The 53,953-nt window shown below is 66.4% G+C and carries 54 protein-coding genes; 18 read left to right on the top strand and 36 right to left on the bottom strand.

The annotated features are described in order from the left end of the window. From JO236_RS06825 to JO236_RS06815, 3 genes are all read left to right on the top strand, one after another. A partial coding sequence (locus JO236_RS06825; RefSeq protein ID WP_293326476.1) for a class I SAM-dependent methyltransferase occupies nucleotides 1–964 on the top strand: 964 nt, incomplete at its 5' end. Between the two features lie 61 nt (nucleotides 965–1,025). Then, the gene (locus JO236_RS06820; RefSeq protein ID WP_293326474.1) at nucleotides 1,026–1,865 is read left to right on the top strand and encodes a dienelactone hydrolase family protein; all 840 of its coding nucleotides are present in this window, start codon (nucleotides 1,026–1,028) and stop codon (nucleotides 1,863–1,865) included. Between the two features lie 123 nt (nucleotides 1,866–1,988). Continuing rightward, nucleotides 1,989–3,032 carry an LLM class F420-dependent oxidoreductase gene (locus JO236_RS06815; RefSeq protein WP_293326490.1) on the top strand — a complete coding sequence of 348 codons (1,044 nt, stop codon included), beginning with the start codon at nucleotides 1,989–1,991 and terminating at the stop codon, nucleotides 3,030–3,032. A 2-nt stretch (nucleotides 3,033–3,034) separates the two neighbouring features. On the opposite strand, the gene JO236_RS06810 is transcribed toward JO236_RS06815, so the two are convergent. The 9 genes from JO236_RS06810 to eccCa form a co-directional block, all read right to left on the bottom strand. After that, nucleotides 3,035–4,435 (bottom strand): hypothetical protein, encoded by a 1,401-nt coding sequence (locus JO236_RS06810; protein WP_293326471.1) that lies wholly within the window; start codon nucleotides 4,433–4,435, stop codon nucleotides 3,035–3,037. Between the two features lie 2 nt (nucleotides 4,436–4,437). Continuing rightward, nucleotides 4,438–4,758, bottom strand: a complete 321-nt coding sequence (locus JO236_RS06805; RefSeq protein WP_293326468.1) for a type VII secretion target — start codon at nucleotides 4,756–4,758, stop codon at nucleotides 4,438–4,440. A 43-nt stretch (nucleotides 4,759–4,801) separates the two neighbouring features. Then, entirely contained in the window at nucleotides 4,802–6,139 is a 1,338-nt protein-coding gene (glmM, locus tag JO236_RS06800; RefSeq protein WP_293326466.1) for a phosphoglucosamine mutase, read from the bottom strand. Nucleotides 6,140–6,288: 149 nt separating this feature from the next. Then, complete coding sequence (gene rpsI, locus JO236_RS06795) at nucleotides 6,289–6,738, bottom strand: 30S ribosomal protein S9 (protein WP_293326487.1); 450 nt, start codon at nucleotides 6,736–6,738, stop codon at nucleotides 6,289–6,291. Nucleotides 6,739–6,755: 17 nt separating this feature from the next. Next, on the bottom strand, nucleotides 6,756–7,199 hold the full coding sequence (gene rplM, locus JO236_RS06790; protein WP_293326463.1) for a 50S ribosomal protein L13: 444 nt from the start codon (nucleotides 7,197–7,199) through the stop codon (nucleotides 6,756–6,758). Between the two features lie 229 nt (nucleotides 7,200–7,428). After that, nucleotides 7,429–7,731 (bottom strand): WXG100 family type VII secretion target, encoded by a 303-nt coding sequence (locus JO236_RS06785; RefSeq protein ID WP_293326461.1) that lies wholly within the window; start codon nucleotides 7,729–7,731, stop codon nucleotides 7,429–7,431. 10 nt (nucleotides 7,732–7,741) lie between these two features. Then, nucleotides 7,742–8,068, bottom strand: a complete 327-nt coding sequence (locus JO236_RS06780) for a WXG100 family type VII secretion target (RefSeq protein ID WP_293326458.1) — start codon at nucleotides 8,066–8,068, stop codon at nucleotides 7,742–7,744. 81 nt (nucleotides 8,069–8,149) lie between these two features. Then, complete coding sequence (locus JO236_RS06775; protein ID WP_293326485.1) at nucleotides 8,150–9,388, bottom strand: type VII secretion-associated protein; 1,239 nt, start codon at nucleotides 9,386–9,388, stop codon at nucleotides 8,150–8,152. Then, the gene (gene eccCa / locus JO236_RS06770; protein WP_293326483.1) at nucleotides 9,385–13,008 is read right to left on the bottom strand and encodes a type VII secretion protein EccCa; all 3,624 of its coding nucleotides are present in this window, start codon (nucleotides 13,006–13,008) and stop codon (nucleotides 9,385–9,387) included. The genes JO236_RS06775 and eccCa overlap by 4 nt, the downstream gene beginning before the upstream one ends. A gap of 104 nt (nucleotides 13,009–13,112) precedes the next feature. Between eccCa and eccD the strand changes: the two genes are divergently transcribed. Beyond that, nucleotides 13,113–14,483, top strand: a complete 1,371-nt coding sequence (eccD, locus tag JO236_RS06765; protein ID WP_293326455.1) for a type VII secretion integral membrane protein EccD — start codon at nucleotides 13,113–13,115, stop codon at nucleotides 14,481–14,483. Beyond that, nucleotides 14,480–15,802: a type VII secretion-associated serine protease mycosin gene (mycP, locus tag JO236_RS06760; protein ID WP_293326453.1), complete on the top strand. Its 1,323-nt coding sequence runs from the start codon at nucleotides 14,480–14,482 to the stop codon at nucleotides 15,800–15,802. The genes eccD and mycP overlap by 4 nt, the downstream gene beginning before the upstream one ends. On the opposite strand, the gene eccB is transcribed toward mycP, so the two are convergent. Next, nucleotides 15,764–17,164 (bottom strand): type VII secretion protein EccB, encoded by a 1,401-nt coding sequence (gene eccB, locus JO236_RS06755; protein ID WP_293326450.1) that lies wholly within the window; start codon nucleotides 17,162–17,164, stop codon nucleotides 15,764–15,766. The genes mycP and eccB overlap by 39 nt on opposite strands. A 135-nt stretch (nucleotides 17,165–17,299) precedes the next feature. Between eccB and JO236_RS06750 the strand changes: the two genes are divergently transcribed. Further along, the gene (locus JO236_RS06750; protein WP_416362173.1) at nucleotides 17,300–18,094 is read left to right on the top strand and encodes a cutinase family protein; all 795 of its coding nucleotides are present in this window, start codon (nucleotides 17,300–17,302) and stop codon (nucleotides 18,092–18,094) included. Between the two features lie 209 nt (nucleotides 18,095–18,303). After that, on the top strand, nucleotides 18,304–18,918 hold the full coding sequence (locus JO236_RS06745) for a cutinase family protein (RefSeq protein ID WP_293326480.1): 615 nt from the start codon (nucleotides 18,304–18,306) through the stop codon (nucleotides 18,916–18,918). On the opposite strand, the gene truA is transcribed toward JO236_RS06745, so the two are convergent. From truA to infA, 8 genes are all read right to left on the bottom strand, one after another. Continuing rightward, nucleotides 18,915–19,772, bottom strand: coding sequence for a tRNA pseudouridine(38-40) synthase TruA (gene truA / locus JO236_RS06740; protein WP_293326445.1), 858 nt, complete (start codon nucleotides 19,770–19,772; stop codon nucleotides 18,915–18,917). The genes JO236_RS06745 and truA overlap by 4 nt on opposite strands. Then, entirely contained in the window at nucleotides 19,750–20,331 is a 582-nt protein-coding gene (rplQ, locus tag JO236_RS06735; RefSeq protein ID WP_293326442.1) for a 50S ribosomal protein L17, read from the bottom strand. The genes truA and rplQ overlap by 23 nt, the downstream gene beginning before the upstream one ends. Before the next feature lie 87 nt (nucleotides 20,332–20,418). Continuing rightward, nucleotides 20,419–21,462: a DNA-directed RNA polymerase subunit alpha gene (locus JO236_RS06730; protein WP_293326440.1), complete on the bottom strand. Its 1,044-nt coding sequence runs from the start codon at nucleotides 21,460–21,462 to the stop codon at nucleotides 20,419–20,421. A gap of 138 nt (nucleotides 21,463–21,600) precedes the next feature. Continuing rightward, entirely contained in the window at nucleotides 21,601–22,206 is a 606-nt protein-coding gene (rpsD, locus tag JO236_RS06725) for a 30S ribosomal protein S4 (RefSeq protein ID WP_293326437.1), read from the bottom strand. A 23-nt stretch (nucleotides 22,207–22,229) separates the two neighbouring features. Beyond that, nucleotides 22,230–22,652: a 30S ribosomal protein S11 gene (gene rpsK / locus JO236_RS06720; RefSeq protein ID WP_293326435.1), complete on the bottom strand. Its 423-nt coding sequence runs from the start codon at nucleotides 22,650–22,652 to the stop codon at nucleotides 22,230–22,232. A gap of 4 nt (nucleotides 22,653–22,656) precedes the next feature. Next, a complete protein-coding gene (rpsM, locus tag JO236_RS06715; RefSeq protein WP_293326433.1) occupies nucleotides 22,657–23,031 on the bottom strand; it encodes a 30S ribosomal protein S13 in 375 nt (124 codons plus the stop codon). A 182-nt stretch (nucleotides 23,032–23,213) separates the two neighbouring features. Next, nucleotides 23,214–23,327, bottom strand: coding sequence for a 50S ribosomal protein L36 (rpmJ, locus tag JO236_RS06710; protein WP_003879483.1), 114 nt, complete (start codon nucleotides 23,325–23,327; stop codon nucleotides 23,214–23,216). A 52-nt stretch (nucleotides 23,328–23,379) separates the two neighbouring features. Beyond that, nucleotides 23,380–23,601, bottom strand: coding sequence for a translation initiation factor IF-1 (gene infA, locus JO236_RS06705; protein WP_003418601.1), 222 nt, complete (start codon nucleotides 23,599–23,601; stop codon nucleotides 23,380–23,382). 320 nt (nucleotides 23,602–23,921) lie between these two features. Between infA and JO236_RS06700 the strand changes: the two genes are divergently transcribed. The 7 genes from JO236_RS06700 to JO236_RS06670 are packed head-to-tail and all read left to right on the top strand — an operon-like array spanning nucleotide 23,922 to nucleotide 30,996. Beyond that, on the top strand, nucleotides 23,922–25,598 hold the full coding sequence (locus JO236_RS06700; protein WP_293326431.1) for an FAD-dependent oxidoreductase: 1,677 nt from the start codon (nucleotides 23,922–23,924) through the stop codon (nucleotides 25,596–25,598). Nucleotides 25,599–25,602: 4 nt separating this feature from the next. Beyond that, the gene (locus JO236_RS06695; RefSeq protein ID WP_293326429.1) at nucleotides 25,603–27,090 is read left to right on the top strand and encodes an ATP-binding protein; all 1,488 of its coding nucleotides are present in this window, start codon (nucleotides 25,603–25,605) and stop codon (nucleotides 27,088–27,090) included. A gap of 29 nt (nucleotides 27,091–27,119) precedes the next feature. Continuing rightward, nucleotides 27,120–27,968 (top strand): LLM class F420-dependent oxidoreductase, encoded by an 849-nt coding sequence (locus tag JO236_RS06690; RefSeq protein WP_293326427.1) that lies wholly within the window; start codon nucleotides 27,120–27,122, stop codon nucleotides 27,966–27,968. 22 nt (nucleotides 27,969–27,990) lie between these two features. Continuing rightward, a complete protein-coding gene (locus JO236_RS06685) occupies nucleotides 27,991–28,845 on the top strand; it encodes an LLM class F420-dependent oxidoreductase (RefSeq protein WP_293326425.1) in 855 nt (284 codons plus the stop codon). A 10-nt stretch (nucleotides 28,846–28,855) separates the two neighbouring features. Then, nucleotides 28,856–29,851, top strand: a complete 996-nt coding sequence (rfbB, locus tag JO236_RS06680; protein ID WP_293326424.1) for a dTDP-glucose 4,6-dehydratase — start codon at nucleotides 28,856–28,858, stop codon at nucleotides 29,849–29,851. A gap of 1 nt (nucleotide 29,852) precedes the next feature. Continuing rightward, nucleotides 29,853–30,500, top strand: a complete 648-nt coding sequence (gene rfbC / locus JO236_RS06675; protein ID WP_293326423.1) for a dTDP-4-dehydrorhamnose 3,5-epimerase — start codon at nucleotides 29,853–29,855, stop codon at nucleotides 30,498–30,500. After that, complete coding sequence (locus JO236_RS06670) at nucleotides 30,490–30,996, top strand: lipoprotein LpqH (RefSeq protein WP_293326422.1); 507 nt, start codon at nucleotides 30,490–30,492, stop codon at nucleotides 30,994–30,996. The genes rfbC and JO236_RS06670 overlap by 11 nt, the downstream gene beginning before the upstream one ends. Before the next feature lie 7 nt (nucleotides 30,997–31,003). Here JO236_RS06670 and JO236_RS06665 read toward each other — a convergent pair whose 3' ends face one another. The 8 genes from JO236_RS06665 to JO236_RS06630 all read right to left on the bottom strand — a co-directional run bounded on the left by JO236_RS06665 (nucleotide 31,004) and on the right by JO236_RS06630 (nucleotide 39,576). Continuing rightward, nucleotides 31,004–32,965 carry an EAL domain-containing protein gene (locus JO236_RS06665; protein ID WP_293326420.1) on the bottom strand — a complete coding sequence of 654 codons (1,962 nt, stop codon included), beginning with the start codon at nucleotides 32,963–32,965 and terminating at the stop codon, nucleotides 31,004–31,006. A gap of 5 nt (nucleotides 32,966–32,970) precedes the next feature. Beyond that, on the bottom strand, nucleotides 32,971–35,076 hold the full coding sequence (locus tag JO236_RS06660; protein ID WP_293326418.1) for an Rv1355c family protein: 2,106 nt from the start codon (nucleotides 35,074–35,076) through the stop codon (nucleotides 32,971–32,973). Then, nucleotides 35,076–35,828 carry a hypothetical protein gene (locus JO236_RS06655; protein WP_323802148.1) on the bottom strand — a complete coding sequence of 251 codons (753 nt, stop codon included), beginning with the start codon at nucleotides 35,826–35,828 and terminating at the stop codon, nucleotides 35,076–35,078. The genes JO236_RS06660 and JO236_RS06655 overlap by 1 nt, the downstream gene beginning before the upstream one ends. 670 nt (nucleotides 35,829–36,498) lie before the next feature. Next, nucleotides 36,499–36,909 carry a hypothetical protein gene (locus JO236_RS06650; protein WP_293326414.1) on the bottom strand — a complete coding sequence of 137 codons (411 nt, stop codon included), beginning with the start codon at nucleotides 36,907–36,909 and terminating at the stop codon, nucleotides 36,499–36,501. Continuing rightward, nucleotides 36,906–37,835 carry a metallophosphoesterase family protein gene (locus JO236_RS06645; RefSeq protein ID WP_293326412.1) on the bottom strand — a complete coding sequence of 310 codons (930 nt, stop codon included), beginning with the start codon at nucleotides 37,833–37,835 and terminating at the stop codon, nucleotides 36,906–36,908. Before JO236_RS06645 ends, JO236_RS06650 begins: the two co-directional genes overlap by 4 nt. After that, nucleotides 37,832–38,149, bottom strand: coding sequence for a cupredoxin domain-containing protein (locus JO236_RS06640; protein ID WP_416362172.1), 318 nt, complete (start codon nucleotides 38,147–38,149; stop codon nucleotides 37,832–37,834). The genes JO236_RS06645 and JO236_RS06640 overlap by 4 nt, the downstream gene beginning before the upstream one ends. Before the next feature lie 171 nt (nucleotides 38,150–38,320). Then, nucleotides 38,321–39,028 carry a Rieske (2Fe-2S) protein gene (locus tag JO236_RS06635; protein WP_293326408.1) on the bottom strand — a complete coding sequence of 236 codons (708 nt, stop codon included), beginning with the start codon at nucleotides 39,026–39,028 and terminating at the stop codon, nucleotides 38,321–38,323. Continuing rightward, nucleotides 39,025–39,576 carry an RNA polymerase sigma factor gene (locus JO236_RS06630; RefSeq protein WP_293326406.1) on the bottom strand — a complete coding sequence of 184 codons (552 nt, stop codon included), beginning with the start codon at nucleotides 39,574–39,576 and terminating at the stop codon, nucleotides 39,025–39,027. The genes JO236_RS06635 and JO236_RS06630 overlap by 4 nt, the downstream gene beginning before the upstream one ends. 168 nt (nucleotides 39,577–39,744) lie before the next feature. Here JO236_RS06630 and JO236_RS06625 point away from each other — a divergent pair, with 168 nt between their 5' ends. Genes JO236_RS06625 through mmsB form a run of 3 tightly spaced genes read left to right on the top strand, consistent with a single transcriptional unit; the run spans nucleotide 39,745 to nucleotide 43,326 of the window. Then, nucleotides 39,745–41,265, top strand: a complete 1,521-nt coding sequence (locus JO236_RS06625) for a CoA-acylating methylmalonate-semialdehyde dehydrogenase (RefSeq protein WP_293326404.1) — start codon at nucleotides 39,745–39,747, stop codon at nucleotides 41,263–41,265. A 5-nt stretch (nucleotides 41,266–41,270) separates the two neighbouring features. After that, entirely contained in the window at nucleotides 41,271–42,440 is a 1,170-nt protein-coding gene (locus JO236_RS06620; RefSeq protein WP_293326402.1) for an acyl-CoA dehydrogenase family protein, read from the top strand. A 10-nt stretch (nucleotides 42,441–42,450) separates the two neighbouring features. Then, nucleotides 42,451–43,326 carry a 3-hydroxyisobutyrate dehydrogenase gene (gene mmsB / locus JO236_RS06615; RefSeq protein WP_293326400.1) on the top strand — a complete coding sequence of 292 codons (876 nt, stop codon included), beginning with the start codon at nucleotides 42,451–42,453 and terminating at the stop codon, nucleotides 43,324–43,326. 36 nt (nucleotides 43,327–43,362) lie between these two features. Here the strand turns inward: mmsB and JO236_RS06610 are convergent, their stop codons facing one another. The 10 genes from JO236_RS06610 to secY all read right to left on the bottom strand — a co-directional run bounded on the left by JO236_RS06610 (nucleotide 43,363) and on the right by secY (nucleotide 52,676). Continuing rightward, the gene (locus JO236_RS06610; protein WP_293326398.1) at nucleotides 43,363–43,863 is read right to left on the bottom strand and encodes a MarR family transcriptional regulator; all 501 of its coding nucleotides are present in this window, start codon (nucleotides 43,861–43,863) and stop codon (nucleotides 43,363–43,365) included. A 58-nt stretch (nucleotides 43,864–43,921) separates the two neighbouring features. Next, nucleotides 43,922–44,974, bottom strand: coding sequence for a pyridoxal phosphate-dependent aminotransferase (locus tag JO236_RS06605; protein ID WP_293326478.1), 1,053 nt, complete (start codon nucleotides 44,972–44,974; stop codon nucleotides 43,922–43,924). After that, complete coding sequence (locus tag JO236_RS06600) at nucleotides 44,974–45,993, bottom strand: 3-oxoacyl-ACP synthase III family protein (RefSeq protein WP_293326396.1); 1,020 nt, start codon at nucleotides 45,991–45,993, stop codon at nucleotides 44,974–44,976. The genes JO236_RS06605 and JO236_RS06600 overlap by 1 nt, the downstream gene beginning before the upstream one ends. Next, complete coding sequence (locus tag JO236_RS06595; RefSeq protein ID WP_293326394.1) at nucleotides 45,990–46,658, bottom strand: SRPBCC family protein; 669 nt, start codon at nucleotides 46,656–46,658, stop codon at nucleotides 45,990–45,992. The genes JO236_RS06600 and JO236_RS06595 overlap by 4 nt, the downstream gene beginning before the upstream one ends. Next, on the bottom strand, nucleotides 46,639–48,441 hold the full coding sequence (locus JO236_RS06590; protein WP_293326393.1) for a thiamine pyrophosphate-binding protein: 1,803 nt from the start codon (nucleotides 48,439–48,441) through the stop codon (nucleotides 46,639–46,641). Before JO236_RS06590 ends, JO236_RS06595 begins: the two co-directional genes overlap by 20 nt. 147 nt (nucleotides 48,442–48,588) lie before the next feature. Next, nucleotides 48,589–49,326, bottom strand: coding sequence for an anti-sigma factor family protein (locus tag JO236_RS06585; RefSeq protein WP_293326392.1), 738 nt, complete (start codon nucleotides 49,324–49,326; stop codon nucleotides 48,589–48,591). 76 nt (nucleotides 49,327–49,402) lie between these two features. Continuing rightward, on the bottom strand, nucleotides 49,403–49,948 hold the full coding sequence (locus JO236_RS06580) for a sigma-70 family RNA polymerase sigma factor (RefSeq protein WP_293326391.1): 546 nt from the start codon (nucleotides 49,946–49,948) through the stop codon (nucleotides 49,403–49,405). A gap of 45 nt (nucleotides 49,949–49,993) precedes the next feature. Beyond that, the gene (gene map / locus JO236_RS06575) at nucleotides 49,994–50,797 is read right to left on the bottom strand and encodes a type I methionyl aminopeptidase (protein ID WP_293326390.1); all 804 of its coding nucleotides are present in this window, start codon (nucleotides 50,795–50,797) and stop codon (nucleotides 49,994–49,996) included. A 5-nt stretch (nucleotides 50,798–50,802) separates the two neighbouring features. Further along, nucleotides 50,803–51,348, bottom strand: a complete 546-nt coding sequence (locus JO236_RS06570) for an adenylate kinase (protein WP_293326389.1) — start codon at nucleotides 51,346–51,348, stop codon at nucleotides 50,803–50,805. After that, nucleotides 51,345–52,676 (bottom strand): preprotein translocase subunit SecY, encoded by a 1,332-nt coding sequence (gene secY / locus JO236_RS06565; RefSeq protein ID WP_293326388.1) that lies wholly within the window; start codon nucleotides 52,674–52,676, stop codon nucleotides 51,345–51,347. Before secY ends, JO236_RS06570 begins: the two co-directional genes overlap by 4 nt. A gap of 342 nt (nucleotides 52,677–53,018) precedes the next feature. Between secY and JO236_RS06560 the strand changes: the two genes are divergently transcribed. Then, nucleotides 53,019–53,945, top strand: coding sequence for a class I SAM-dependent methyltransferase (locus JO236_RS06560; RefSeq protein WP_293326385.1), 927 nt, complete (start codon nucleotides 53,019–53,021; stop codon nucleotides 53,943–53,945). Nucleotides 53,946–53,953 lie beyond the last annotated feature (8 nt).

Raw genomic sequence — 53,953 nt, 5'->3', positions numbered from 1 at the left:
TGACCGACACCGTCGCGCAAGGCGCCGCCGCCGTGCCGTTGGCACCGCGTCGTCCGCTCCCGGCACGGGCGCGGCGACGTGCGAGAGGGTCGGTCTGATGGGGATTCGGCCGCTCTGGCGGGTGCCGGGAATCGTATTGCGGGAGCGGCTTCATCCGGAGGGTCGTGGCCGGATTCCCGAACCCATGGTGATGAACGATCCTGAGTCGGTCGCCCAGTTCCACGTCGGCGGCGCGTCGAACCCCGGGATGCAGGGCGTGTACGACCTGTGTGCCCGCGCCCTCGACGCGCTGCTGCCGCGGGGCGGGCGGCTGCTGGACCTGGGGGTCGGGTCGGGCCGTGCGCTCAGCGCCGCGCTGCGTCGACGGACCGATATTCACGCCACCGCGGTCGACCTGGCCCCCAACATGTTGTCCACGGCGCGCCAGCTCTTCGAGGCCGAGGGCCTGAACGGGCGCGTCGATCTAGTCCAGGCCGACATCACGGCGCTGCCAGAACAGCTTTCGACGGCGTCCTGGGACGCGATCTCCTGCATGTGGACTCTGCATCAGCTACCCGATTTCGACGTCCTGCGCGCCGCGCTAGCCCAGCTGGCTGCCGTGCAACGCAGCAGCGGGGCCGCGGTGTGGATTTCCGACTTCCAGCGCCTGCGCAACCCCTCGACCTGCCCCGAAATGTTGGTGTGCGTCGACCCGGCGTCGCCGGCGGTGCTGCGTCAGGATGCCATCGCGAGCGAAGCGGCGGCGTTCACCAGCGACGAGCTTTCTCGAGAGTTGTCTGCCGCCGGACTGCACGGGATGCGGTTCGGTCATTCGACACCGCTGCCTTACCTGCAGGCGCACTGGACGTTCGGGGCGCGCGGCAGGCCCGGCACCCCGAGCGACAAACCGCCCCCGCAGCTGACCGGTCTGGCTCGCCGCGAGGCTGCGCTGTTGCGCTGGGGTTTCACCTCCAAGCCGTTCTGATCCCGGCTGGGCCACGCGCACTCAGTGGACCAATCCCCCGGGTCACAGCTAACGTCGAAGCGTGGCCCGCACCCGCAAGCTTTTCGCCGCTCTCAGTCGCCGTGGCCCGCATCGCGTTCTGCGTGGTGACCTGGCCTTCGCCGGCATGCCCGGGGTGGTCTACACCCCGCAGGCGGGCCTGTCGCTTCCCGGTGTCGCGTTTGGGCATGACTGGCTGACCAGCGTCGGCCGCTATTCGGGCCTGCTTGAACATCTGGCGTCGTGGGGCATCGTGGCCGGAGCTCCGGACACGCAACGGGGGCTGGCGCCCTCGGTACTCAACCTGGCCTTTGACCTCGGTACCGCGCTGGACATCGTGGCCGGAGTGCGGCTGGGGCCCGGAAAGATCAGCGTGCACCCGGCCAAGCTGGGCGTGGTAGGGCACGGTTTCGGTGGTTCGGCAGCCGTCTTTGCAGCGGCCGGCATGCCCGGCAAGCTCGCAGCGGTCTCGGCGATCTTTCCGGCGGTGACCAATCCTCCGGCCGAGCTGCCGGCGGCTTCGTTGAAGGTGCCGGGTTTGATCCTCAGCGCACCCGGGGATCCGAAGGCGCTGAATTCGGATGCCCTGCAGCTTTCCCGGGTTTGGGAGGCCGCCGGGTTGCGCACCGTCAGCAAAGCCGAACCCGGAGGCCTGGTCGAGGGTCGACGACTGACGAAGGTCGTCGGCCTGGTGGGACCGCACCGCAAGACGCAGCGTTCGGTTCGGGCGCTGCTGACCGGATATCTGCTCTACACACTGACCGGTGACAAGGATTATCGCGACTTCGCCGACCCGGATGTTGAGCTGCCCCAGACGGATTCGCTGGATCCCGATGCGCTGGCCGTCACCCCGGAAGACAAGATCGTCGCGCTGCTGAAATAGTCCACCGAGCGTCCAGCGTCGCGTTCCCCGTCGAGGGTCGCGCTGGGATGTCCCCCGTGAGCCGCAGTCCTCCCCGCTCGATGTGTCTGCGACGCTCGGCGATCGTCGTGATAGATGTCGTGGATGCGAATCGGGATCGCGCTGGATTACTCCGGCGGTTTTCACGACGGCGTCGACCGCATTGTCGAACTGGAAAAGGCCGGCATCGAGGTGGCCGTGGTGGCCGAGGCGTATGCGTTTGACGGCGTCAGTCAACTCGGCTATCTGGCCGCCAAGACAACGACCGTGCAATTGGCTTCGGGTGTGTTCCCTATCTATACCCGCACGCCGTCGCTGCTGGCGATGACGGCTGCGGGACTGGACTTCGTGTCCGACGGCCGTTTCAACCTCGGGATCGGTACGTCCGGACCGCAGGTGATCGAAGGCTTTCACGGCGTCCCGTTCGACGCTCCGATCGGCCGTACCCGCGAGGTGGTGGAGATCTGCCGTCAGGTGTGGAGGCGGGAGCGGGTCCGCCACGACGGAAAGCATTACCAGGTTCCCTTGCCCGCGGACCGCGGCACCGGCTTGGGCAAAGCGCTTCAACTGATCAATCACCCTGTGCGAGAACATATTCCGATATCCATCGCGGCGCTGGGACCCAAAAACGTCGAACTTACGGCCGAGATCGCCGAAGGTTGGCAGCCGGCCTTCTACTATCCGGACCGGGCCGGGTCGGTCTGGGGTGACGCGTTGGCGGCGGGGACCGCCAGACGGGATCCCGCACTGGGCCCGTTGGACGTCATGGTGGGCACGTCTCTGGCGATCGGCGACAACGTCGATGACCGTCTGGCCTGGACCAAGCCGACGCTGGCCCTCTACATCGGGGGGATGGGCGCCAAGGGCCGCAACTTCTACCACAAACTGGCCACCCGGTACGGGTTCGGCGAGGACGCGGACCGGATCCAGGACCTCTACCTGGCCGGTCGCAAGCGCGAGGCCATCGACGCGGTGCCCGACGAATTGGCGCGCGGGATCTCGCTGATCGGCCCGCGCGGATTCGTCGCCGAACGGCTGAGGGTCTTCGCCGAAGCCGGCGTGACGACGCTTCTGGTGAGACCGGTGGCCGACGACCCGAAAGAGGCGCTGCGCTATGTCAAGGAGCTGCTGGCGCTGCGGGCTTCCTGATTTCACTGGCCCGCCTGGGGCAGCGCGTCCGCGGCGATCTCGCAGGGGGTTGATCCGCCGGGCGGTGGGTTGGCCGGTGGCGCGCTGACCGGGGGCGTGTCGTGCGGCGGGCCGGCTGCCGGTGGTGGCGGGTCAGGAGACTGCCCACCGTTCTCCGGTGGTGCCGCCTCGGCCGGAACAGCCGGTGCCGCCGCGTCGACGCCGTCGGCTAGGTCGCCCGGCTCGTCGGCGTCCTTGGCCTGCTCGGCCCGGGCAGCACGCGTGTCGTCTTCGACTTCGCCATGGCCGTCGTCGTGGTCGTCGTCGCCGCCGTCCTCTTCGTCTTCGTCAAAGGGGTCGTCAAAAAGATCGTCGCCGGGCGATGAGTCGTCGAGTCCCGGGAGACCGCTGAGCTGGTCGGCCGCCGAACCCAACAGGCCTCCCATGGCATCGACGATCCGGCCGGCGAGCCCGGAGAGGCCGCCCGCGCCGCCGGCGCCGCCGAGATCGCCCAAGCCGCCAGGACCGGTCGCGCCCATCGGCGATGCCGAAAGATCAGCTGGCGCGCTTGCCGTCCCCGGGGGCGTCTGGGCCGTCGGACTTTGCCCGATCGCGCTCGCCGCCGGTGCCGGATCCCGCGAAGGGGTCAGGAACGCGGCGGCCGCCGGCGTGATCGCTTCTGTCGCCGCCGGCGGGACGGCGGGGACTGGACGCAGCGACTCGCGACCCGATCCCAGCACATCGGGAATGTCGAAATAAGTTGGCGACGCGGCAGCCAGCTTGTCGTTGACCATGTCGTAGCAAGCTGCGACGCCGGCCCGCGTCGAACGCATAACTGCCACCCATTCTTCACGAATGTCGTTGTCCACGTAGGGTTTTATCTGCTGGCGAACTAGCTCGTCGGCCGTGGGTCGGTCGCCCACGCCGGTCGTCACGGTGTCGGCTGCGGCCAACCACGTCGGCCGGTGCGCGAGCGCTCGATCGTCGATGTCGATGACCGTCGCGACCTTGACGTCCACCAGGTGCCACAGGTTGTCGCGCAGCGACTCACAGCGCTGGGCGGCCGCACGAACTTCGGCGGCCACCGCGCTTCCGGAGTCGCAGTGGCGTTGCAGGAAGTCAACCGCGGACTCACCGCCCGGGCCCACCCACGCCGACACCAATTGGGTGATCTGGTCGCGCTCCGTGCGCAGCGCCTCGGTGAGCGCGGCAACCGCGGCCCGCAGTTCCGAGCAGTCCTTGTCGAGTGCGCGCAGATCCAGGCTGCCTTCGCTGTCGTACCAGTCGCGGACCTGGGCCGGCTGGGACGTCAGATCCGGGTGTTGGTAACCGAGGGCCTGGCAAGCTCGCACATATTTTTGCGTGCGCTCGACGGCGGGCCACCCCTCCGCGAGCCGCCCGGCGACGTCCAACCTGTCGGCCACGATCAGGCTATCCGCGCCACGCCACGCCGCTCGGTGTCGGCGTAATGATCGGCACCGGCCCGCAGGGCCACGGCAATCTCGTCGGCCGCGCGTGACCATTGGGACACCTGCGCCGCCAGCCGGTCCAATGCGGCGCGCAACGCGTCGCCGCGCGCGGTGTGCGCCCGGCCGGCCAGGGCCCCGCTGAAGGTCAGCCCGGCCAGGTGGTCGGCCACCGCGTCATTGATCAAGTGGGCGGCGACGCCGAACCGGTCGGCGACCGCATATATCGCCGGCACGTCGACGCTGGTAACCGAAAAGCTTGGACGACTTTGGAATCTCATGCCTAATCCGACGCCGGGAGCGGCGCGGGGGTTCCAACTTCAGTCAGCGCTTGGCGCTCACCGCATCCGCGACGTTCGTGGCCAGCCGGCGCGCAACGTCTTCGTCGGCGGCTTCCACCATCACTCGGATCATCGGCTCAGTTCCGGAGGGCCGCAACAGAATTCGCCCGGTGTCCCCGAGCTCCGCCTCGGCCTTGTCGACCGCGGTCTGCACCTCGGGAGCGGCGGCGGCGGTGGCTTTGTCCGCAACCTCGACGTTGATCAACACCTGCGGCAGCGTCTGCATGACCGACGCGAGGTCGGCGAGCGACGAACCGGTCTGCACCATGCGTGTCATCAGTCTCAGCCCGGTGACGATGCCGTCGCCGGTGGAGCCCAGCGCGGGCATCACGATGTGGCCGGACTGCTCGCCGCCGAGGCTGTAGTCGCCGCCGCGCAACTCCTCCAAGACGTAGCGGTCGCCGACACCTGTGGTGCGCACGGTGACGCCGGCCGCGCGCATGGCCAGGTGCAGCCCGAGATTGCTCATCACCGTGGCGACCAGCGTGTCGGAGGCCAGTTCGCCGGCCTCCTTCATCGCCAGTGCGAGCACGACCATGATGGCGTCGCCGTCGACGAGTTGGCCGTCGGCGTCGATGGCCAGGCACCGGTCGGCGTCCCCGTCATGGGCCAGTCCGAGGTCGGCGCGGTGGGCGATCACCGCCGACCGCAGGGAATCGAGGTGTGTCGATCCGCAGCCGTCGTTGATGTTGAGCCCGTCCGGGTCGGCGTTGATGGCGATGACGCGGGCGCCCGCGGCGCGGTAGGCGCGTGGTGCCGCCGCCGAGGCCGCGCCGTGGGCGCAGTCGACGACCACGGTCAGTCCGTCCAACCGGATGGTGCTGGCCTTGCCGACATGGCGCAGGTAGCGGTCCACGGCGTCCTCGGCGTCGATGACTCGGCCGATATCCGCGCCGACCGGGCGCAACCCTGGTCCGTCGGCGACCAGGTTCTCGATCTGGTCCTCGGTGTCGTCGTCCAACTTGTGGCCGCCCGGACCGAAGATCTTGATGCCGTTGTCGGGCATCGGGTTGTGCGAGGCCGAGATCATCACCCCGATGTCCGCGTCGTAGGCGCCCGTCAGATATGCCACGGCCGGGGTGGGCAGCACGCCGACCCGCAGCGCGTCGACACCCTGGCTGGTGAGGCCGGCTATGACGGCGGCCTCGAGCATCTCGCCACTGGCCCGCGGATCGCGACCGATCACGGCGACCCGCCGGCCCGGCTCGCCCGAACTCGCCAGGAGCCGCGCCGCCGCCGCGCCCAGCGCCAGCGCCAGCTCGGCGGTCAACTCGCGATTGGCGACTCCGCGGACGCCGTCGGTGCCGAATAGTCGACCCATGCGGACAAACCTCTCACAGTTGGCTCTCTTAGACCTAACGCGCGCTAACGTGCACTTTCTTTTCTGACCGCAACCGCGCGTGTTTGTGCGCAGACACGCCGCAGACTGCACACAAATTGCACGGTCGCGGCCAGAAAGTGATCGTTTGATCAGCGCTTGCTGTACTGCGGCGCCTTCCGGGCCTTCTTCAGGCCGTACTTCTTGCGCTCGGTGGCCCGCGGATCGCGGGTGAGGAAGCCGGCCTTCTTCAACGCGGGACGGTCCTCAGGTTGCGCCAGGATCAACGCCCTCGCGATGCCCAGGCGGAGCGCGCCGGCCTGGCCCGACGGGCCGCCACCATGCAGAAGGGCGAAGATGTCGAAGCTTTCGGTTCGATCGACGGTGACGAGCGGGGCCTTGATGAGCTGCTGGTGCACCTTGTTCGGGAAGTAGTCCTCCAAGCTGCGGCCATTGAGGTCGAACTTGCCGGTGCCGGGAACCATCCGCACCCGCACAACGGCCTCCTTGCGGCGACCGACGGTCTGGATGGGGCGATCGAACACGAAGGATTCGCTTGGTGCGGCCGTCGGGGCCTCCGTCACCTCCGTCGTGACCTCCACGACTTCACTGGTTTCGGTCACTGTGCCACCTGCTTGATCTCGAACGGAACCGGCTGCTGAGCGGTGTGGGGATGCTGCGGGCCGGCGTAGACGCGCAGTTTGCGCTGGATTTGGCGGCTGAGCTTGTTCTTGGGCAACATCCCGACGATCGCCTTTTCGACGACGCGGTCGGGGTGCTTTTCCATCAGCTCGCCGATCGTGCGTTTGTGCAGGCCGCCGGGATATCCCGAGTGGCGGTAAGCCATCTTGTGCTGCAGTTTGTCGCCACTGATGGCGACCTTGTCGGCGTTGATGACGATGACGAAGTCACCACCATCGACATTGGGGGCGAACGTCGGCTTGTGCTTGCCGCGCAGCAGGTTGGCCGCCGCGACGGCAAGGCGGCCAAGCACCACGTCCGTGGCGTCGATGACGTACCACGATCTCGTGGTGTCACCCGCCTTGGGCGCGTATGTAGGCACAGCGCTTACCTTCTTTTCTTTCTCTCGGGTGGATCCCGGCGTGAGCCGGGTGCCGGTCAGGCGTCAACGGCGGGGTTGATCTCGGCGACCGACATTGACCCGAGGCCCCGGCGTACCCGTACGCCAACCGAGCAGCTTACCGATCGCTATCCGCGCAGGTCAAAATTGCTGTGTGGTCCCAACGGCTCTCCTTCCGCTGGGACCACACAGAGTCTGTTCACTACGGCAGCTACCTCGCCCAGACGCCCGCCGCGCGGCGGTCCGTGTTGGCCATGTCGTCGGCACCGTCGCGTACCGCGTTTCCCAGGTCGATCAGGATCTCGTTGAGCGCGGTGGCGGCCTGGTGCCACTTGAACTGCTCGACCTGGTAGGCCGCCGCGGCTTCGCGGGTCCAGAGCTGCTGTAACGGCGCGATTTGCGATCTCAATTCCTCCAAGGCGGCGTTGAAGCGCGCTGACGTGTTGTGGATGTCCTGACGAACCGAGTACTCGATCTCGTCGAAGTTGTACGCCAACACCGGGTCCATGGTCACCTCCTCGGGCTCACAGGTGTCCGCCGGCCGCGGCGATGTGGTGAGCGTGCGTCTGGCCGGCCTCCTGCAAAACCGCCTCGTTGTGCCGGATCGTCTCGGAGATCGTGTGCAGGACGTGGTACAGCCTCGTCGACTCGGCGTTCCAGCGATCCACCACGACTTTGAACCGCGCGGCCGCAAGCCCACCCCATACCGTCGGCGGCACGCCGCTCATGCGGCCGATGAATGCCTGCAACATCACCCGGATTTCTTCGTTGCGCGTGTCCGTCGTATTGGCAACCGAGCGCATCAAGTCGAAGTCGGTGCTCAACGTGTTGGCACCTGACGGCGTGCTCACCCGTTCTCCCTTCCGGTTGACTGCTGATACTTGATCCGACCGCCGCGGGCCTCGTTTGGTTCCATGCGAATCCACGCAGATTCAGCCCACCGCGTGAGCGGATCGCACGGCCTGTTCGCATGCAGCGCGGACAGCCTCCTCGTCGCCCGGCCTGCTTTGGCATCCGAGGCTGATCCGGACCGAGCCATCGACCAGCACCGTCCACCGCACCTGATGGACGGCGCGCACTTCCCGATAAGTCACCGCTGGCCGGCCCGCCGTGGTCCCCGACGGGTTGAAGTCGACGAACACGCCCGCAGGTTCGCCGTCGATCGCCCGCTTCAACCGGTCCGCTGTGCCGGTCAGCGTCTCACCGGGTACCGGCGATTGTGTGATGTGCAACGCCACCTCGGGATCTGCGGGGGACGTGACCTGCACTCGCGCCGAACCGGGGCCGGCAACTAGTCGCTGCGTGGACCAATTTGCCGGGACCGTCAGCGCTACTCGGCCTTCCACCAGGAACGCGCCCGGCGTGTCCTGCAGTGTCGCGACGTGCTGATGGCCCGGTGCGACCAAGCGCGGCGCGACAAACGCCGGCACGGCGCAAGCAAAGGCGACTCCGATGGTGGCGAACCTCAGAACGTCGCGGGTGCGAGATCGTCCACGCCGGTCATTGGTCATCGATGATCGCCCAGCCGGGCTCCGCGGTGCCGCCCGGGCCAGCCGCACCAGGCCAGCATCATCAATAGGCAACGCCGCACGACAAGCACCGCTGCGCCGCACGGCGGCGGCAATGCAGACCGCTAGCGCCTGCGCGCCGACCACCGCGCCCGGCCCGTCGATCAGCACGTCGCCGGTCATCGCCGCGATGATGCCCGCGACCTCCTCGATAACGGGCTCCGGCTCGGGGCCCCGGGGTATGCCGACGACCCTGCCGCCCGGGCCGTCCGAGACGACCACCATCCGCTCAGAGATCTCCACGAATACCCCCGGCTCCGGCGCGGCACGAGCCAGCAGCCACGACCGCGGCTGCGCCACAACATCATTGGGGTCATCGACCACGGCGCGTGCGGCCGCGCTGACCACCCCGACGCGCGACCGCGGCCACCACGAGGGATGCACGACGACGATGCCTTCGCAGTCAGCACATCTGAGTGACCCCAGCGCGGTGCGCCACAGCGAGTCGACACCGATCGGCCGGCCATCCAGCAACGTCACCTGATCATCGACCGCCTCGAGTGCCACCGCGGCGCCCTCGTCGACACCGAATACACCTGTACCGCAACATAATCGACGGATGTCGCCCGGTCCGGCGGCGATGATCGCGCAGTGGGGGTTCACGGCGGTGGTGGGCTCCACGCCACCTGAACGAGTTGTCCCTCATCGTCACGAGTGACCAGGACGCCCCGGCCCGGTGGTAACAGCCTCGGCCGCACCGACCCGAACGTCGCACCCTCCTCCGGTCGGGCACTCATCATCAGCGCCATGCAACCGAGGTCTCGCAAGGCGGCAAGCACGGGTTCGAACAGGGCACGTGCCAGCCCGCCGCTGCGCCGCGCCACGATCAGGTGCAGACCGAGGTCCCTTGCATATGGCAGGTATTCGAGAAGCGGGGCCAACGGGTTGCCGGCCGCGGTGGCCACCAGGTCGTAGTCGTCGACCACCACATAGATGTCCGGCCCCGACCACCAGGACCGGTCGCGCAGCTGGGCCTGGGTCGCGTCCGCAGGTGGCATCCGCCGCCGCAGCACGTCGAGGAGGTCGGGCAGCAGGGCGTTCAGCGCGGCCGGCGACATCGCGTAGCCGCGCAGGTGTTCGGATTCGACGACGCCGAGCAGTGTCCGCCGATAATCGATGAGCACCAGCTGGGCCGCTGTGGCGGCCGTCCGCACCACCTCACGGCACAAGGCCCGCAGCGTGGCGGTCTTTCCGCATTCGTTGTCACCGACGATCATCCAATGCGGATCTCGGTCGAAATCGAGTGCGACAGGCTTCAATTGGCGCTCGTCAAGTCCGAGCAGAACATGCGCACCGAGTCGTTCACCCGCTACCCGCACCAGGGTCTGGTGGTCCACGCGGTGCGGCAGCAGCGGGATCGGCGGCGCCACCACATCACCGCGCCGCAGCTCGATCCCCTCTAACCGGGGCTGGGCGATAATCATGTGCAGGCCTTCGCGGGACAGGCCGCGGCCCGGCCGATCGTGCGGTACCTCCCGCGCTTGCCTGCGATCCAGTTCCGACTCGGCCGGGTCGCCTAGTCGCAGCTCGATCCGGGTACCGATCTGATCCTTGAGCGCCGGCCGGATATCGGACCAGCGGGACGCCGACAACGCCACGTGCACGCCAAACGAAAGCCCTTGCGCGGCGAGGGCGGTGACCGACTCTTCGAGTGCTTCGAACTCGTGACGTAACCGTGCCCAGCCGTCGACCACAAGAAATATGTGGGGCACCGGGTCGGCGCCCGCGGTCTCGCGGGACCGCAGGACCGACTCCAGTTCAGCGATCATGCGCACGGCGAGGCGCGGCTCGGTCCTGTCGGCGGCGGTCCCCACATGGGGCAACGCGGCGACTGAGGCCAGCGATCCGCCACCGAAATCCAGGCAGTAGAACTGCACGCAACTCGCGTCGTGCGTCGCAGCCAGGGCCATGATCAGGGTGCACAATGCGGTCGACTTGCCCGACCTGGGCCCACCGACGATCGCGACATTGCCTGCGGCCCCGGACAAGTCGAGCATCAACGGCGTCCGGCATTGCTCGAGCGGGCGGTCGACGACGCCGATGGGCACCGCCAAGTGGGTCCGCGCGGACCCGGCTTCACGCAACACGGCGCCCAGCGTTGGCGCCAACTCGAGCGGTGGCAGCCAGACTCGGTGCGCCAACGGCCGCTGCCCGGACAACCGGTCCAGGACCGCCCGCAACAGGGTGTGGTCGGCTGCCGTGCTCTCGTCGGCGGCGGCCGAGATGATCGATCCGGTGACGTGTGTGGAGAAAACCCGAACGGACACCTCAGACGGCGCGGCAGTGACACCTGTCGGAGGCAGGGGTCCCGAAACGTATGCGGTCTGAAATTCGATCAGTTCCCCGCTTCCGCCCCGCAGGATGCCGACACCGGGCGTGTTGGGCAATTCATAGGCGTCAACCGTTCCCAGCGCGGTTCGTGATTCGCTGGGAGACAACATCTTCAGGCAAATCCGGTAGGAGAGGTGAGCCTCCAGCCCGCGCAACCGGCCCTCGTCAAGCCGCTGACTGGCCAATAGCAGGTGCATACCCAGGGATCGGCCGACCCGGCCGATCATCACGAACATCTCGGCGAAATCGGGATGTTGGCTCAGCAATTCGGAAAACTCGTCGACGATGATGAAAAGGGTTGGCAACGCGGTCAGGGGTGCGCCGGACCGGCGGGCGTCCTCGTAGGCGACGACGCTGACCATGTTGCCCGCCGCACGCAGCAGCCGTTGCCGACGGTTGATCTCACCGGCCAGCGCCTCCCGCATCCGGGCTACCAGGGGCGCCTCGTCGGCCAGGTTGGTAATCACCGCCGCCACATGCGGTGCCCGTGCGAAATCGAGAAATGTTGCACCACCTTTGAAGTCGATCAGCAGCAGGTTGAGCACGTTCGGCGGGTTGAGCGCGAGCATGCCCAGTGCGATCGTGCGCAGTAGCTCCGACTTCCCCGATCCGGTGGCCCCGACGCACAGGCCGTGTGGGCCCATGCCGCCTTCGGCCGGCTCCCTGATGTCCAGCTCAACCGCCGCACCGTCGGACGTGGTGCCGAGGGGAGCGCAAAGTCGGTTGCGGTGGATTCGACTGTGCCACAGCGTGGTTGGATCGAACGTGCCGGCGTCGTCGATGTCGATCAGATCCAGCCACCCGGAACGGCCACGGGCCGCGGCGCCGTCGCCGGCCCGGTGTGCGGCCAGCCGGCGGGCACACACCACCGCCTCCACCGGCTCCAATCGATCGGGGTGTACCCACGTGTCGGCCTCGTCGATATGCCCGATCGTGACGGGCATGCCAGCTTCTCCACCGCCCACCTCGAGGACGATCGCACCGGGGATCGCAGGGGCCACACGCGCATCGTCGTCGACCAAGAGCACCACCCTCGCCGCCAATGCGGTCAGCGCGGATTGCGCCGCCGCCACATTGGGATACACCATCCGGGCGGCGCCCACTGCGTCGCGGTCGCTCGGATGTTGATTGTGCGGCAACCATTTCAGCCAATCCCAGTGCGCGCGATTCGGTTCGGCGATCACACCGACGATCAGCAACTGATCTGGGGCGTGCAACACCGCCAACTGGCAGATCATCGCGTTCAGCAGGGCGCGCGCGTCGGTCACGTCGCCCTCGACCGTCACCGTGGTACCCGGGCGCAGACAAATCGTGATGGGCACCCCCGCCACCGTCGAGTGCGCGCGTAAGAACCGGCGTAGCGCCGTGACGGTGAGCGGATCCCACCGCGCCTCGGTGCGGAGCGGCGGTGCCACCATTCGGGTGGCAAGTGGACGCGTCCCAACCCCGACGCGGACAACGCAGAAGTCCGGGGCGCCCGGTTCGCGCTCCCACATCCGCGGACCACCGACCAGGGTCCACAACGTGTCGGGATCGGGATGCCGCAAGTTCAGCGCGGAGCGCTGCGCCGCAGCGGTTTCAGTCACGCAGCACCGTAGCCGGTCGAGGTAGCCGAGGTAGTCGGCGCGATGGCCGTCGATCTCGGTTTCCCGGCGCCGGCCACGTCCGGTCACCACCGATACCACCAGCGGCACCAACATCATCAACGGAAGCGCGAAGGATGTGGGAGTCCGGCCCGGGCCCGAGAAGGTTGCCGCCACGACGCCCAGCGCCGCAACCGATAGGCCGAGGAAGAGCACCCGCGCCAGCACACCCTGCGACGCCGCGCCCGGCAACTCCGCCGGCGCGGCAACCTCCAAGTCCGCGCTCCCCACCGCCGGCGGCCGGGCCACCCATCCCATGGTCGGACGACATTAAGCAGCACCGGAATTCGGCGCAAGTCACCTGTGGACGGCGGCGAGCGGAGGACGCCGCCAACCGACTAGTGTGCCGGTCCGTGTCACTTGCATCCGATCCGGGACTGCGTCGCGTGAGCGTCCATGCCGGTACCACCGCCGTCGACTTGGCACTGCCCGCCGAGGTACCGGTCGCCGCGTTGGTCCCGTCGATCGTCGACGTCCTGGATGGCGGTGGCAACGCTCCGCCCGGTGCCGCCGCCACCCGGTACCACCTGTCCCGTCCCGGCATGGCCTCGCTGTCGGCGCGTATAACGTTGGCACAGGCCGGGATCCACGACGGCGCGGTCCTGCTCCTGACACAGTCCGAAAGCACACCGCCCGCCCCACGATACGACGATGTGGCCGTCGGCGTGGCGCAGTGTCTCGCCGCGACTGCCCGGCCGGGCAATCCACCGGCCACCCGCCTCATCGGTGGGGTGGGCGCAATCGCACTCGCCGCCGTCGGTGCCATGCTGCTGATCCGGAACACGTTCAGCGCCACGGCCAACCGGTATGACGGGGTAACGGTGTGCGTCACCGCGGCAGTCGCTACTGTTGCGTTGCTGTTCGGCGTCGTTGCCCACCGAGTGCATCGCGACCCGTGTGCGGGACTGACGTTGAGTGTGGTCGCCACCGTGTTCGCCACGGTGGCCGCCCTGCAGGCGGTACCGGGCGCGGCGGGCGGCCCCGGCGTGTTGCTGGGCGGGATGACGGCGGCAGCCAGCTCGATGCTTGCCATGCGTGTAACGGGTTGCGGCGTAGTCACATCGACCTCGATCTCCTGCTTCGGTGTCCTCATCGCTATGGCCGCGCTCACCGGTGAACTCAGCGGTGCTCCGCCGCACCTCCTCGCCGCGGCCACGGCGCTGGCATCCCTGAGCCTGCTCGGCGCGGCTGCGAGAATGTCGATCGCGTTGGCGGGATTGTCACCGCGGCCGTCACCGACGGCGGAGCTTTCCAGCGCGGATCGTGTGGCCGCCAGGGCGAGCCGCGCCGACGACTGGTTGGTCAGCCTGGTCGGAGCGTTCTCCTCGTCAGCTGCTTGCGGTGCCGTGATCACCGCGCTGACAACGGGATTCGGGGGGGCCGCCGTGGCCGCCGGCACCGGTGTACTGCTACTGCTGCGGGCGCGTTCGCACGAAAGGAGAGCAAAGCTGGTGCTAACCATCACCGGGATAACCACTCTTGAAATGACATTCGCGATAGCGGTGATCCGGGAACTCTGGCCCGGACCGTCGATAGCCGCTGCGGCGGCGGCGCTGACCGGCACCGCGGCCTATCTGGGCTTCGCCGCACCCCGCGTGTCGCTTGCACCCGTCGCGCGCCGCGGCGTCGACGCCCTGGAGTGTGTGATCCTGACCGCAATGCTGCCCCTGACCTGTTGGATATGCGGGGTCTTCACCGCCGTCCGCGGCCTGAATCTGAAATGAAGACCAGCCTCGCGCATGTCGCGCGCCTACTCCTGGTGGCGGCGCTGACCGTGCTTTCGCAATGTGGAACGCCATGGGCACAGGCGGTTTCGCCACCGCCGATCGACGAGAAGTGGTTGCCGAAACCGGCGTTACCCGCGCCAGCGCAGCCCACCGTGCAGCGTGAGGTGTGCACACCGCTGGCGGTCGGCACCCGTCCGGCCGGCACACCCGTTGCACCCGTCGACCCCGGCTTGCCGCAGGCCTGGCAGTTGACCCGCGGTGCCGCTCAACGGATCGCGGTCATCGACACCGGGGTCTCGCGGCACCCACGTCTGCCCGACGTGATCGCGGGGGGTGACTATGTATTCACCGGCGACGGCACCCAGGACTGCGACGCGCACGGTACCTTGGTGGCTGGAATCATCGCTGCTGCACCGGATTCCAAGGCGGACGGCGTCACCGGTGTGGCGCCCGACGCGGCACTGATCAGCGTTCGCCAGTCCAGCGCCAAGTTCGGCCCGCTCAATGACCGGTCCACCACCGGTGTCGGCGACGTCGACACCATGGCAAAAGCGGTGCGGACCGCCGCCGATCTCGGCGCGTCGGTGATCAACATATCGTCGGTCGCCTGCGTTCCGGCTGCCTCGGCGCTCGACGACCGCGCGTTGGGGGCCGCGCTGGCATACGCCGTCGATGTGAAGAACGCGGTCGTGGTGGCCCCGGCCGGCAATACCGGCGGCGCCGCATCCTGTCCACCGCAGCGGCCCGACCCAACCTGGGAGACCATCACGGTTGCGGTCAGTCCCGCCTGGTACGACGACTACGTGCTGACCGTCGGTTCGATCAACACCGAAGGCAAACCCTCGCCCTTCAGCCTCGCCGGACCGTGGGTCGACGTCGCGGCCGTCGGCGAGGGGGTCGTGTCGCTGGACTCGGCGCCGCTGTCCGGCACCAGTTACGCGGCACCGGTCGTCAGCGGACTGGCGGCGCTGATCCGGTCCCGATTCCCGGACTTGACCGCGCGGCAGGTGATGCAGCGCATCGAAGCCACCGCACACCACCCGCGGGCGGGACGGGACCCTTTCGTCGGCAACGGCACCATCGACGCCCTGGCGGCGGTCAGCACCGGAGCCGTCCCGCAAGCCCCACAGGCCGGTTTAACGAAGCCCAAGGATGTTTCCCCGCCCAAGCCCGCGCCGCAAAGATCGCCGGATCACCACGCTCGCAACATCGCCTTCGGCGGCGCGGCGGTCTGCCTGGCGGCCCTGATCGCCGGGGCAGCGCCCCGGCTGCTCCGGTCAGGGCGCGCCAACCACGACGGTGTCCCGGGCGACTGACGCGTTCTGGCGACTCAGTTCCGGGCCGCACGGCAGGGTCGCCAAGACCGGCCACAACGCCGGCGTCGGCGTTCCCAGCCCAAGGGCGCGCGCGGCGTCTTCGTCATGGACCGCGAACCGGACCCCAGTGTCGGTGACCAGGAATCGCGTAGCGTCTCCGGCCGCGTCCTGCGCCAAAGCCTGTGCGCGCACATAGGCGCTGCGCCCCGGCGGCAGGTAGGCCGCGTCCAGCGCGGGGCCGCGGCCGTCGGCCTGCGACAGGGCCACCGGCGCCTGCCCGGCCGGCAGAGGCAGACCGCTGCCGGCCAGTAATGCAACATCCGGCTGGCCGGCGGACCAGGACGCGCACACCGTGGTGGGACCGCTGTCCAGCGGGGTGGGCGCCCGGTCGGGAAACGTGGAGACCGGCAGATCGTTCACGGCGGCTGTGGCGCGGATCACATCCGGCGCCACCGCGACGACGTTGGTAGCGCCCTGTGCGTTGCTGAAACGCAGCAAATCTGCGGCCACCTGGCCGATTCGCTGGACCCCGGCTTCCAGCACAACGTAATACTCGTCACCGTCGCCGCGGGCGATCCGCAGCACGCTGCCCACCGAAAAGCCCGTCAACGCACCCCGACCCGGACGCCCCGCACCACGGATCCGCGGAGCCCTGATCGGCGGTGCCTCGGGGATGGCGTTCAGCAAAGACTGTGAAACGGTGTGCGGGGCCGGGGCTTCCAGCCTGAGCGCGCGCAGAACCGCAGGATCGGCCACGTCGACGATGGCCCGTCGTCCGTTGTAGAGCAGGTAGGTCGGCACACCCAAGGTGGGCGTGACCAGGAGCGCCCGCGCGGGATCCAACCGATGGACGCCGGGCCCCGCCCCCGGGCCAATCAGGACCGTGGTCGCGGAGCCGTCGTCCGCGTCGCAGATCGTCCACACCGATTCGTCGCCACTGAGCGGCTGTGCGATAACCGCGGGAGCGCCCGGAATGCCCAGCAGTGCACCGCGTTTGGTGCGGGCCAATTCCGGTTCGCGCACGGGCTGCGGGCGGGCGTCGGTCGCCGCGATCAGCCGTGCTGACGCCAAATTCAGGACCGGATGCCACGTATCGCCCACGCGCACATATAGCGCTCCGGATTCCTGGCCCATCACAATCTGTGCACGATCGAGGCGTGCCTGCGGCCGCAGCAAAGCAAAGAACGCGCACGCCGCGACGGCGATCAGCGTCAGCACGCATCCGATTGCCAGCGCCACGTTCGGGGTACGCGGCGGCGGACCGACCGCTTCGACCTCTCCGCGCAGCAACGCGCCCTCGATGCGGCGCAGCAGGAATCGGTAGCCGCTGATCTGCAGCCATGCGCTCGGTTGGTAAGGCACAAATCTCCTCAAATTCGTCCTACCCTAGGCCGCACATCAGGCCGTGAGCCGACGGTTCTGCACAGCCCATACACAGCCTGCAGGCGTTTCCCGCCCTCGGAGCACGGGTAAAATTGCCGCGTGAGAAAACACCACATGGGTCGAGGGTCCGGATTGGGCGTTGCCGCCGTGGGCATTGCCCCGCTAGCTGCAGCGGTCCTCGTGGTCGCGCCGAGTGCGTTTCGCGCCACCGTCCCCACCGCCTCAGCCACCGATTGCCCGGACGCCGAAGTCGTCTTCGCCCGTGGCACCAACGAGTCCCCTGGCCTCGGACGTGTCGGCGATGCCTTCGTTGACTCGCTGCGCCAGCAGACCGGCGGCATGAACATCGGGACCTACGGGGTGAACTACGCCGCCAGCAAGCTTCAGCTGCACAGCGGCGACGGCGCCAATGACGCGATCAACCACATCAAACAAACGGTATCCAACTGCCCCAACACCAAGATCGTGTTGGGCGGCTACTCGCAGGGCGCCGACGTGATCGACATCGTCGCTGGAGTTCCCATCGGCGGCATCAGCTGGGGCAGTTCGCTGCCGGCCGAATACGTCAACGATGTTGCGGCGGTCGCCACCTTCGGTGACGTTGCCGATCGCGCCGGCGGGTCGCTGCCGACTCAGAGCGCGCTGCTCGGTTCCAAGGCCATCGACCTGTGCAACCCCAGCGACCCCGTCTGCCACGCCGGCCCGGGCAACGAATGGGCCGGGCACACCGAGGGTTATGTACCCGTGTACACCACACAGGCCGCGGCCTTCGTGGCGTCCAAGCTCTTGGCCAGCGCGACGCCGGTGCCCGGGTTCACGCAGGTACCCGGCTTTGGACCGCAGACACCGGCAACTACCACTCCGCAGTCGCCCGGCGCCCTGCCCAGCACGGTGGTCCAGGTTCACTAACGGACCGGTTGGTCGTCCAGGAGGATGCCCTCCGTCCGCGGCACGGCCAGTGCATCACACTGAGACGGCGAGAACGTCTCTAGCTGATCAACATTCGAGGTCGGTGCTCGCTTGCAGGCTGAGATTGAAGAATCAACTTGTAATATCGCGGCATGCGACGTATCCCGAGAAGCGCAGGGACACAGGCGCGTTCGGGCGGCCGCCGGGTGATGGTATACACCACGGTCATCGTCGCGGCCTCGGCCGCGATACTGCTGGCATCCCCAACGGCTTCGGCGGCGTGCCCGGATGTCGAGGTGGTGTTCGCGCGCGGCACCAGTGAGCCGCCGGGGGTCGGGAAGGTCGGCGAAGCGTTGGTGGACGCCCTGCGTCAGCAAAGCAGAAGAAACGTGGGCGCATACGGCGTGAACTATCCGGCAAACAAGGACTTCCTGGCCGCGACGGACGGCGCCAACGACACCAGTGATCACGTCCAGCACATGGCGAACAACTGCCCGAACACCAAGCTGGTACTCGGTGGCTACTCCCAGGGCGCGGCCGTCATCGACATCGTCACCGCCGCACCGCTTCCCGGCCTGGGCTTCCATCAGCCGCTGCCCGCTGATGCGGCCGATCATGTTGCTGCCGTGGCGCTTTTCGGCAATCCATCCGGCCGGGCGGGAACGCTGATGAGCACGTTGAGCCCCAATTTTGAAGGCAAGACCATCGACCTGTGCAATCAAGGTGACCCGATCTGCTCGGACGGCACCCAGTGGAAAGCACACCTGGGCTATGTGCCCGGAATGACCAGCCAGGCCGCGGGTTTCGTGGCGGGAAAGATCTAGCGCCTGCGCAGATCTCGCGTGATCAGGGCCCGTGCGGCCAGCTCGTCGTCGGCCGGATAGTCCACCCGGACCAGCGTGAGGCCCTGCGGCGGCGCGGCCGCGAATTCACTGGAACGGTTGGTGGCGGTGAGCAATTGACGGCACCAGGCGCCAGGACGCCGCTGCTCCCCGACGGTCAGCAGCGCCCCCACCAGCGACCGCACCATCGACCAGCAGAACGCGTCCGCCGTCACGTGTGCGGTGACCAGATCGCCATCGCGTGACCAGTCCAACCGCTGCAGATCGCGGATCGTGCTGGCACCTTCGCGACGACGGCAGAATGCCGCAAAGTCGTGCAGCCCCAGCAGATCTCGCGACGCGGCAATCATCGCGTCCAGGTCCAGCGCACGCGGCCACGCGGTGACGTAACGCGCCTGCTGTGGCAGCACACCGTAGGACGCCATCGACAACCGGTAGACGTAGTGGCGTCGCAGCGCGGAGAATCGCGCGTCGAAACCTGTTGGTGCGCGGCTGATTTCGAGCACCCGAACATCGGCGGGCAACAACCGGCCGAGCCGGCGAACCAGGGACGAGAATTCTGGGCCGGGGCGTTCCGAGCGCGAATAAGCGTTCGGCAAAGCCTCGGCGGGCACGTCGACATGGGCCACCTGGCCGGTGGCATGCACCCCGGTGTCGGTGCGCCCTGCCGCGCGCAGCCGCATCGGTGTACGAAAAACGGTCGTCAGCGCCCCATCGAGAACGCCGGCGACCGTCCGCTGTGCCGCCTGCGCTGCCCAGCCCGCGAAATCCGTTCCGTCATAGGCGATGTCAAGCCGCAGACGGACGTCCCCGTTAATTCTCGGGAGCCTCGTCATCCTCGCCGGCGGCAGCCTCGGTCTGAACCTCGTCACCGGGTTCGGTCGTGACCTCGTCGTCAGGCTCGGTGACCTCGTCGACCGTCGGGCCGGCTGTCGCCTCGGGCTCGACCGCCGCCTGCGGCGCCGCTGCGGCGGCCACCGGTGCGTCCTTCTTCGACGCCTTCACCCGCCGCGCCCGGTCGGCCTCCGACGTTACCGTCTTCTCGCGCACCAACTCGATCACGGCCATCGGGGCGTTGTCACCCCTGCGCGCCTCGACCTTGATGATCCGGGTGTACCCGCCGTCCCGATCGGCGAAAAACGGCCCGATCTCAGCGAACAGGTGATGCACGACGTCCTTGTCGCGGATCTTCTTGAGCACCTCGCGCCGGTTGTGCAGCGTGCCCTTTTTCGCGTGCGTGATCAGCTTCTCCGCATAGGGACGCAGCGCCCGGGCCTTCGGCTCGGTGGTCTTGATCCGCCCGTGCTCGAACAGCGAAGTGGCCAGGTTGGCCAGAAGCGCCTTCTGGTGCGAAGACGACCCGCCGAGGCGAGGTCCCTTGGTGGGCTTTGGCATTGCTGACTCTCCTGTCTAGATGTTCCTCAAGCCGTTTCTCCGGCTCCTTTGCGGCCGCCGAACGGCCGCATCGAAGTCGAAGGCCGGTTAGAGCTGTTCGGTTTCGGCGTAATCCTGGTCGTCGTAGGCACCCTCGGTAGACCAGGTGCCGGTGGCGACGTCGTAGCCCGCCACCTCCGACGGGTCAAAGGTGGGCGGGCTGTCCTTGAGCGACAGACCCAGCTGGTGCAGCTTGACCTTCACCTCGTCGATGGACTTCTGACCGAAGTTACGGATGTCAAGCAGGTCCGACTCGGTGCGTGACACCAGTTCGCCGACGGTGTGCACGCCCTCGCGCTTGAGGCAGTTGTAGGACCGCACGGTGAGGTCCAGGTCGTCGATCGGCAGGGCGAACGACGCGATGTGGTCGGCCTCGGCCGGTGACGGACCGATCTCGATGCCTTCAGCCTCGACGTTGAGTTCGCGCGCCAGACCGAACAATTCGACCAGCGTCTTACCGGCCGACGCCAACGCGTCCCGTGGCGTGATCGAACTCTTGGTCTCGACATCGAGGATCAACTTGTCGAAGTCGGTGCGCTGCTCGACACGGGTGGCGTCCACCTTGTAGGTGACCTTGAGCACCGGAGAATAAATGGAATCGACTGGGATGCGGCCGATTTCGGCGCCGGAAGCCCGGTTCTGCACCGCCGGGACGTAGCCGCGGCCGCGTTCGACGACGAGTTCGACCTCCAACTTGCCCTTGTCGTTCAACGTCGCGATGTGCATGCCGGGGTTGTGCACCGTGACACCGGCCGGCGGGACGATGTCACCCGCGGTGACCTCACCCGGGCCCTGCTTGCGCAGGTACATCGTGACCGGCTCGTCCTCCTCGGACGACACGACCAGGCCCTTGAGGTTCAGGATGATGTCAGTGACATCCTCTTTGACACCGGGCACGGTGGTGAACTCGTGCAGCACGCCGTCGATGCGAATGCTGGTGACCGCCGCGCCGGGAATCGACGACAGCAGCGTGCGACGCAGCGAATTGCCCAGCGTATAACCGAATCCCGGCTCCAGCGGTTCGATGACGAACTGGGACCGGCTATCGGTGAGGATGTCCTCGGACAGTGTGGGTCGCTGAGAGATCAGCATGGTGTTTCTTCTTCTCCTTCTCGGCACCCGCTATTTGATGCCGCTAGGTTGTCCTGCGACTCACTTCGCCCGGCTTGGCCGGGCTTGCGATCGCCGCAGGTTGTCCGTCGCTGCGGTCGCAGTGGCGGAAGACTGCGTTTACTTCGAGTAGTACTCGACGATCAACTGCTCGGAGAGCGGGACGTCGATCTGTGCGCGCTCGGGCAGCTGGTGGATCAGGATGCGTTGCCGCTCTCCGACGATTTGCAGCCAGCTCGGCAGCGGCCGGTCCCCCGCCGTCTCCCGCGCAATCTGGAACGGCACGGTATTGAGCGACTTGTCGCGAACGTCGATGATGTCGTACTGCGACACCCGGTAGCTGGGGACGTCGACGCGCACCCCGTTGACACTGAAGTGCCCGTGGCTGACCAGCTGACGGGCCATCCGCCGGGTGCGCGCCAGTCCGGCGCGGTACACGACGTTGTCCAGTCGACTCTCCAAGATGCGCAGCAACTCCTCACCCGTCTTGCCGGGCTGCCGCACGGCCTCCTCGTAGTAACGGCGGAACTGCTTTTCCATCACGCCGTAGGTGAAGCGCGCCTTCTGCTTCTCCTGCAGCTGCAACAGGTATTCGCTCTCCTTGATCCGCGCGCGGCCGTGCTGACCGGGCGGGTAGGGACGCTTCTCGAAAGCCTGGTCGCCACCGACGAGGTCGGTGCGCAACCGGCGCGACTTACGGGTGACGGGTCCGGTGTAACGAGCCATAGGTTCTGATCTCCTGAACGCTTCTAAACTCGGCGCCGCTTGGGCGGGCGGACGCCGTTGTGCGGCTGGGGGGTGACATCGGAGATCGCGCCGACCTCTAGGCCCGCGGCCTGCAGCGACCGGATCGCAGTCTCCCGACCCGAGCCCGGGCCCTTCACGAACACGTCGACCTTGCGCACCCCGTGCTCTTGGGCCTTGCGCGCCGCGTTCTCGGCGGCCAGCTGAGCCGCGAACGGGGTCGACTTACGGGATCCCTTGAAGCCCACGTGGCCCGACGACGCCCAGGCGATGACGTTGCCCTGCGGGTCGGTGATGGTCACGATCGTGTTGTTGAAAGTGCTCTTGATGTGCGCGGCACCATGCGGGACGTTCTTCTTTTCTCGCCGCCGGGTCTTCTGGCCGCGCTTGGCGGAAGCCGCTTGCCCGGCCTTTTTTGCTGGTGGCATCTTCTTACCTGGCCTTCTTCTTGCCGGCGATGGTGCGCTTGGGGCCCTTGCGGGTCCGCGCGTTGGTCTTGGTCCGCTGGCCGCGCACCGGCAGGCCGCGGCGGTGCCGCAGACCCTGGTAGCAGCCGATCTCGATCTTGCGTCGGATGTCGGCCTGCACCTCGCGGCGCAGGTCACCCTCCACTTTCAGGTTGGCCTCGATGTAGTCGCGCAGGTGGGTCAGCTGGTCGTCGGTGAGATCCTTGGTCCGCAGGTCCTTTTCGATGCCCGTGGCAGCCAGGATCTCGTTTGAGCGGGTGCGGCCGATGCCGAAGATGTAGGTCAGGGCGACCTCCATCCGCTTATCGCGTGGCAGATCGACGCCTACTAGTCGAGCCATAGGTGGCGCTTCCTCTTTCTAGGCGGAGGTCTTATCCCAGTCCGTTCCCGCGTGTTCGCGGGGCTCGGCCTCCGTCCGAGCGTGGCTGAGCGGCGAATCCGCTCAGTGGTACCGGGAGGTCTGCATTCAGTTGTTGACGCGGCCGGCGTGGCTAGGCACGCCGCCCGGCTACCCCGCGCTTGCTAGCCCTGCCGCTGCTTGTGGCGCGGATCTGAGCAGATCACCATGACCCGCCCATGCCGACGGATCACCCTGCACTTGTCGCAGATCGGCTTGACGCTCGGGTTCACCTTCACGGCTGTTCGATCCTGTTCTATCTACTCGTCGGTCTAATTGCGCTGTGGGGCGTCACTTGTACCGGTACACAATGCGACCCCGGGACAGGTCGTAGGGAGACAACTCCACCACCACCCGATCCTCGGGCAGGATGCGGATGTAGTGCTGCCGCATCTTGCCGCTGATGTGAGCGAGCACCTTGTGACCGTTTTCCAGCTCAATGCGGAACATCGCATTGGGCAGGGGCTCGACCACGCGGCCCTCTACCTCTATGGCACCGTCTTTCTTGGCCATAACCTTCCAGGAATTCCTCGTCTTTGATCTCGCTCGTGAGTGTCTGTCTTGTGCGCCCTACCGGCGCACCAATCACCCCGACTTGAACGTGAGCCGGTGACAGGAAATTCCTAGGACGGGGCACGCGAGAAGCCGGCGCGCAGGGCACACCGTTGTTCCACAATACCTGGTCGTTCGGCCTGGCCAAAATCTCGCTTGGCACGCCCCGACGCTCGCATCTTCCGGTGGCGCTTTCGCCCCACAGGGCGAGGGTGCGATTGGGACTGAGGCCCTCGACGTCGCCTCCCCCGAAAGCCTCGACGAGCGCATACTTAAGGCCAATGAGGCGCCCCGATATCGAACCCCGGCAGCCACGCAAACCCGTGATGCTGACCGTCGACGACGATCCCGCGGTGTCTCGGGCGGTAGCCCGGGACCTGCGCCGCAAATACGGCGAAGCGCACCGGATCGTGCGCGCAGAAACGGGCCCCGACGCCCTGGAAACCCTCAAGGAACTCAAACTGCGCGGGGAGACAGTCGCAATGCTGGTCGCCGACTACCGGATGCCGCAGATGAGCGGCATCGAGTTCCTCGAACACGCGATGGACCTCTATCCGGCCGCGCGCCGGATCCTGCTAACCGCCTATGCCGACACCCATGCCGCGATCGACGCGATCAACGTCGTCGATCTGGACCACTATCTGCTAAAGCCCTGGGATCCGCCCGAAGAGAAGCTGTATCCCGTCGTCGACGCGCTGCTCGACGCCTGGAAGCGGGCTCCGGAACATCCCATCCCGCACACCAAGGTCATCGGACACCGCTGGTCTGCGCGGTCCTGGCAGGTCCGCGACTTCCTGGCGCGCAACGGCCTCTACTACACCTGGTTCATGGCCGACGACCCGGCCGGTGAGCAACTGCTGCAGGCCGCCGGGGAGAACGGCCTGCGCCTGCCGGTCGTCGTCACCGAAGGCGGCGACACCCTGGTGGAACCCACCGACGCCGAACTGGCCAACACGCTGGGTCTGACCACCACGCCGGCGCACGAGTTCTACGACCTGATCGTCGTGGGCGGCGGACCCGCCGGCCTGGCCGCCGCCGTGTACGGCGCCTCCGAGGGGCTACGCACCGTACTCATCGAACGCACCGCGACCGGTGGGCAGGCCGGCCAGAGCTCGCGGATCGAGAACTACCTCGGTTTCCCGGACGGGGTGTCGGGCGGCCAATTGGCCCAGCGGGCACGCACCCAGGCCGAAAAGTTCGGCGCCGAACTCATCACGGCCCGCACGGCCACCGCGCTGGACGTCAACGGGTCCGCGCGCACGGTGCGCTTCGCCGACGGCGGCTCCATCGACGCACACGCGGTCATCCTCGCCACCGGCGTCGCCTACCGGCAGCTGGAGGCCACCGGGTGCGTCGAGCTAACCGGCCGCGGCATCTACTACGGAGCGGCCACCTCCATCGCCTCCGAGTGCACCGACGAAGAGGTCTATGTGATCGGTGGCGCCAATTCGGCCGGTCAGGCCGCTATGTACCTGTCTCGCGAGGCCAAATCGGTGACCATCGTCGTGCGCGCCCCGGCACTGGAAGCGTCGATGTCGTATTACCTGATCCAGCAGATCGAGCAGAACCCCAAGATCACCGTCCGCACCTGCAACGAAGTCCATTGCGCGATCGGAACCGACCACCTGGAACAGCTGACGCTGGTGGACAACCGGACCGGCCAGACCGAGGACGTCACCTGTGGCCGGATGTTCATCTTCATTGGTGCCGCTCCGCGCACCGACTGGCTCGACGGGGTCGTGGCCCGCGACGACCATGGCTTCATCCTCACCGGCCCGGATCTGCGAAACGTCTGCGGCTGGACGCTGGACCGCCCGCCCCATCACCTCGAGACCAGCGTGCCGGGTGTGTTCGTCGCCGGCGATGTGCGCGCCACGTCCGCCAAACGGGTCGCGGCCGCCGTCGGCGAAGGATCGATGGCCGTGATGCTGGTCCACCGCTACCTCGCCGAGTCGTGACGGCATGACCGCCGAGCCGCCGTGTGAGCCCGCCGAGCTCCGCACCCTGTTTCTGTTCGAGCACCTCACGGACGAGCAGCTTGCGACGTTGTGCGCCGATGGTCGCATCCAGACCTTCGAGCCCGGCCCCATCTGTGTCGAGGGTGAACCGGCGACCTGCTTCTACGTCCTCATCGAGGGTGAACTGACGATGTCGAAGCTCTCCGGCGGCCAGGACATCGAAACCAACCGCACCGCGCAGCGCGGCGTGTATTGCGGTGCCTGGCAGGCATTTACCGACGAGCAACAGCAGGCCTACACCGCGTCCGTGCACGCGACCAAGCCGTCGCGGTTCTTCGTGTTGGACGCGCCCGCGTTTGGCCGCTTCATGAAGGATCAGTTCCCGATGGCGGTTCATCTGCTCGACGGGATCGCCGTGGGCACGGAACGGACCCGTCGGCTCATCGACAACCGGGAGAAGCTGCTGGCCCTGGGCCAGTTGTCGGCTGGCCTGACCCACCAGCTGAACAATCCGGCCGCGGCCACCGCGCGCGCCGCGGCCGGACTCCGCCAGCGGGTCGCCGGGATGCGGCAGAAACTCGCGATGCTGGCCGACGGCACCGTCGCCCCCGAGTCGCTGCGCGCCCTGGTGCGGCTGCAGGAGGAGATCGCCGAGGAGGTGGCCAAGTCCACGTCGCTGCACATGAGCGCGATCGAGACCGCAGACCGCGAAGACGCCGTCGGCGAATGGCTCGAGGACCACGGCGTCGACGACGGCTGGGACATCGCTCCGACATTCGTCGAAGCCGGCATCGATGTCGACTGGCTGGAACGAATTCTGGCGGCGACCGAAGACCTCGACGAGTCGACCACTCTGCAGAAAGCGATCCACTGGCTCTCCTACACCGTCGAAGGCGAGCTGCTGATGAACCAAATTCTGGAAGCGAGCAAACGGATTTCGGCGTTGGTGGCAGACGCCAAACAGTACTCACAGATGGACCGCGCGCCGTTCCAGGTGGCCGACATCCACGACCTGCTGGGCAGCACCCTGGCGATGTTCGCCGACCGCGTGGGCAAAGACAGCGGAAAGGACGCGAAGCCCGTCGCGGTGGTCAAGGAGTTCGACCGATCTCTCCCCCAAATCCCTTGCTATCCAGGCGATCTCAACCAAGTGTGGACCAACATCATCGACAACGCGATCGCCGCGATGGGTGACCAGGGCGGCACCCTGACCATCCGCACCCGCCGGGACGGCGGCAAAATGGCCCGCATCGAGATCTGCGACACCGGGCCCGGCATCCCCGCGGACGTGCGCGAGCGCATTTTCGAGCCGTTCTTCACCACCAAACCGGTCGGCGAAGGCACCGGGCTCGGGTTGGATCTGGCATGGAACATCGTCGTAAAGAAGCACCGGGGGGATTTGCGGGTGGAATCGGTGCCGGGCGCCACCCGGTTCATCGTGCTGCTGCCGCTGGAGATACCGCCCGCTCTGGATGCGGTCCTCACGGAATAGCCACGCCGCACGGCGCGGTTGGTCACACCATGACCAGTTCTCACGACAGCAAGCCTGATCTCGGCCGGTTCGGATCGTTCGGACTCGGGGTCACCCCCCAGCAGGCCAAGGAAATCGAGTCCCTGGGCTACGGCGCGGTCTGGGTGGGCGGCTCACCGCCCGCCGCACTGGAATGGGTGGAACCCATTCTCGAGGCGACGACGACGCTGCAGGTGGCCACCGGCATCGTCAACATCTGGTCCGCCGCGGCCAAGCCGGTCGCGGAGTCATTCCACCGGATCGACAAAGCCTATCCGGGCCGATTCCTATTGGGCATCGGCGTGGGCCATCCCGAAGCGGTTGCCGAGTACCGCAAGCCCTACGACGCGTTGACCGAGTACCTCGACCAGCTCGACGACTATGGCGTGCCCGCCAACCGACGCGTGATCGCGGCGTTGGGCCCGCGGGTCCTCAAGCTGTCGGCGCAGCGCAGCGCAGGAGCCCATCCCTACCTCACTACCCCGCAGCACACCGCACAGGCGCGCGAACTGATCGGGCCGTCGGCGTTTCTGGCACCCGAACACAAGGTGGTGTTGACCACCGACCCGGAGAAAGCCCGCGCGGTCGGCCGCAAAGCCCTCGACATCTACTTCAACCTGGCCAATTACCGCAACAACTGGAAACGGCTGGGTTACAGCGACGACGAGGTGACCCGGCCGGGCAGCGACCGTCTGGTGGACTCCGTGGTCGCTTACGGCACGCCCGACGCGATCGCGGCACGACTGCGCGAGCACCTCGACGCCGGCGCAGACCACGTGCCTGTGCAGATCCTCACCAAAAATGACAATCTGATTCCGGCGCTGGCCGACCTGGCGGGACCACTTGGGCTGGCTCACTGACAAAACGGATAAAAGGGACCCAATGACCGAGGCAGTATCGCTCAAACCCGACCTGGGCAAGTTCGGCGTATGGCTGGTCACTCGCTCGATTACCCCCGACCTGGCCAACAAGATCGAGGCACTCGGCTATGGCGCCGCCTGGGTCGGCGGATCGCCGGACGCTGAGCTGGCGTGGGTCGAACCCGCCCTGGACCAGACCACGTCGCTACAACTGGCCACCGGGATCGTCAACATCTGGACCGCGCCGGCCGCTGACGTCGCCGCGGCTTTTCAGCGCATCGAAAGCGCCCATCCGGGAAGGTTTCTGCTCGGTGTCGGGGTAGGTCATCGCGAGCACACCCAGGAGTACCAAAAGCCCTACGACGCGCTGGTGACCTATCTCGACGACCTCGACAACGCGACGGTGCCCAACAGCCGCCGGGTACTGGCGGCGCTCGGTCCCAAGGTGTTGCGCTTGGCGGCGGAACGTAGCGCGGGCGCCCACCCCTACCTGACCACGCCGGAACACACCCGCCAGGCACGCCAGCTGGTCGGAAACAGCGTGTTTTTAGCCCCGGAACACAAAGTCGTGCTGACCACCGACGCGGCAGAAGCGCGCGCGGTCGGCCGCAAGTACATCGACTCCTACCTGGGCCTGAGCAATTATGTGCACAACTGGTTGCGCCTGGGGTTTACCGAAGACGACGTGCGCAAGCCCGGTAGCGACAGATTCATCGACGCGCTCGTGGCATACGGCACGCCCGACGCGATCGCGCAACGCCTCAACGAGCATCTCGACGAGGGCGCCGACCATGTGGCGATTCAGGTGCTGGGCGGCCGGCACGAAGACGAGCTGCTGTCTGCACTTGGCGATCTGGCGGCGCCCCTCCTCGGTTAGGGTTTGACCCATGCGCCTGCTGGTGACCGGTGGCGCCGGGTTCATCGGCGCGAACTTCGTGCACAGCACCGTCCGCGAGCATCCCGAAGACACCGTGACGGTCCTTGACGCCATCACCTATGCGGGCAGACGCGAGTCGCTGGCCGACGTCGAGGACGCCATCACGCTGGTGCACGGCGACATCACCGACGCCGAACTGGTGTCCCGGCTGGTCGCCGAGTCCGACGCGGTCGTGCATTTCGCCGCCGAAACCCACGTGGACAATGCGTTGGACGACCCGGGACCGTTTCTGCACACCAACGTGATCGGCACGTTCACCATCCTGGAGGCGGTCCGCCGCCACGACGTGCGGCTACACCACATCTCCACCGACGAGGTCTACGGCGACCTGGAACTCGACGACCCGGCGCGATTCACCGAATCCACCCCCTACAACCCGTCGAGTCCGTACTCGGCGACCAAGGCGGGCAGCGACATGCTGGTGCGCGCGTGGACGCGCTCCTATGGCGTGCGCGCGACGATCTCCAACTGCTCGAACAACTACGGCCCTTACCAGCACGTCGAAAAGTTCATCCCGCGCCAGATCACCAATGTGCTTACCGGGCGCCGCCCGAAGTTGTACGGCGCGGGCGCCAACGTCCGCGACTGGATTCACGTGGACGATCACAACAGCGCGGTCCGACGGATCCTGGAAAAGGGGCAGATCGGCCGCACGTACCTGATCAGTGCCGAGGGTGAGCGCGACAACTTGACCGTACTGCGCACGATTCTGCAGATGATGGGACGAGAGCCCGACGACTTCGATCACGTCATCGACCGCGTCGGCCACGACCTGAGGTACGCCATCGACCCGTCGTCGCTGTACAACGAACTGGGTTGGGCGCCAAAGCATACCGACTTCGACGAGGGCTTGCGCGCCACCATCGACTGGTACCGCGACAACGAGTCGTGGTGGCGTCCGCTGAAGGACGCCGCCGAGGCGCGCTACGAAGAGCGCGGGCAGTGACATGAAGGTGCGCGAGCTCGATGTCCCGGGTGCCTGGGAGATCACGCCTACCATCCACGGCGACTCCCGCGGGATGTTCTTCGAATGGCTCACCGACCGTACGTTCACCGCATTCGCCGGTCACCGCCTGGACGTGCGGCAGGCCAACTGCTCGGTGTCGGCGGCCGGAGTGCTGCGCGGCCTGCACTTCGCCGAGTTGCCGCCCGGGCAGGCTAAGTACGTCACCTGCGTTTCCGGCTCGGTGTTCGACGTGGTCGTCGACATCCGTTTGGGGTCACCGACATTCGGCCGGTGGAGCTCGGTACTGCTCGACGACCGCGACCGCAGGACGATATACATCTCCGAAGGCCTCGCGCATGGGTTCCTTGCGCTGCAAGATAATTCGACCGTGATGTACTTGTGTTCGACCGAATACAACCCGCAGCGCGAACACACCATCTGTGCCACCGATCCGGAGCTGGCCGTCAACTGGCCGCTGGTCGACGGCGTCGGGACGCACTTGTCCGGCCGCGATGCCGAGGCCCCCAGCCTCCAGCAGGTCCGCGCGGCTGGCCTGCTGCCCACGTGGCAGGAGTCGCAGACCTTTCTCAACGAGCTGCGCAGCAGAAGCGGCGCGAAGACCAACCAAGGAGAATGCGGTGAAGCGTGACTGGTTGTTCGTTATCGGCGCGGTGACGGTCGTGGCCGCCGCGGCGGGCTGTTCCAGCGATACCAAGACGTCCGGCCCGTCGTCGAGTTCGGCTTCGACTTCGGCTGCGTCGTCGGCCACGCCGTCGGGTGCGGCCACCGGTTCCCCCACCGCGTCGGGCGCATCCGGTGAAACCAAGGTCATCGTCGGCGGCCAGCCGCAGAACGCGGGGGGCCCGGTGGTGTGCTCGATGACGAACGGCAAGTTCTCCATCGCCATTGGCGACATGCTGACCGGCGTTATCGTCGGCCTGGAGCAGGACGGGTCGGTGGTGCACAACGCCGGATTGGGGACGATCGACGGTGTCGTGATCTCCTTCGCCGAGGGCGCACCGGGCAACAACGCCACTGCCACCAAGAGCGGCAGCTCCTACAAGATCACCGGCAACGCCACCGGCGTGGACAACGCGGGACAGCAGGTGACCAAGTCCTTCGAAGTCGACGCCACCTGCCCCTAGGGGCCGATCACTTGGCTCGATAGACGGTTTCGGACACCGCGGGCCGGTCAGCATGGACCCACGGGGGGCGGGGTTTAACTGCGGCTGTCGACTGCTCGGTTGTGCTTGGGTCCGGCGCCGTGGGCGTGATGCTAATGGGGACGGAACCCTCGGCCAGGAGTCGCTGCGTCGCTTCTGCCGCAATCGGACGGCAGAACAGGAAACCCTGGGCCCGGCTGCACCCTTCATCGAGAAGAGCCCTTGCCGCCCCCTCCGTCTCGACGCCTTCGCCGACCACGCCGAGCTCGAGTGCCTCGGCGAGACCGATGACAGCTCGCACGATCGAGAGATCATCCGCACTAGTATCCAGGTCGCGGACGAATCCGCGATCGATCTTCACGGTACTTACCGGCAATGTCCTCAGCAGCCCCATACCGCTGAATCCGGTGCCGAAGTCGTCGATGGCGATATCGACACCGAGGTCCGCAAGCCCGTGCAGAGTAGCCCGGGTGCTTACCAGGTCGCGGATAAGCATGCTTTCGGTGATTTCCACACCGATCGCCGGGCCCTCGAGACCGAACTGTTCGACCATACTGCTCACGCTGTTCACCAGGTCGTGAGCAACGAGGTGAGCGGGAGAAACATTGATGCGAAGCATGGTGCTGAGTCCGACTCCCTGGGCCCGCCACTTTGCCAGGTCGGCGCACGCCGTGCGCAGCACCCATTCACCGAGTTCGCCCGCGACGTTGATGGATTCGGCGACCGGTACAAATGCGTCCGGAAGTAGGAGTCCCCGGGTCGGGTGCTGCCATCGCACCAGCGCCTCGACGGCCAGCACCTTGCCCGTGCGCATGTCAACCTCGGGGAGGTAAACGAGGCTCAACGCGTCCGCTTCGATGCTAGCTGGCAAGTGCAGTTCGACGTCGACACGGAGTTCGCGTCGGCTCAACATGTCACTGCAGAATACGCCGATGCTTTCTCCGCCGGCTCCTTTCGCGGAGAGCAGCGCCTCATCCGCGCGGCGAAGCAGATCCAGGCTCGTATCTTCTCCGGGCAAACCCGTCGTCACGCCAATGCTCACCGTCCGATTGAGAACCTCACCACCAATGGTCACGTGGTCCGCGAGCCGCGTGCCGAGGTCCTCGGCGAGTTCCCTGGCGTCTTCGAGATCCATCGCAAGCGCGGGGACAACGGCGAATTGGGAACCGCCGACCCGGGCTGCCATCCCTAGGCCTTGGACGGCGTGCATTGTCCCAGCCGCAAAATCACGGATGAACTGATCGCCCGCAGCGTGGCCGAGATAGTCGTTGATCGCTTTGAGCCGGTTGAGATTCAGCAACAAGACGGCTACCGGGCCGGGCTGCCCGGCGACGAGGCGACTGTCCAAATGCGCCAATAACGTTCGGCGATTGGGCAAGGAAGTCAAGTCGTCGTGACCGGCTTGATAAGACAGCCGGTCCTCCACGTTCAGACGAGCCTGAACTTGCGCGAACATCGTTGCGACGACCGTGAGCGCGTTAAGTTCGGCCTGGTTCCATTCCCGATCACCTAGTTTCACAAAACCGAGCACCCCGGTGGTGATGTCGCCAGACAACAACGGGACCGACGCCATGGAGACCGCCGGGATGCCGCTCGCATCGGAGATGGTGCGCTGGTACTCCTCGTTAGCAGATTCGGGACGCAGGACAACGGGCTCTTTGGCGTTTTCACAAAGCGCGAAGATCGGATCGGCGTCGGCGAAGTAAATAGTTTGCAGCGGGTCGGGATCGGGCTTCGAGGGCCGTGGCGGCCATTCGGCGACTAAGACGGTAGCGCGGATGCCGTGCACATTATGGCGAAGGAAGCTGAAATCCACGCCAAGGAAGCCCACCAAATCGGCCAGGATTCCGGTGCTGACATCCTCTGCGGTGTCGGTGGTGACGCCCATGAGCTTGGTAGCCACCGCGGTGACAATCGCGTTCAAACCGGTTTGGGGAGCCGTCTTGGGCATGCGCGCTACTTTCTTGCCGCGCCCATCGTGGCGCTGAGGGAGCGACGTCGGCTCGGCACCGAGGGGGGCGGACCGGTCACCAAACGCAGTATCATCACCTCGCATTGGCTCGACGGAAGTCCTAATATACCGCGAAACCGGTGCTGTAGCTCGCACAGCAGTTCGGCGTGGCGGGACGACAAGCCCTGCATTTCGTTGTGGTTTTGCGCGTAGAGGAACACCGGCGACACCGGTTGCACGCCGAAACCGCACTGTTGAGCGGTAACCCATACCGCTTCCATCGCCGCTCCCCCGCGCGCGTAATCGGCAAGTTCAGAACCGTCGATCACAACCACGACAAGCGCAGCACTGACGGTGACTCGCGCGCGCGTGATGTCGCCGAGCGCCGCGCCCGCGTCCCAGCGAGCGAGTTCTGCCATCACATCAGCTCTCCGCACGAGCTCGAGTGCGGCCAACTCGCCCGCGTCGAGCTCCAGGCTGCGCACGTCGATGCCGGTCTCCGGCAACGCGTCAGCGGGCCAACGCAGCTCGGATATCAGGTCTTCGTGGAGCCGCGGAGTCAGATAGCGGACGCGGTCGGCACCGGCCAGCACGTCTGAGATGGCCGCGACCTCGGAAGGTTCAATGATTAGTCGGATGCTCGCGCCCTCATTTGCTGCCGCCGTCGCCAACATGTCGGCGACGTCCGGTTCGATCACGCTCGCAACGCCGACATGACGATTACTTTGCCTGGCGAGCATCGGGTGATAGAGCTTTGCCAGTCCGAGATCGTTGCCATGACCCCACGTCATCGTCGCGCGCAGGGGCGTGCGCGGGTCGTCCTCGTCGAAGCTGACCGGCCCCAACACCGCATGAGCCGCGGCCGCGACGCGCGCGTTGAACATACCGGCGCCGAGCGCGACAGCGCTTCCGCGGAATCCAACGTCCATTGTCGAGGAGTCCTGGGCCATAAGCAGCATGTGCATCGAGGTGTCATCGATGACGATCCGCCATGGTTGGGAGTTGCCGCCCGACGGTGCACGGATCGCGGCCTCGGCAACGGTTTCGGCAATTCTGTTGTTTCCGGCCTCGGGACCGGCCGCGGCGCCGGTACCTCCCACCGCCGATCCCGGGTGTTCGTCGGGCGCAGCGGGGGGACTGATGCGGTCTAGGACGTCTCCGAGATCGATCTGGGTGCGCCCGGAGCTGAGCGGTTCGCCCAACCCGATCCGCCGTGCTGCTTCGGCGACGGCGGCCGCCCCGACCCAGATGTCCCCGGCCACCTGCGGCCATCCCTCCAGCGTCTTTCCGACCTCAATGAGCGACGCCGCACCACGTGACGAGAGCCGGCGAGCATCGAGAAGACGCAGGAGATAAGGGAGCTTGTCCTTGGTCGACAACCCGCGCAGGCTGGTCATGTCGATATCGCCGAGCAGTCCGTGCATGATCGGCCGCTGCGGTTCCAGATCGTACCGTTCGACATCCAGCCGGCCTCGGTCACTGGTCGCCATGATCACCGGAATGCGGCGGCCCCGGGCAGCCTCGCGCAAAAAGACCTTGACGTCCAGCGAATCGGCTTGGTCTACCACGACATCCAGGCCGTCGAGAAACTGGTCCACGAGTTCAGACGTAACTCCCGAAGTGCACACCTCCACCTTCAGATAAGGATCGAATTCCGCAATTCGCCGTGCCGCAACCGTGGCCTTGTTGGTGCCCAAATCGAAAACTGTCGCGGGCACCCGATTTAGATTGGGCAGTTCGAGGGCGTCGAAGTCAGCCAGTCGCAACAAACCGCAAAGCCCCTGTGCCGCAATAATATATGCGATCGCGTGCCCAGAACTCAGACCGACGATGCCTATCCGCTGACCTTGCAGCCGCTGCTGTTCGGAAGAAGTGATGATGTTTCTGTTGCGGTCAAGACGGGCAGCATTGAACCTGTCGGGTCCGCCGATGCTGACGATCGCCCTGCGCCAGGGGTAATACGCCCACCGCCTACCTTCATCCAGCACCTGATCGATGACGTCGATTTCAGGTGTTGCCCTCAGCCGGTCCAACACATCGCGGTCCGCCGCGACATCCTCGGCGAGAATTATTGCGTTGTAAGCCTCGTATGGGTCGGGGCTGTCGAGCATCAACCCGCCCCGGTCGACGCCAACATGAGTTGGGTCGCCGCCGCGATACGACTTGAGAGTTCAGCGTCCTCGGCACACATCAACTTGAATTGTTGGGGTTCGGCATTGGTTGCCAGGGTACGGCGGTCCCACCACATGAGTTTGGTCCGGTAATTCTCATTGGGATAAGCGGCTGCGGGTACCGCCGCGGCCACCACGCCCCCAGACGATCGCCACTGCTCCAGCACGTGCGCCGCCGAGGTGGCCATGACAAACTGCACACCCAACAGCGTCATCGCTGGCAACGCGGTCCGAGCCAGCGCCCTGGTGAGTCCGCCCCTGCTGGACCCGGATGAATCGACCCAGGCGCTCTTGAACTCCCCGACGCCGAACGGCAACCGGTTCGCAATCATCCGACGTACCGCCTCGCGTCCCTTGTTTCCGTCCCACTCCACCAGGGCATGTGAGTGCTCAGGGGATTCCAAGGGGCCGACGACCCGGGTACCGCCGACCAACGCACCGTCAGAGTCGTGCGCGGCGAAGAACAAGGCGGTGTCCCCGCCATCCCGGATCGCGTCGAAGTCGAGCACCGATTCGACTCCGTGCCGCCGGTAGCTGCGCAGCGCACCGTCCAGGTACTGAGCCCACAGCCGGGGTTCCGCCTCCGGCGTACACACACAGATCCGGCATCCGGTCGCCTGATCCCGCCACCCCGTTCGGCGGTCCAGCCAAATGTTGTCATCGGATCTGCCTCGCATCTGAACCGCTCTCATAATGCAATCCCCTCTAATCACTGCCGATCGGTAATAGCTGTTTTCCAGCTGACGCGGATATTCGGCCATCGATGCGCTATTGAGTTAGTGACGTAGTTATGCCCAAAAACTCGGCATTTCACGACACTGTCATCGTTGTAAGCTACGTCCGCGCTGATAGGTAATCCATAGTAAATTTAGCCGCTACGCGTCAGTAACGCCTAACATCTGTCCGCGCGATGTGGCGAAACCCATGGGCTGATCCTTGCTGGTGAACACCTCACCGAACGTCGACTCTCCGGCAGGGATGCCAGTGGGTGGGACGATCCTAGGAGCACGCCCCGGGTCGCGGAAGCAGGCTCCCCGCCGGGCAGTCGGTCAACGCGGAGGCGCCCGGTTGCTCCTGTTACGCCTGAGATAGGTGTTGCGAGCGGGTGCCGGTCCCTGGGGCCGGCGTCAAATAACTCGCCGCCGACGAAGATTCCGAGGCTGTAAATAAGGAAGCGCCCTAGTTCGAACCGCCGCGAAGAAAATATTGATTACCTCTGGAACGGAAGTTTTCGAAAAAGTCCGCGACCGTGTTCGCCTCCGATCAGGGCCCCGGAGACCTACCCGATAATCAACCGGAGAGGGCACTGGGGTGGAGAGCATCCGGATCCGTGCGACGTCTGAGCGTGTCTAGCTCGGGGGCCTACACGTGGCTCGCGCGCCGCGACTCGGCAGCCGGCCCGGCCACCCGACGGAGCCGCGATCTTGGCGCCACCGCGGCGGCCCACAACAGCACGGTCAGCGCCTCGGCGGCCACACTGATCACCGCATAGGGCGATGGATCCCAGCCGTGCTCCGAGAAACCGGCGAACCCCGTGGTCCTCGACAAGACAAACGCAACCAATGAACCGCCCGCCAGCCCGGCCGCGGCCCAGAGCAACCAGCCGGGACCGCCCACCAGGATCAGCGCCGCCAGAGCGAACGAAACGCTCGCCTGGACCAGGAACCCGGTTCCGATGGACGGAATGTGTTGGTAGCCATGAATATACAAGTAGGCATGAATGGCCGCACTGACGGCAAGCGATGCGGCAAAGCCAATCCGGGTCAGAATCATTGCAGCGTCCGCTCTTTCAGTGCCAGTGCGCTCTGCCCCGTGGTGTAAGCCACCTCGCGGATGCCCAGCACATCGCCAAGCTTGCCGGCCGGTAACGTCACCGGCTTGGGAGCCGGCCCGTCGCCCGGATGCGGCAGCGGATAGGCGGTCGTCGTCCCGCTGTAGAAGGTCACGTTGCCCTCTGTCTTGGAAAACAGTTGGTGGACATGCCCATTGAGGCAGGTTACCGAGGAGAACCGGCGTAAATAGCTCAGCACCTGGGTGGCGTCGTCGGTGCCCCAGCCCCAGTCCGGGTACATCGCGAACAACGGGATATGGCTGAACACGATGATCGGCGTATCGCTGGATAACCGCGCGACGTCCTTCTCAACGAAGTCCAGCTGTTCATTGCCCAGATGCCCGAGCTTCTTCAGGTTCAACGTGTTGACCAGCGCGACCACGTGCACACCCGCGATGTCGAAGCTGTACCAGCCGTCGCCTCGGGTGCCCGCCCCGAACGCGCTGAGGTACTTCTGGCCCGCATCGTCGACCGAGTCGTGTTCGCCGGGCACGGTGAACACGTGCGGTGTGCGCAGGGTGCTGATCATCTGCTTCGCCTTGTCGAATTGCTCGGGGGTGGCCAGATGGGTGAGGTCGCCGGTGTGAATGACGAAATCCGGCGTGTAGCCGAGATTATTGATGCGATCGATCGCATGGCCGAAGGTGCCGGCGACGTCGGGGTTGGCCGTACCAGTGAACCCGATGTGACTGTCGCTGACTTGGGCGAAGCGCAATGTCGGCCGCGCCCCCGCATGCTCGGCCGCGCTGGCGTCGGCGATGTGTGAGATCACCTCGCCACCAACCACGGCGAACCCGACCGCGGCTCCAAACCAGGCCGTGTGCCGGATCAGTTGTCGGCGGCTCATCGTGTTCGGATCGCGCGTCATGGGGTCACCACCACGGTGCCGTGCATCATCGGGTGAATGGAGCAGATGTAGTCGAATGTGCCTGCGGCGGAGAAGGTGTGCGAGTAGGTGGCACCCGTCCCCAGGCCCGGCGAGTGGAAGGACCCGTCGTTGGCGACCACCGTGTGCGGTTCTTCGTCGTGGTTCGTCCACGTGACGGTGCTGCCGACGTGGACGGTCAAGCTCGCCGGCGCAAACGCGAAGTTGTCGATGCCGACCTCCTGTCCTCCCGCCGGCGCGGTCGCGGCACCCGCAGACGCGCTCGGCATGGGGGACATTCCGGTCATTCCGGGCATACCGGAGGCATCCGTTCCAAAAGTCACCGAGGGATGCGCATCCGGCCGCGAAGCCGAACAGCCGGTTAGCAACAACAGCGCACTTGCCGCTGCCGCGGTTAAGACGCGATACATGGTGGCACCTCCAATATCCGATGGGTCGCCAAGGGATATGGGGTTGGGTTACAGCGTTCAGGTCGGCTGCTCGGGCATCGGGGCGAATACCTCGATCACGCCGTCCGCCTCACGAACCATGAACTTGGGCAACGGCTTCGGCGCGTTCGGTAGTTGATGGGTGAGCACCTCACCGGTGGGCGAGAACGACGTCGAGTGGCACGGGCAGCGAAGCCGCGCTTCGGGGGCGTCGAACCACAGCCGGCATCCCTGATGGGTGCACACCGCGGACACCGCTTGGGGTTTGCCATCGACCCGACCGACGAACCCACTGACCGAGCCAAGATCAAACGCCCGCATTACGCCGTCGGTGACTTCCGAACTCGCCGCCACCCGCATCCAGCGTCCGTCGTTGGGCTTGATCTCCCCCGAGGCATTCGGTGTTTCGACGCTCGTGTCGCCGATCACGAGTCGATCGACGGAAACCGCGGCGACGGCCGCGGCCGCTGCCGCGGAGGTGCCGACGACCACCTGTCTGCGCGTCGTGTTGAGCCTGCGTGCTTTCCCCTGCGTTGGCGGCTGCGGCTGGACATCCATCTGCTCGGCCAGACGCCGGTGCAGGTCGGACAGGAACTCCGGCCGTGGCGCATCGCTTCCCATGCGGGAGGCGCGCAGGTCGATGGCGGTGCGGATCTGGGCCGCCTCGAAGTCATCGGGCTGGAACGGCTTGGGGCGACGGCCCCGTAGCAAGTCCTTGACGTAGCGACGCATCCCTCGCGCGTTCATCGCTCGCCCCTCTCGTTCACCTGCGCCGCCAGTCGCAGGGCGCGGTGCTGAAGCACCTTGGCGTTGCCGACGCTGACACCAAGTTCTGCCGCCGATTCCTTGATCGAACTGCCCTGCAGGAAGCGCAGTTCCAGGATCCGACGATAGTTGTCGGGAAGTTGGTCGAGAACGCGGGCGACGCGCGCGGGCGCCGTGCTGATCGCGTCGTCGCTCTCGGGCGGTTGCTCGATGTCGTCAATCGAGGTGATCTCTCGCCCCAGGGTCTGGCGCCAGTGCGCGGCGAGCACCGTTCGGGCGGTGGCCCGCAGGTAGGCGCGCACTTCACCGACGCTGGCCGACAGGCGCAGCGGCCGCAGCGCGGCAAGAAAAACCTCGGCGGTGAGGTCCTCGGCGTCGGCCCGGTTACCGACCCGCGCATACAGGGTGCGGTACACCCAGGTGGCGTTGTCCTGATAGACCGCCTGCCAGTCCGGATAGCCCTGGAAATGGCCCTGCTCGGGGACCGCGCGTAGCGGCCGCCGGGCCCCGGGCTCGTGTTGTGCCGTCACACACCTCCTGCATCGGCGAGGATCTGCTGGACACGCGTTTTTCCCTGGTAACACGTGATTTTCCCTGGTAAATAGTGGACCGGGTTACAGCCGCTTGCCAATGCCGATCGGCATTTACTAGGATATCCAAGTATCCTGTTTTTCTCCCGCGCGTACTCAGGGGCACCTATGACCACGCAGATTCCACATTTCATCGACGGGCAGCGCACCGCGGGCCAGTCGACCCGTACCGCTGACGTCTTCGACCCCAACACCGGCCACGTGCAGGCGACAGTGCCCCTGGCGGGCAAGGCGGACATCGACGCCGCGGTGGCATCGGCCGCCGAGGCGCAAAAGGGCTGGGCCGCATGGAATCCGCAGCGCCGCGCCCGAGTGCTGATGCGTTTCATCGAGCTGGTCAACGAGAACACCGACGAGCTGGCCGAGCTGCTGTCCCGCGAGCACGGCAAGACGCTGGCCGACGCGCAGGGCGACATCCAGCGTGGCATCGAGGTGATCGAGTTCTGCTTGGGTATCCCGCACCTGCTCAAGGGCGACTACACCGAGGGCGCCGGACCCGGCATCGATGTCTACTCGCTGCGTCAGCCGCTGGGTGTGGTCGCGGGTATCACCCCGTTCAACTTCCCGGCGATGATTCCCCTGTGGAAAGCCGGGCCGGCGCTGGCCTGCGGAAATGCATTCGTGCTGAAGCCAAGTGAGCGCGACCCGTCGGTCCCGGTGCGGCTGGCCGAGCTGTTCCTGCAGGCCGGATTGCCCCCCGGGGTATTCCAGGTCGTGCACGGCGACAAGGAGGCCGTCGATGCGATCCTGAACCACCCCGACATCCAAGCCGTCGGCTTCGTCGGCAGCTCCGACATCGCGCAGTACATCTATGCCGGAGCCGCGGCCACGGGCAAGCGGTCGCAGTGCTTCGGCGGCGCCAAGAACCACATGATCGTGATGCCCGACGCGGACCTCGACCAAGCCGTCGACGCGCTGATCGGCGCCGGGTACGGCAGCGCGGGAGAGCGCTGCATGGCAATCAGCGTCGCGGTCCCGGTCGGTGAGCAGACCGCGGAACGGTTGCGCGCCAGACTGATTGAGCGGATCAACAACCTGCGCGTCGGCCACAGTTTGGACCCCAAGGCTGATTACGGTCCGCTGGTCACCGAGGCAGCGTTGACGCGGGTGCGCGACTACATCGACCAGGGTGTGTCCGCGGGTGCCGAAATCGTGGTCGACGGCCGCGAGCGCGCCAGCGACGACCTGACTTTCGCTGACTCAAACCTGGAGGGCGGCTTCTTCATCGGCCCCACCCTGTTCGACCATGTCACCTCGGACATGTCGATTTACACCGACGAGATCTTCGGGCCAGTGCTGTGTATCGTGCGCGCGCACGATTACGACGAGGCGTTGCGGCTTCCTTCCGAGCATGAGTACGGCAATGGCGTGGCGGTCTTTACCCGCGACGGCGATACGGCCCGCGACTTCGTCTCGCGGGTGCAGGTGGGCATGGTCGGCGTCAACGTGCCGATCCCGGTGCCGGTGGCCTACCACACCTTCGGCGGGTGGAAGCGCTCCGGCTTCGGTGACCTCAACCAGCACGGCCCCGCTTCGATCCAGTTCTATACCAAGGTCAAGACCGTCACGTCACGCTGGCCCTCCGGGATCAAGGATGGCGCCGAATTCGTCATCCCGACAATGAATTAACGCCGATGTTTACCCTCAACGACGACGAACGGGTTATCACCGAGACGGCCGCCGCGTTCGCCGCCAAGCGTGTAGCCCCGTTTGCCCTGGAATGGGATGAGGCCAAGCATTTTCCGACCGACGTGTTGCGCGAGGCCGCCGAACTCGGGATGGCGGCGATCTACTGTCGCGACGATGTCGGCGGCAGCGGGCTGCGCCGGCTCGACGGGGTGCGCATTTTCGAGCAGTTGGCCATCGCCGACCCGGTCACCGCCGCATTTCTGTCCATTCACAACATGTGCGCGTGGATGATCGACACCTTCGGCACCGACGAGCAACGCAAGGAGTGGGTCCCGCGCTTGGCGCCGATGGATGTCATTGCCAGCTACTGTTTGACCGAACCCGGGGCCGGATCCGACGCCGGGGCGCTGAGCACCCGCGCGGTCAAGCAGGGCTCGGACTATGTGCTCGATGGCGTCAAGCAGTTCATTTCCGGTGCGGGCGCTTCGGATGTCTACGTGGTGATGGCTCGGACTGGAGGCCCGGAAACACCTGGACCGCATGGAATTTCGGCATTCATCATCGAAAAAGGCACGCCCGGTGTGAGTTTCGGCGCGCTCGAACAGAAGATGGGGTGGCACGCGCAACCCACCGCGCAGGTGATCCTGGAGGGGGTGCGGGTGCCGGCCGACGCGATGCTGGGCGGCGCCGACGGCGAAGGCGCGGGCTTCTCCATCGCGATGAAAGGCCTCAACGGCGGACGGCTCAACATCGCGGCGTGCTCGCTGGGCGGCGCTCAGGCCGCCTTCGACAAGGCGGGGGCTTACGTTCGTGAGCGACGGGCGTTCGGGGCCGCACTGCTCGACGAACCCACGATCCGGTTCACCTTGGCCGACATGGCCACCGGGCTCGAGACGTCGCGATTGTTGTTGTGGCGGGCCGCCCGGGCGCTGGACGACGACGATCCCGACAAGGTCGAGCTGTGTGCGATGGCCAAGCGCTATGTCACCGATACCTGCTTCGACGTCGCCGACAAGGCCCTGCAGCTGCACGGCGGGTACGGCTACCTGCGCGAGTACGGCCTGGAGAAGATCGTTCGTGACCTGCGGGTCCATCGAATCCTGGAAGGGACCAACGAAATCATGCGGGTTGTCATCGGCCGGGCCGAGGCTGCGCGCCTGCGCGCCAGCACATAGGAAGGTAACGATGACAAGCATCGCGTTCCTGGGACTGGGCAACATGGGCGGCCCGATGTCGGCTAATCTCGTTGCCGCAGAACATATTGTGCGTGGCTTCGACCCCGCTCCCGCCGCCGCGACCGCCGCGGCCGCAGGTGGCGCCACGGTGTTCGACACCGCGGCCGAGGCGGTTGCCGAAGCCGACGTCGTCATCACCATGCTGCCCAACGGGGACGTGGTCAAGCGCTGCTACGCCGAGGTACTGCCCGCCGCGCGATCCGGCGCGCTGTTCATCGACAGCTCCACGATCTCGGTTAACGACGCCCGCGAGGTGCACGCGCTGACCGAGTCTCACGGCTTGGCGCAACTCGACGCGCCCGTTTCCGGCGGGGTGAAGGGTGCGGTGGCCGGGACGCTGGCGTTTATGGTGGGCGGAGACACAGCCGCGCTGGAGCGGGCCCGCCCCGTGCTGGAACCCATGGCGGGCAAGATCATTCACTGCGGCTCGGCCGGCGCGGGCCAGGCCGCCAAGGTGTGCAACAACATGGTCCTCGCGGTGCAGCAGATCGCCGTCGGCGAGGCGTTCGTGCTGGCCGAGAAGCTGGGGTTGTCGGCGCAGTCGCTGTTCGACGTCATCACCGGCGCGACCGGCAACTGCTGGGCCGTGCACACCAATTGCCCGGTGCCGGGTCCGGTGCCCACCTCGCCGGCCAACAACGACTTCAAGCCGGGCTTTGCGACCGCGCTGATGAACAAAGACCTGGGCCTGGCGATGGACGCCGTCACGTCGACCGGATCGGCCGCCCCCCTGGGCAGTCACGCGGCCGAGATCTACGCCAAGTTCGCCGCCGAGCACGGCGCCTTGGACTTCAGCGCTGTGATCCAGAGGCTTCGCGGCAGCTGAACAGGCCGGGCGAGGTGGTACACCTCGTCCGCGTGGCTAGAAGTCACCCGCGTTGCGCCGCAACGTTTCTATGGACGACACCAACGCTCGCGATTCGCTGACATCCATCCCGATGTCGGCGAACACCTGCTCGTTGAGCGTGACAGTCGCGTCCTCGACGGTGGAGCGGCCGAGGTCGGTGATCTGCACCAGCGTCGTGCGCCCGTCGGTGGGATGCGGCACCCGCCTGACCAGGCCGTCGGCCTCTAGGCGACGGATTGCATGCGTGACGCTGGTGACGTGCACCTGCAGCCGGTCGGAGGCCTTGGTGATCGGCAACGCTCCGGTGCGGCTGAACGCCAACAGCCTCAGCAGCTCGTAGCGGGAGAAGCTCAGGTCGTAGGGCCGCAGCGCCGTCTCGACACGCCCGAGCAGGATCTGATGCGCGCGCATCACCGACGTCACCGCGACCATGCCCTGCGACACGTCGCCCCATCCGGCGCGCTCCCAGTTGTCCCGCGCCGCCGCGATCGGGTCACGCTTCGCAGAGTCGGCCACGCCTTTTCATACCGCACTTTGCCTCGCGAGCAGACGCAAAATCACCCTTTTTGGGCCTCTAGAGGGTGATTTTGTGACTGCTCGGCGTGCTAACCGCGGACAGCACCGCCAGGCTGGATGCGCGGCTGCCCACGGTGATCCGCGCGCCGCCGTCGTCGTAATACCTGACCTGTAGTCCGCTGTCGGCGAAGGCGTCACGCCATGGCCGCCCCTGCGCGGGCAGGTACATGAAGTTCGCGTGGGCATCGGTGGTGTAGATCCCCAGCGAGCTCAGCCGCATCCGGAGGTAACGACGTTCGGCGGTGATCAACCGAATCCTCTGCAGCAGTTGGTCTTCGGCGTCGTAGGACGCCGCGACCGCAAGCAACGCGGTGATCGCGATCCCGAACGGCAACTGCTGGGTCCACAACGTTCGGGACAGCTCGGCCGACGCGAGCCCGTAGCCGATCCGAAGGCCGGCCAGGCCGTACGCCTTGGAGAAGGTCCGCACCACCAGCACGTTGGGAAACCGCGATATCAACGTGGCCGCGTCGAGGCGGTCTTCGACCGCCGCGAATTCGATGTACGCCTCGTCGAGCAGCACGATCGTGTCCCGCGGCACCCGGCGCAGGAACCTGAGCACCTCGGCGACCGTCTCCATCGTGCCGGTCGGGTTGTGCGGCCGGCACACCACCACCACCCGGGCGCCTGCGGCGGCTTCGGCCAGGGCGTCGAGGTCGTTATGCCCGTGCCCGTCGAGCGGCACGGTCACCGGGGTCAGCCCCGCCATCTCCGCGACGATCGGATACCCGTCGAACGTTGGCGTCGCGATCACCATCGCATCACCCGGACTCGTCAGCGCCCGCAGCGCGTGCAGCACCACACCCGTCGCGCCTGCGCCCAGCACCACCCGGTCACCGCACACCCCGACCCGGCGGGCGATCAGGGCGCGCAGCCGCTCGGGCAGAAATTCCGGATAACGGTTGGCCGCATCGATCGAACGAATCAGGGCCGAGCGCACCGCGGGCAACGGTGGAAACGGGTTCTCGTTGAGCGACAACGCATATGGGTCGATCGCATTCGGGAACGTATCGCCGATCTCGGCGGTGACGGGGTTCTGCGCGGGTTGCATCACGCCCGCCCGCCCCAGCGCACCGCCGCGGCGCCGGCGAAGTCTCCGGCGTGCGCGAAGGCCGCCATCATGACCACATCGCCCGCCTTGACCTGACCATCGGAGATCGCATGGTCCAGGTTGATCGGAATCCCGGCGCCGAACAGGTTGCCGCACTCGTCAAAGGTGTCCCGATGGCGTTGCTCGGGGACCTCGAGCGCTTCGCGCCAGTTGCGCAGGAACACCCGGTTGGGCTGGTTGGTGACCAGCAGGTCGATGTCCTTGGAGCTCATGCCGATTCGGTCGCACACCGCCAGCGCGACCTCGGGGACCTGCCGGTTCCCACGGGCCAGCACTTTGGTGATCTTGCTTTCGGTGAAGCCGATGCACAACTCACCGGTTCCGGGCTGCCACCACTTGCGGGGCGGATCGGGCGAAAGCGTCATTTCACCGTGGTATTCGCCGTAGGTGCGGCATTCGATATCGAGGATGGGTGCTTGGTCGGACACCGTGACCAGGCCAACCGCGGCGCCGTCGCCGGGCACGGACGCCTGGGCCTTGCGGCGAACGCCGGTCTGGTCGAAGACCTGGCCCGCGGCGTTTTGTGCGACGGCGACCAGCGCTGTGCGCCCCGAGCCGGAGGCCAGCAGTTGGCGAGCCACGTTGAGCCCCAACACAAATGCGGCGCACCCCCCGTTGTGCAGGTCGAGCACCCAGGACGGGCGCATGCCCAGCCGGTGCGCAATACCGCCGCCCGCGCCGTAGAACGGCAGGTCGGGTGCTTGGGTGTGGGTGATCAACACGTCGGCGCCCGCGATGACGTCCTCGCCGTGCCGTTCGATGATGCCTTGCGCCGCGCGCTCGACCATGTCGACGGCGGTCTCGTCGGGCGCGACGTGATGGCGGAACTTGGGCGCCCGAAACATCAGGTTGTCACGCAGGTCGTCGGATTCGGCGAATTGCGCATAATATTCGGCGCCGATCGGCTCGCCGGGTAGGTAGGTGGAAACGTCGGTCAGGCTGACGGTGGGTTGAGTCACGATGGCCTCGTCTCTTCCCGGCTCATCCAGTCGGGGGTGACCGGCAGGCCGTTGCGGTGGCGGTACTCGGCGATCGCCTTGAGGTTCTTCAGTTCCAGCAGGTGACCGGCACCGAACATGTCCCAGAAGTCACCAACCCACACCGGGCGTTCCGCCGGCGCGGTCTCCGGATAGGGGTTGTGGTCGTAGAACGGGTGATGGCAATTGGTCCACAGCACAACCGAACCGGGCTTGTCGAGCACCACCTGCGCGTCGACGACGCGCATCAGATACACCATCCACAGGTGCTTGCCCTGATCCCATGCGCAGTGATAGTCGACCGTCCGAGCCTCCCGGTTGGCGACGGTGCGCGTGTAGATCTCGGTCTCCGACCCGAGCCGGTCGTACGCGAGCCACAGGCCCGCTTCCTGGGTGGGCGTGAAACCGCGCAGGCTGTACGTCCATTCCTCGAGGCTGCGGGTGTCGGCCAGGTAGTCGAACAGATCGTCGGGCGGGCAGTCGACGTAATCGTTGACGGTGCAGTATTCACCGAACACCTGGTCGTGTGGGTAGACCGACCGCATCATCTCCATGATGACGGGGGTGGCCTTCTCCCGCGGGCTCGTCTCGATGCGGGTCACCCCATCGATGTGGGTGGGTATGTCCTCAAGCGCTGACAGTTGCATCGGTTCGGCTCTCCTTCGTGTTTGAGATCTCAGCGGTGGCACTAGCGCGCACGCTCACGAGAGTGCCCTGACGTGGGACGTTTTGGGGGTCTTGGTGTCCGCTCGCCGGTTTGGCCGATGAGGCGAGAAACGGTGCGAACGGCGGGATTTCGTCGGCAGCACATTCAACGCTCACGACCGCGGGGCCGTCGATTCCCAGCGCCACGCGCAACGCCGACGCCAGGCCGTCGAGGTCGGCGACGTCGATCGAGGTCAACCCCGGGAACATCGCCGCCAGACCCGCGCCCAACCGGCTGGGACGGAATCGGTTGTAGGTGTACAGGTCGTCGTAGAACAGCTGCTCGCGGGTCACGCACATGGCGTGGGCATTGTTGTTGAACAACACGAACGTCACCGGAAGCCGGTAGTGCACCGCGGTGTGCACCTCCATACCGTGCATGAAAAACGCACCGTCCCCGGCGATCACGACGGTGCGCCCGGCCGGGCGGCCACTGTTGGCCCGCCCGAGCGCCATCCCGATGCCGGCACCGAAGCTGTAGCCCATGCCGCCCATCCCCAGCGCAACCGCGAATCGGCCGTCGCGTCGCGCCGGCAGGTGGTGGATAGCGGCGGCGCCGGTGTTGCCGGCGTCGACCACGATGTCCGCCCCGTCCGGCAGCGCGCCATCCAGCACCGCCATGGCGTCGCGGTACCGCACACCCGCGCCGGAGTAAGGCGGCGGTGTCAGCTCTGTGCGCCGCACGACGTCGGGCACCCGCACGCCGGTGGGCCGTCCGTGTCCTCTCAGCGCCGCGGTCAGCATCCGCAGTGAACCACGGAGGTCGTCGGTGTGTACGTGGGTGCACCGCAGGTGCGGCGGCACCGACCCGATCGACACCGTACGCACGGCCGAAAGCGCCTCGTCGAGGCCGGTGCGCGCGGTGACCGACAGTCGGGTGCCCACCACCAGGCAGACGGCGCTGTCGGACACCGCGTCGGCCACGCCCGGGTGGCCCATCACGCCCGTCACACCCAGCGCCGACGATGACCCGAAACCCGGTGTCCCGGCGACATCCTTGGCGTCGGGAACGGTAGCCACCCGCGCGCGCAACACCGCGCGCAGGTCTTCGAGTTCGGCGCGGGCATTGTCGCGGGCGACCTGCTCACCGGCGATGATCGTGACCGGACCGTCTGCGCGGCAAAGGATCTGAGCAATCAGAGCCGGGTTGCCGATGGGCCGCAACTGCTGCGCGGGTGAATCGGCTCCTTCGGGCTCGACATGCCTCTGCTGAACGTCCTTGGGCAGCAACAAGACTGCCGGCCCGCCGCTGCGTGCCACGGCGATGGCCCGCGGCAGTGCCGCGACGATGTCGACCGGCGCCAGCACCCGTTGGCACGACAATGACACCGCGGAGAACACCGCTTCGGCGTTGAGCGCCCCGTTTCGGCCGCTGGTGTCCTGAAAACTGCCCTGGCCGTCCATGTTCGTGGGGGCTTGCCCGACCAGAGCCAGGACCGGAACCCGGCTCGTCAGCGACTCCGCCAGACCCGGAACCAGATTCAGCGCGCCGCCACCCGATGTCGCCGCCACGACGCCCAGCCCGGCCCCGCTGCGGCTGTACCCGTCGGCCATGGTGGCGGCGGAGAACTCGTGCTTGGCCAGGACGGCAGTGATCTGCGACTGGAAGTGGGCGGCGTCGTACAGATCCTCGATGTTGGCGCCGTCCACTCCGAAGATGTGGTCGACTCCGATTCCCCCGAGGTGTTCGACGATGTAGTCGACCACCCGATGCTTTGTGGGCATGCCTATAACACGACACGCGGCGAAGTAAGGTTCACCGCGACCGGCCAGCAATACCGCAGTAGGCACCGACCGCCAGGGGCCTCGCGAGCAGACGCAAAAGCACCGAAAACCGGCTGGTTTTCGGTGCTTTTGCGTCTGCTCGGCGAACTACAGCGAGCGCTCCAGCAGAACCTGTCCGGTGTCGGCGGAAACAACCTGCACAGACGCGATTTGGTTGACCGGCGTCGAAATGCTGCCAGCGGGCGTCGCGGTGTGGCCCGGTTCGGCGGTCCAGGTGGCTAGCCGGGTCTGGCTGCCGTCGCGACCCACCACCACCATCGCCAGCGTGTCATGGTGGGCGGTCAGCGGAGCCAGGCAGACGCACCGCAGGTTGATGAACGTTCCCCAGTGTTCGGAGTTGACGGCCACCGTGGAGGTCAGCATCTGCGTGCCGACCTGAATCATCGGCTGGGCCGACACGGTGCTCTGCTGCGGAGTGGTCGCGGAATAGCCTTGAACACCGACGAACACACCGACTCCCAGCACCACCGCCGCGGCGGCCGAGGCCACCCAGGTCGTCAGGCGGGTACGGCGGCGACGCCAGCGCACCGTTGCCAACAGCGACGGCAGCAGCGCCGGCGACATTTCCGGGGCTCCGCTCGCAGGGCTGGCTGCGTCGATCGCGGCCACTTGTTCGCGGTCAAGTTGGGAAAGCAGGGCCGGCACGCCGCTGAGTTCGGCGACGGCCTCGCGGCAGGTCGGGCAAACGACCATGTGGGATTCGAATTCGCGGCGGTCCGCAGCTGACAACGAGCCCAACACATAGGCGGCATCCCACATGGCATAGCGGTCGTTGTCATCGGATTTATCACTCGGCGGCCCGAGTCCCCGTACCGACGTCATCATTTCCAATCTCCTGTCACCCTCAAGTATTCGAAGCAGACGGCCAAACGGATGGGCTGTGTGCCAGGCCCGCGCGCCGTCATCGTGTAACCCCGAGTTCCTGCAGGGTGAGTCGCAATGCCCGCACGGCATAGTGTAATCGCGACTTCACCGTTCCTTCGGCGATCTCGAGGTCCGCCGCTATCTGCGCGGTCGTCCAACCGCGGTAGTAGGACCGCTCGATCACGGCCCGGTGTTCCGCGGACAGTTGGGCCATTGCGTCGGCGATCAGCAGCCGGTCCAACGCCGCGTTTACCTCGTCCGGCGTCGACTGCTCAGGGGCGCCTTCTTCGTCCAGCGAAGCGACGACATTTCGGTACCGCGCGCTGCGTCGGTCATCGATGATCATGTTGCGGGCGACGGTGAACAACCACGCGCGTGCCGATCGTTCCGTGTCGCCGATGACCTCCGGGTGCTGCCACGCCCGCAGCAGTGTCTCTTGAACCACGTCCTCGGCCTGGCTCGCGTCGCCCGTCAGGCGCAACGCGTACCGCCACAGCACGGCGGCGTGTTCGTCGTAGAGCGCCTTCATCAGAGCGGCTTCCGCAGCCTCGGACGCACCCCGAGCGCCCGCCACTCGAGCCACTTGATCACCTCCCGCCTACTGACACGGGTTGAGCAGGCGTTTAGTTCACCGGGCCAGCGTCAATATGCGGGGGTCGTTTTCGGTGACCGCGACGGTGTGCTCCCAGTGCGCCGCGCGAGACCCGTCAACGGTGGTCACGGTCCATTCGTCGTCGAGAACCACCGTTTTGCCACTGCCCAGGGTCAACATCGGCTCGATGGCCAACACGGAACCCGGCGCCAGTAGGGGACCGCGGCCCGGAGCGCCTTCGTTCGGCAGGAACGGATCCATGTGCATCTGGCGGCCGATGCCATGACCGCCGTATCCGTGCACAATCCCGAACCCGCGCGCGTGGCGGACCTCGGCCGAACGCGTCCCGGTCTCGATGGCGTGCGCGACGTCCGTCAGCCGATTGCCGGGGATCATCGCCGCGATTCCGGCCTCCAGCGATTCCCTGGTCGCCTGCGACAACGCGTCGTCGTCGGGGCTGAGCGCACCGATGCCGAACGTGATCGCGGCGTCACCATGCCAGCCCTGCAGCACCGCGCCGCAGTCGATGGAGACGAGGTCACCGGGCGCCAGGAGCTCGGCGGCCGACGGGATGCCGTGCACCACCCGGTCGTTGACCGACGCGCAGATCGATGCCGGGTAGCCGTGATATCCCAGGAACGACGGGATGGCGCCGGCTTCGCGGATCACCGATTCGGCGATCTCGTCGAGGCTGAGGGTGGAAACGCCGGTCGCAGCGGCCGCATGAACCGCGTGCAACGCGGCGGCCACCACCGCGCCGGCTGCCGCCATCGCGTCGAGTTCATCGGCAGTCCGCTGTGGCACGACTCTGCGGCTGCGGAGTCGTGCCAGGGCGCGCATGGAAGCTATCTTCCCAGGGCTTGCAGGGCCCGTGCGAACACTTCGTCAACGGACCCGACGGCGTCGACGGTCTTCAACTGCTCGCGGTAGTACTCGAGGAGCGGCGCGGTCTCGTTGCGGTAGACCCTCATCCTGTTGAGGATGACCTCATCGGTGTCGTCGGCGCGGCCACGTCCCTTGAGCCGCTGCAGCAGTTCGTCCTCCGAAACGCGGAATTCCACCACGGCGTCGATGTCGGTTCCCCGCCGTTGCAGCATTTCGTGCAGCGCCTGGGCCTGCTCCACCGCCCGGGGATACCCGTCCAGGATGAAGCCGTCAGCGACGTCCGTGCTGTTCAGCCGGTCGTCGACGAGCTGGTTGGTCAGCTCGGAGGGCACCAGGTCGCCGGCGTCGAGGTAGCGCTTGGCTTCCAGGCCCAGCTTGGTGCTGTCGGCGATGTTGCGTCGGAAGAGTTCGCCGGTGGAGATCTGCGGGATCTCAAGCTTTTGGGCCAGCTTCTCGGCCTGGGTGCCCTTGCCCGCCCCGGGCGGTCCCAGCAAAACGACTCTCACTTGAGGAACCCTTCATAGTTGCGCTGCATGAGCTGACTCTCGATCTGTTTGACCGTATCCAAACCGACGCCGATCATGATCAGAACCGCGGTGCCCCCGAACGGTAGATTCTGGACCGCTCCGCCATTGCCTATCTGCAGGAACAGGTTCGGCAACACCGCGATCGTGCCGAGGTAGATCGAGCCCGGCAACGTAATCCGATTCAGCACATAACGCAGGTAGTCGGCGGTGGGCCGGCCCGGCCGAATGCCCGGAATGAAGCCGCCGAACTTCTTCATTTCGTCGGCGCGCTCGTCCGGGTTGAAGGTGATCGACACGTAGAAGTACGTGAAGAAGACGATGAGCGAGAAATAGATGGTGATGTAGACGGGGTCGCTGGGATCGGACAGATAGGTGCCGACGAACTTGTCCCACCAGCTGTTGCCCTGAGTCGCGCTGCCGCTGCGGATCAGCTGGGTGATCATGTGCGGGATGTAGATCAACGACGAGGCGAAGATCACCGGGATGACGCCGGCCTGGTTGACCTTGAGGGGCAGATACGTCGAGGTTCCCCCGTACATGCGCCGGCCCACCATGCGCTTGGCGTATTGCACGGGAATCCGGCGCTGGCCCTGCTCGACGAACACGACGCCGATGATGATGATCAGGGCGGCCACACAGACGGCGGCAAAGATGGCCCCACCGCGGCTCTCCAGAATCTGTTGCCCTTCGGCCGGGATGCGCGCGGTGATGCCGACGAAGATCAGCAGCGACATGCCATTGCCGACGCCGCGCTCGGTGACCAACTCACCCATCCACATCACCAGCGCCGCACCGGCCGTCATCACCAGCACGATGACGACCTGGCTGAAGATGCTCTGGTTGGCGATGATGTCGTCGGCCAGCGAGCAACCCTGCAGTAGCCCGCCGTTGGCCGCCAGGGCCACGATGCTGGTGGCCTGCAAAATGGCCAGCGCGATCGCCAGGTAGCGGGTGTACTGCGTCATCTTGGCCTGGCCCGCCTGGCCTTCTTTGCGCAGCTCCTCGAAGCGCGGAATGACGACAGTGAGCAGCTGCACGATGATGCTGGCGGTGATATAGGGCATCACCCCCACCGCAAAGATGGTGAGTTTCAGTAGCGCGCCCCCGGAGAACAGCTGGATCAGCGAGTAGAACTGGCCGGCTTCGCCATTGGTGGCCTCTTTGATGCACTGCTGCACGTTCTTGAAATTGACGCCGGGTGACGGCAACGCGGCGCCCACGCGGTACAGGATGACAATGCCCAGCGTGAAGAGGATCTTCCGTCTCAGGTCGACTGTCCGCAGCGATGAGATGAAAGCCGAAAGCACTCTTCCTCCTGCGCAGCCGAACTCTGGTCGCGGCATGCCAACCGGGTCTGGGCTGGCCTGCTCGGGTAAGCCTGGGTCATCCTGCGTCCGCACCCAAACACCCGCAGGCCAGGACGTACGGCGTCACGCGTCAAACCGTTACGAGACTAACAGCTGATCCGGGCAGGTCCTGTCCGGGCTACCGTGCAACCGCAAGGGTGAGGCGTAAAGTTTCGGATAGCTCTTTACATTTGCTAAGTATCAAACTCGGCTCGGGGACGCTCCGGGCGGCTCGGAGCGAAGTTGCTCCGGGCGCCCCGAACGAAGCTCGACCAGAAGTCACTCGAATTGAATAGGGGCACAATGGCACGCACCGATCTAGACACCTGGGATCTGGCCTCCAGCGTCGGGGCCACAGCCACTATGGTCGCGGCCGCCCGCGCGCTGGCCAGCGCCGAGGCCGACCCGATCATCGATGATCCGTTCGCGGCGCCGTTGGTGCGCGCGGTCGGCCTCAGCTTTTTCATCCGACTGGTCGACGGCGAACTCGACTTCCAGTCCGACCCGGAGGGGTCCGGCGCCGGGCAGGACCTGCAGTTGGAGACCGACTCCATGGCGGTGCGCACCCGGTTCTTCGACGACTTCTTTCTCAACGCCGCCCGCGACGGCGTTCGCCAGGCGGTGATTCTGGCAGCCGGCCTCGATGCGCGCAGCTACCGGCTGTCTTGGCCGCGCGGCACGGTGGTCTACGAAGTCGACCAGCCCAAGGTCGTCGAGTTCAAAAGCGCCACCATGTCGGCCTTGGGCGCCACCCCGACGGCGCATCGGAAAACGGTCAGCATCGACCTGCGGGAAGACTGGCCGGCCGCATTGCGCCGCAACGGGTTTGACCCTAAGCAACCCTCGGCCTGGAGCGCGGAAGGGTTGCTGATGTATCTGCCTCCGGAAGCTCAGGACCGGCTGTTCGACAACATCACCGCGCTCAGTGCGCCGGGAAGCAGGCTGGCCACCGAATGCCATCCCCCGTCGGGCGACTCGGGCCCGACGATGGCCCAACGCGCCGACGAGTTCAACCAGCGCTGGGCCAACATGGGCTGCGACATCGACCTGTCGGGGCTGTTTTACGACGGCCAGCGCAGCGACGTCGTCGACTACCTCACCAACCGGGGCTGGCGGGTGTCCAGCCGACCCCGCCGGGACTACTTCGCCGACTATGGGCGCGCCTTCCCCGACGACGACCCGGCAACCCCGCTGCGCAACATCGTCACCGTCAGCGCAGTACTGGCATAGGAGACCAA

Source organism: Mycobacterium sp. (assembly GCF_019247635.1).
In the GTDB taxonomy this organism is placed as follows: domain Bacteria; phylum Actinomycetota; class Actinomycetes; order Mycobacteriales; family Mycobacteriaceae; genus Mycobacterium.
The sequence above is the reverse complement of the archived record's forward strand: the minus strand, read 5'-3'. Positions and strand labels throughout refer to the sequence as shown.

Bases quoted from the DNA above. Each gene is read 5' to 3' on its own strand.
- JO236_RS06815 (WP_293326490.1), top strand. From the start codon at position 1,989: ATGCGAATCGGGATCGCGCTGGATTACTCCGGCGGTTTTCACGACGGC.
- JO236_RS06805 (WP_293326468.1), bottom strand. From the start codon at position 4,758: ATGAGATTCCAAAGTCGTCCAAGCTTTTCGGTTACCAGCGTCGACGTG.
- glmM (WP_293326466.1), bottom strand. From the start codon at position 6,139: ATGGGTCGACTATTCGGCACCGACGGCGTCCGCGGAGTCGCCAATCGC.
- mycP (WP_293326453.1), top strand. From the start codon at position 14,480: ATGAAGACCAGCCTCGCGCATGTCGCGCGCCTACTCCTGGTGGCGGCG.
- JO236_RS06750 (WP_416362173.1), top strand. From the start codon at position 17,300: ATGGGTCGAGGGTCCGGATTGGGCGTTGCCGCCGTGGGCATTGCCCCG.
- JO236_RS06745 (WP_293326480.1), top strand. From the start codon at position 18,304: ATGGTATACACCACGGTCATCGTCGCGGCCTCGGCCGCGATACTGCTG.
- truA (WP_293326445.1), bottom strand. From the start codon at position 19,772: ATGACGAGGCTCCCGAGAATTAACGGGGACGTCCGTCTGCGGCTTGAC.
- rplQ (WP_293326442.1), bottom strand. From the start codon at position 20,331: ATGCCAAAGCCCACCAAGGGACCTCGCCTCGGCGGGTCGTCTTCGCAC.
- JO236_RS06730 (WP_293326440.1), bottom strand. From the start codon at position 21,462: ATGCTGATCTCTCAGCGACCCACACTGTCCGAGGACATCCTCACCGAT.
- rpsD (WP_293326437.1), bottom strand. From the start codon at position 22,206: ATGGCTCGTTACACCGGACCCGTCACCCGTAAGTCGCGCCGGTTGCGC.
- rpsK (WP_293326435.1), bottom strand. From the start codon at position 22,652: ATGCCACCAGCAAAAAAGGCCGGGCAAGCGGCTTCCGCCAAGCGCGGC.
- rpsM (WP_293326433.1), bottom strand. From the start codon at position 23,031: ATGGCTCGACTAGTAGGCGTCGATCTGCCACGCGATAAGCGGATGGAG.
- infA (WP_003418601.1), bottom strand. From the start codon at position 23,601: ATGGCCAAGAAAGACGGTGCCATAGAGGTAGAGGGCCGCGTGGTCGAG.
- JO236_RS06700 (WP_293326431.1), top strand. From the start codon at position 23,922: ATGAGGCGCCCCGATATCGAACCCCGGCAGCCACGCAAACCCGTGATG.
- JO236_RS06695 (WP_293326429.1), top strand. From the start codon at position 25,603: ATGACCGCCGAGCCGCCGTGTGAGCCCGCCGAGCTCCGCACCCTGTTT.
- JO236_RS06690 (WP_293326427.1), top strand. From the start codon at position 27,120: ATGACCAGTTCTCACGACAGCAAGCCTGATCTCGGCCGGTTCGGATCG.
- JO236_RS06685 (WP_293326425.1), top strand. From the start codon at position 27,991: ATGACCGAGGCAGTATCGCTCAAACCCGACCTGGGCAAGTTCGGCGTA.
- rfbB (WP_293326424.1), top strand. From the start codon at position 28,856: ATGCGCCTGCTGGTGACCGGTGGCGCCGGGTTCATCGGCGCGAACTTC.
- rfbC (WP_293326423.1), top strand. From the start codon at position 29,853: ATGAAGGTGCGCGAGCTCGATGTCCCGGGTGCCTGGGAGATCACGCCT.
- JO236_RS06665 (WP_293326420.1), bottom strand. From the start codon at position 32,965: ATGCCCAAGACGGCTCCCCAAACCGGTTTGAACGCGATTGTCACCGCG.
- JO236_RS06660 (WP_293326418.1), bottom strand. From the start codon at position 35,076: ATGCTCGACAGCCCCGACCCATACGAGGCTTACAACGCAATAATTCTC.
- JO236_RS06655 (WP_323802148.1), bottom strand. From the start codon at position 35,828: ATGAGAGCGGTTCAGATGCGAGGCAGATCCGATGACAACATTTGGCTG.
- JO236_RS06650 (WP_293326414.1), bottom strand. From the start codon at position 36,909: ATGATTCTGACCCGGATTGGCTTTGCCGCATCGCTTGCCGTCAGTGCG.
- JO236_RS06645 (WP_293326412.1), bottom strand. From the start codon at position 37,835: ATGACGCGCGATCCGAACACGATGAGCCGCCGACAACTGATCCGGCAC.
- JO236_RS06640 (WP_416362172.1), bottom strand. From the start codon at position 38,149: ATGCCCGGAATGACCGGAATGTCCCCCATGCCGAGCGCGTCTGCGGGT.
- JO236_RS06635 (WP_293326408.1), bottom strand. From the start codon at position 39,028: ATGAACGCGCGAGGGATGCGTCGCTACGTCAAGGACTTGCTACGGGGC.
- JO236_RS06625 (WP_293326404.1), top strand. From the start codon at position 39,745: ATGACCACGCAGATTCCACATTTCATCGACGGGCAGCGCACCGCGGGC.
- JO236_RS06620 (WP_293326402.1), top strand. From the start codon at position 41,271: ATGTTTACCCTCAACGACGACGAACGGGTTATCACCGAGACGGCCGCC.
- mmsB (WP_293326400.1), top strand. From the start codon at position 42,451: ATGACAAGCATCGCGTTCCTGGGACTGGGCAACATGGGCGGCCCGATG.
- JO236_RS06605 (WP_293326478.1), bottom strand. From the start codon at position 44,974: ATGCAACCCGCGCAGAACCCCGTCACCGCCGAGATCGGCGATACGTTC.
- JO236_RS06595 (WP_293326394.1), bottom strand. From the start codon at position 46,658: ATGCAACTGTCAGCGCTTGAGGACATACCCACCCACATCGATGGGGTG.
- JO236_RS06590 (WP_293326393.1), bottom strand. From the start codon at position 48,441: ATGCCCACAAAGCATCGGGTGGTCGACTACATCGTCGAACACCTCGGG.
- JO236_RS06585 (WP_293326392.1), bottom strand. From the start codon at position 49,326: ATGATGACGTCGGTACGGGGACTCGGGCCGCCGAGTGATAAATCCGAT.
- map (WP_293326390.1), bottom strand. From the start codon at position 50,797: ATGCGCGCCCTGGCACGACTCCGCAGCCGCAGAGTCGTGCCACAGCGG.
- JO236_RS06560 (WP_293326385.1), top strand. From the start codon at position 53,019: ATGGCACGCACCGATCTAGACACCTGGGATCTGGCCTCCAGCGTCGGG.